This is a genomic window from Ahrensia kielensis DSM 5890 (assembly GCF_000374465.1).
Lineage (GTDB): Bacteria > Pseudomonadota > Alphaproteobacteria > Rhizobiales > Rhizobiaceae > Ahrensia > Ahrensia kielensis.
Genome location: NZ_KB894529.1, coordinates 173014 through 230684, shown reverse-complemented (window position 1 = coordinate 230684; position 57671 = coordinate 173014). Strand labels below are relative to the sequence as shown.

Below are 57671 nucleotides of genomic sequence, written 5' to 3'. Positions count from 1 at the left end.
TATTTGATGATATTCGCGCAGCTGCCGACGCTCAAAAGGTTCCGATCGATACAATAATCAAAGAGGCAGCACCAGGCCAGTTTGAAGTTAACCTCAAGCACCGCTGCGACCCTTTAAAAGCTGCCGACGATGTTATCATGCTGCGCCGTATTGTCTTTGGCTCTGCGCGCAAACACGGTTTGCAAGCAACTTTTATGGCCAAACCGTTTATTGATTATGCAGGTAACGGCATGCATATTCATGCGTCTGTTCTTGATGGTGAAGGCAATAACATCTTCGATGAAGAAAAGTTTGATGATGCAAAGGAGAAGCTTGGCGGTGCTATTGCCGAACTTATTCGCACGATGCCTCAAGGCCTGTTGATGTTTATCAATTCTTGGAACGGTTTTCGCCGAATTCAGCCGGGCTCTTATGCGCCAACACGCGCTGTATGGGCTGAAAATAATAGGTCTGTTGCGTTGCGTATTCCTGCGTCGACATCAAAAAATAGACGGCTTGAGCATCGCATAGCAGGTGCCGATGCTAACCCGTATATTGTGCTGTGTGCGCTGTTGCAGGCGATGCTTGATGGTCTTGAGAAGCTCGAAACACCGCCGCCGCAAATTACCGGCAATGCTTATGATGATAACAATGCAGAGCTACTTCCTGATGATATGGATGAAGCATTGATTCTCATGCAGCGTGGTGATTTTGCTGATCGCGCATTAGGGCCTGAATTGTCGCGTATTTACAAGCATTTAAAGCGTGCTGAAATTCTGGCGTTCTGGGCTGAAATCACACCATTGGAGCAATCAACCTACCTCTAAAATTTAAGCTAGTTGCACAAATCATTTGCATAAAAATCTCTTGTGCATGTGTAATTTCCAAAATAGTCTTTTTGTAAGATGAGGGCTTAAAGCCCATTATTTAAATCGGGAGAATAAAATGGTTCGCGTAAAAACGCTTTTGACGTCCGTCGCACTTATTTCGATTGCAGCAGCCAGCACAGCCATTGCGCAAGACCGCTCCGTGAATGTGTATAACTGGTCAGATTATATTGATGAAGAAATCCTGACGGAGTTCACAAAAGAAACCGGCATCAAAATCACTTATGACGTGTTTGATTCCAACGAAATTTTGGAAACAAAGCTGCTTGCTGGCAAAACAGGTTATGATGTGGTTGTTCCGACCGGCACATTTCTTGCGCGTCAAATTCAAGCGGGAGTTTTCCAAAAACTCGACAAGTCAAAGCTCGATAATTTGAAGAATATGGATCCAGCGATTTCTGAACGCATGGAAAAATATGATCCAGGTAATGATTATGCGATCAACTATATGTGGGGAACCACAGGCCTTGGATATAATGTCGATAAGGTAAAAGAAATCCTTGGGGAAGATTACACCGTTGATAGCTGGGATATGGTTTTCAACCCTGAAATTTCTGGAAAGCTTAAAGATTGCGGCATTTATATGCTCGATGCGCCCACAGAGATTATTCCTGCTGCTCTTAATTACCTCGGTAAAGACCCAGATTCTAAAGAACCAGCTGATATCGATGCAGCACAAGAACTGCTTTCGAGTATTCGCCCGAATATCCGTAAGTTCCATTCATCAGAATATATCAATGCGCTTGCCAATGGTGACATCTGCCTTGCCGTTGGCTGGTCTGGTGATGTGCTTCAGGCACGTGACCGCGCAGCAGAAGCCGATGCTGGGGTAACGGTCGAATACGCCATTCCAAAGCAAGGCGCTTTGATGTGGTTCGATAATATGGCAATTCCTGCGGATGCTGAGAATGTTGAAGAAGCGCACGAGTTCTTGAATTACATCATGCGCCCAGATGTTATGGCGAAGGCTTCGAATTACGTTTATTACGCAAATGGTAATGCTGCCTCTAAGCCACTCTTGGCTGAGGACGTGATTGGCGACCCTGCGATTTATCCAAGTGAAGAAACGGTTCAGCGTCTTTACACGGTTTCGCCGAACGATCAGCGTACAGACCGAATTTACACACGGGCATGGACTAAAGTCGTTACCGGTCAATAAAACTTGAAAGCCTCGAATGACAGTACGAGGCTTTTCATTTAGTGCGCCCTTTTTCAAACCCGATGTGCCATTCATGAAATCACTTGGTTCCACCAGACGCAGTTTTACTCCATGGCTTGATGCGGATGCCAAGCCGTATATTTCATTTCAAAATGTAACCAAGAAATTCGGCGATTTTGTTGCCGTTGATAATCTGACGCTCAATATTTACGAGCGTGAGTTTTACTCTTTGCTCGGTCCATCTGGCTGCGGAAAGACAACATTGCTTCGCATGTTGGCAGGCTTTGAAGAGCCAAGCTCTGGCGAGATATTTCTTGATGGCGTTTCGCTCAAAGGTGTGCCGCCACATAAGCGCCCAGTAAATATGATGTTTCAGTCATACGCTCTTTTTCCGCATATGAGTGTGCGTGATAACATCGCTTTCGGCTTAAAGCAGGCAGGCATTGCGAAAGCACAAATTACTGAGCGCGTTGATGCGATTTTAAAATTAGTCAAACTGGAAGAATTTGCGAAGCGTAAACCAGATCAACTTTCAGGTGGTCAGCGGCAACGCGTAGCATTGGCACGCTCTGTCGTATTGCGGCCAAAACTTTTATTGCTGGATGAGCCGCTCGGCGCATTGGACAAAAAACTACGTGAAGAAACGCAGTTTGAATTGATGGATTTACAGCAGGATCTTGGCTTAACTTTCATGATCGTCACGCATGATCAGGAAGAAGCCATGACGATGTCAGATCGCATTGCGGTTATGGATAAAGGAACCGTTATTCAAACGGGCACGCCTGCTGAAATTTACGAGGCGCCAAACTCGCGTTACGTTGCCGATTTTATCGGGACTGTGAATACGTTTGAAGGTAAAGTTGTCGAAAAAACAGACAAGATGACCACGCTGCTTGGTAATGACGGATTCACGATTGAAGCGGTAACAACAGATAGGTCGGCACTGACCAAAGATAAGATGGCATGGTTTTCTATCCGCCCTGAAAAAATCAAAGTATCGCGTAAGAAACCTGAGAAACAAACCAATGCTGTCGAAGGCGAAATTTGGGACATTGGTTACCTTGGCGATATGACGCTCTTCAATGTCAAACTCGATAGCGGCACGATCATGCGGGCTTCCGTTCTCAATGCCAAGCGCACGGTCGATGATCCGATTGGGTATGAGGATCGTGTTTGGCTTTCATTTGATCCCGATGCAGGCATCGTGCTGGAGCGTTAATCGATGGGAAGCTTTTTCAAAAGAATAACAATCGGACTGCCTTACTTTTGGTTATGTATCCTTTTTCTTTTGCCGTTCCTTATCGTTTTACGGGTAGCTTTTTCAGAGCCTGTTCTTGCCATGCCGCCCTTCGCGCCGCAGTTTGACCTGTCCGAAGGTTGGCAAGGTTTTGTGCAATCTGTATCTCAATTCACGACCTATAATTTCCAGTTCGTGTTTGAAGATAGTCTTTACACAAATGCTTATCTGTCGAGTTTGCGTATCGCTTTGATATCAACATTGCTCACGCTCGCGATTGGTTTTCCGCTGGCCTACGGTATGGCCCGCTCACCCATGACGATCCGTCCTATTTTGCTGATGCTTGTTATCTTGCCATTCTGGACGAGCTTTCTTATCCGCGTTTACGCTTGGATTGGTATCTTGAAACCTGAAGGTCTCATGAACCAATTTTTGATGAGCGTAGGCATAATCAGCACACCGCTGCGCATTTATAATACGGAAATCGCCGTCTATATCGGCATCGTCTATTCCTATTTGCCGTTCATGGTTCTTCCAATTTATGCGACGCTAGAAAAGATGGATTATTCATTTGTAGAGGCTGCGCGCGATCTTGGATGTTCGTCAATCGGCGCTTTTTGGAAGATTACAGCAAGACTAGCGCTGCCGGGCGTATTAGCTGGCTGTTTTCTTGTGTTCATTCCAGCAATCGGCGAGTTTGTTATTCCAGAATTGCTAGGTGGTTCACAGACCTTGATGATCGGTAAAACGCTTTGGAGCGAGTTCTTCAATAACCGCGATTGGCCAGTTGCATCGACAGTCGCTATAATTCTTTTGGCTATATTGGTTGTGCCAATTGTACTGTTCCAAAACGCGCAAGCGCGTGCAACGGAGGCAAATCGATGAATAAGAACTGGTCTGCTTTCAATATTGTGTCTGTCGTATTCGGCTTCACATTTCTTTATCTGCCGATCGTTTTATTGATCGTGTACTCGTTTAATGCTTCAAAACTGGTGACAGTTTGGGGTGGGTTTTCAACCCATTGGTATAGCGAAATGCTTTCCAATCAGGGGCTTATGGACGCTGCATGGGTGACGGCGCGCGTTGGCCTATTATCGGCGACTGTTGCAACGGTTCTGGGTACATTGGCGGCTTTGACCCTCGTGCGCCATACGCGCTTTCGTGGCCGCACATTGTTTACCGGAATGGTCTATGCTCCGCTTGTAATGCCAGAGGTTATTACAGGGCTTTCGCTGCTGTTGCTTTTTGTTTCTATAGGGTTTGAACGTGGCTTCTGGACTGTCTCTCTTGCCCACATCACATTTTCAATGTGCTTTGTTGCTGTCGTCGTCCAGTCTCGCTTGGTCAGCTATGACATGTCGTTGGAAGAGGCCGCGCAGGATTTAGGCTGCACACCGTTTGAGGCATTTTATAAAATAACACTGCCCGTCATTTTGCCTGCCGTTATCGCTGGCTGGATGCTCGCATTCACTTTGTCATTGGATGACCTTGTTATCGCAAGCTTTACATCAGGCCCTGGCGCAACCACATTGCCGATGAAAATATTCAGCCAAGTGCGTTTGGGTGTTACGCCAGAGATTAATGCTGTGTGTACGGTTCTCATTGGCTTTGTCGCGACCGGTGTCATTATCGCAAGTCTAATCAATAAACGCAGAATGGTGAATAATGCACGCACCGATGCGGATATTTAACGCGGTAGACGAAGCATAAAAGTTACCAGCATGGTATCGGCAATGCCCAGCTAAGCGCTTCACCATGTCAAAGATTCATTCAGGTAAATCATATGAGTCCGTGGATAGGAGCGGCGTCGCAAAGGCACGATCCCACGATCCACCGATGAAAAACCGCTTTGCATCAGTATCTGGCGTATCAGATTGTGCAGGGGTCGCTATGGCGGTGAGAGCTATCCCGCTGCTGCGATAGGGAGCAACGCCTTCGAAGTGAACTGAGCCAGTAGAATAGGTGGCTATTGTGTCACGGATGGTGACAACTCCGTCTGATAATTGTCCATAAAACTCAAGCTTTTCGAAAGCCTCTTGCCGGTTTTCATCATTGGATAATGTGAAAAACTGCCCTGTATTCTCACTCTTCAAAAGAGTGCTAGCGGCAAAGCTCCGCGCGATGCCATTTGCCATTTTAAAGGTGATTTTACCCTCGACAGTTTGCGCCATTTGACGCCAAGACGCGATGTTCGATTGACTGGAAAATGTAAAATCTGCTTTTCCCAACGGTATAATCGAAGGCATATCTATGATCTCAACTGCCTTTGCCGTGTCAATTTGTGTGCCATTCATGTTAATTTGCACAGTGCCGCCGTTTGGCTTTTTGCGAGAAATTTGAAGTTGCGATTGAAGGTTGCCGCCAAAAAGTTGCGCATCACCAATGTCAAATATCGCAGTTTCATCACCAACTTGTGCTGTTGCAGCAAGGTTCGTCAGTGAGATGCCGCTTAGATTTGCAGCAGCGGCAGAAATGCGAATATCAGTGCGAATCTGATCGAGAAATTTGAATTCTGACTCTTGCAATGACGACAAGCCAGCATCAGGAATTTCAATGAACACATCGATCAAATCAGTTAGATTAAGTGCTGAAAAGTCAAATGTACCTGAGATTAGAGGCTTTTCATTTTTAGGAAAACTTATCTCTAATAAACCTTTTCCAAGGTTCTTGTTGAGCTGAATATCAAGTGCATCAAAGCGTGCCTTGCGATTGGTGACATGCATGCCGCCTATAAATGATAGTTCTGCTATGTTTCCGTTTGGATTAAACCCTCCGTTCAACCATTCCATTAATGGGGAAAGCGCAGGCGCAGAAACTTGGATCTTGCCATCGGCAAAAAAGGTTTTCAAAAAGCCTATCGTGCCTTCAAAGTTAAACTTTCCCAAGTCACTGGCACCAAGAATTCGGATAGTGCTCTTATCACCAGCTAATAAAGCCAAAGGCTTTTGAACTTGCCCCTCAAGATTAACTGGTTGTCCGTTATAGACGCCGCTGATCTTGGTGCTTGCTGCACCATCAAGATCACTCCAGTTAATTGAACCGTTCAATGCTGTGAGCTTAATCGGCTCTATGGTCATCTCATCTTCGATGACAATTGTGCCGGATGAAAACGAAACAACCCCCATACGCGTTGGAAAATATTCAGGAAGCAGGTCAACATCTTTTGTCGATGTGTTTTGAGCAAGATCAGTTTGGGTTTCCCTGCTTGCTGAAAGCGCAGCTTTGGCTTGCTGCGTCGCTGCACTGATCTTTCCTAAAACATCAGGCCAATTGAACGTGCCATTTGCGCGGCGCTGAAGCGTTAGTTGAGGACCATCTAACTTATAGGCCGTAAAATGTGGGTTTCGCGATAAAATGGTGAGTAAAGAGATGTCTGCTTCAATGCGATTGATTGTAAGCGTATTTTCCCCCTCATTGCCTCTGGCTGGAACGCGCACATTTGTAATTCTGGCTTTTGGCGAGGGAAAGAGGTCGAGCTCTAAACTCCCATCCAGTATAACGGGTCTGCCAACAAAGCTACTTAAGTCCCTTTGCACGGCACCGCGCATCAGGTCGGATGACACAAGCCAAGGCAATGCCGCAAATATACAAGCTACCGAAATAAGCAGCAGGGCGAGCGTTCCTATGAGTGGAAGTTTCAGTTTTTGTGCCATGATTGCCTTGGTATCAAAATTCCGTTGCGCGCCATAGCATTTCGATAATGGGAAGTGAAATGTGCACCGTTTATTACGTGAAATGCGACAATTGTGGAGAGGCAAAGCGCATAGTTAATGCGTAAAACAGAATTTTGTTTGTGAAATTAACCAGTGTACGGAAGTTTTAATTCCTAAAGTCTAGGTTAACCTTGTTTCGTAAGTTTCCGTTAACGGATGAAGCTCAATGCTGCTTTTACAGAATTTAGACGTGCATCACACTTTTATCAAAGCTACTCGTTTTACAGCAAACTAATTTTTAAGCGCCGCCAGCCGGCGCTTTTTTTTGATCTTTAGTCAGCAAGCACACGCTCTGGCGGAAATGTTATCTCAATAGATGTACCGCGGCCAGGTTCAGAAGCGATCTCGAATTCTGCGCGATTGGCATGAACAAGGGCACGTGTCAGCGGCAGGCCAAGGCCTGTTCCATCGCCATGCTCTCTGTCTCTGGTCGCAATTTGCTGAAATGGCTTAAGCGCTGTCTCTATTTCACGTGAAGACATGCCAATACCAGTGTCACGGATGCGTAATATGACGGAGCCACTCGCTGTGTAATTGGTGCTCACCACAACCTGTCCACCGGACTGTGTGAAGCGGATTGCATTGGATAGTAAATTGAGCACGATTTGTTTAACCGACCGCGTATCAGCGACAACCGATGGCAGTCTGTTTTCTAACGATGAGCGAACAATAATTCGGTTACGGTTTGCTTGAGGTTGGATCATTGAAATCGCGTCGGCGACGGTTTCGTTGAGTATGACGCTTTCAAATTCGAGGTCCTGCTCACCAGCCTCGATTTTGGAAATATCCAAAAGGTCATTGACCATATCCAGAACATGACGACCGGATTTATTGATATCAACCAAATATTCTTTATAGCGCTCATTGCCAATCGGCCCAAAACGCTCTTCGCTCATGAGCTCGGAAAATCCGATAATCGCATTAAGAGGCGTGCGGATTTCATGGCTAACTTTTGCAAGAAACTCAGACTTAATATTTGAAGCATTTTCGGCTTCTTGTTTTGCTGCTTCCAGCGCTTGTTCGGTTTGCTTCCACGATGTGATGTCACGCATAACAGCGCAAAATCCGTTAGATGTTGGCAACTTTCCAATCGTCATGAATACAGGCAAAAACCCGCCATTGCGTTCACGGGCGAGCACTTCACGGCCTTCATTTAGAAGACTAGCGACGCTGTAATCAGAAAATCCATTTAGATAATCCATTGCCGCGCGCTGGCTCTCATTGGCAAAGAGTATGGAGAACGATTTACCGGCGACATCTTCGTTAGAATAGCCGAATAAGGCTGATGCAGCGCTGTTGATTGAACGAACCGTGCCGTCTTGCGCAATCACCACGACACCATCTGTAGCGGTGTCTAATATTGCGCGCATCTCAGCGACTTCATCAAATGCAGTACTGCGAAGTGTAACTGAAACACTTTCGACCGAGCTAGCGTCTTGCGGCGTATCTATAACATGTTCATCAAGAGGCTCGAAGGCGAACATCAAAGCATTGTGCCCAAGCCAAGGAACGATTTGCAGGTGCGCACGTGTTGTGATTTCACGGCCATCTTCAGCAACCAAAGTGATGGAGCTTTTTGCAACGGCGCTTTCGTCACCGGCACTCTCATAGCCGTCGGCAAACAGTGAGCTGAGGCCTATATCGTTGAGCTTATCGACACTGTTAAAACCAGTAATGCGCGCAAATGCTTCATTGCCATAAAGCGCTGTTTCGCCGCGCACAATCAAAAGCGGCAGCGGCAAAGCGTTCAGCTCATCAGGTCCGATACCAGCAAGTTTTTGCTCTGCTTCATCATCTTGATAAGCGGCTGGCTCATCGAAATCTTCTAATTCAGCACTTTGATCAACATCAACAGAAGCTGTGGCCTCATCACCAAATTCAATAAACTCAACTTGCTGATCAATATTCTTCGTATTGTTTGAAATAAACGGCTGCACCTGCTGCAGAGGCAAATCCTCTTCGCGGCTCGGCGTATTTGATGAATCGTCGTCACCCACAAGGTGATCTTGAATTTCAACACTTGGCAAATCTGCTTTTTTGCCGAGCGTTTCGCCTATTTTCTTAAAAGCTTCAGCTTCGCCCGCATCAAGTCCTTCGATCTTTTTGCGTTCTTTACGATGCTTGTCTAACGGCACGACCTTGTCGCTGTCACGGCGCATTGGGCTAATGGAGGCTGACTGGAAAACAGGCGGCTCACCGCCAAACAGATCCTCTGCAGCCTCGTCTGCTGCGTTGCTATCGTCTTCTTCGATAGGCTGAGGGCTGGCCTTAACGTCATCTTCAATAGGTTCAGGCACATGTACTTGGCTAAGGGACAACCCAAGCTGTTCTGGATCGTCGACAAAATCTCTTAAGCGCACAATACCGAAACCGCGATAGCCTTCAAATTCTCGGTTTCTATTATAATATGGCAGTGCAGCCAGATCGACAGGCACGCGCAAAGTTGTGGACTGAACTGGCCACAGGACTGTTTTGCCTGACCAAGTGTCACGGCGCTCCATCGATGCTTCAATCTCGCCAGCTGTGTCGAGTTCAAACACTTTGGCAACATCTTTCATGGTGCGCCCAACAAGATCGGCAGCATTGTTGCCAACAGCACCGCCAAAGTCTTCCGAAACTTCTGTAAAGCGACCATCAACATCTGTTTTCCAGACGAAGCGCACAGGGCGTCTTTCGAAATCGGCTTTGAAACCTTCTTGCTTCTTATGTGTTGGCGCAATGGCGGGTTCGAAACTAACAATGCTCTCATCATCGTCTTCATCGTTCGAAGTCGAGGCATCTTCAAACACAAAGTCTTCGTCATCATTGTCATGATCGATAAGCGGAGGTGCAGACTCAATTATTTGCATTCTAGGGGGCTGAATTTCTTCGATAACGCGCGGCGGCTCTGCCTTGCGTGGCTGCGCGGTTTGCACAATATCTGTTTCCATCGCGACCAAAAGATTGCGAACAGGTTCTTCGCTCAGCCTGCCAATTCCCACAGCAATTTTAGTTCTGCCTTCGCCGCGCAACACAAGACGCTTAACGAGGCGATCTTCCTCAGAAAGAACCTCATCGCTCAATGCAAAAAGTTCGAGTGTTGGAATATCCAGCGTTTTAAAAAACGGGCCGCAGACAAGAATGTTTCCATCTTCGCCCAGAATTGCAGCGCCAGCGCCATCTTCTTCAAGTCCCGCTATCGCATCGAGCAGTAGCGCATCTTGGTCACCGCTGTTTTGACGATCAAATGTGAGAAGAGCGACATCTTCATTGGCACCGTCAATCGAGATAAAATGCAACTGCGCATGATGAGCGTCGCTGCGCATACCAGCGGTGATTCTTAGCAGAATGGATTGCGGTGTGCGTGGTTTGCGCGCTGCAGCTGATTTTAACTGGCGTAGAGTCGTATTAAACGGGAAAATTCCCGCAACTAAAAACTCACCAATAGCCTCATAGCCAAACATTTTTGCTGCTGTGCCATTGGCCCAAATGATCGTATCGACGGATTGGTCAAAGATTATCGCAGCCTTGCCGTCAAGCATAGCGTCGCGCACCGCGTCTTGTACGGCGATGTCAATGAATGGAATCTGTGACATGTCTTTACTCATTCGCGGTAATCTTGGCCTGCAATGTGAAGCTTAACAAATATTTAATAGCCAAATTATGCCCGTATCGTCCAGTTTTATCGTTATAACCGCACTTTTGATTGCGGGTTTAGTTAATGTTTGTGCGGTGCAATGGATTTTGCACCGCAATATTAATGTGCTAGCATCCTGAAAGATCATTTGATTAGGAGCAATAGATATGGCCGCAAAGAAAGACACATTTGAATTTCCAGAAGGCGTAGATCCGGCGCAATATCTTGAAAAGCTCAAATCAATGGCAAATGACGGATTGTCCAAAGCCAAAGAAACTTATGAGCAGGCACAGATTGCTTTTGAAGAAGCGAAAAAAGAAGCTGAAGCAAATTTAAGCACTGCGCAGGGACATTCATCCAAGATTTCATTGGCCACAATGGACGCAGTGCGCACAAACACTGAAGCAACGCTGTCTCACATGGAAAAACTCTCAGGCGTAAAATCTATGTCGGAGTTCATGGAGCTTCAAACAAGCTTTTTGAGCTCTCAGACGCAGATGGCAATGGAAAATGCCAAGTCGATGCAGGCACTTTACCAAGATGCGGCTAGCGATGCGAGCGCACCTGCAAAGAAAGCTGCTGAAAAAGCAATGGGTGCTTTTAAGCCGAAATAAGCGTAAATACAGGCCGAAACGACGATTGGCCGGACACAATCCGGCCGATCTTTAAATTTTTTTCACAAGAACGGTAATTGGTGCACAGCAAACTCTTGCATTGTCGCGCACATCAGACTAATTGACCCTCGTTGGCTTGCGGACGTAGCTCAGTTGGTTAGAGCGCTGGATTGTGGCTTCAGAGGTCGGTGGTTCAAATCCACCCGTTCGTACCACCAACAAATTTCCCAAATTATTTATAACAAAAATGGCGCTTACCGCGCTTAACTTCTGTGCTGATTACTCATCAAACAAAGATGTTTGCGCGGCTGGGACCGATTTAGCCTGCTTTTCTTTTGTCGGCTTAGCTGTGGGCTGTTTGCTTGATGACGGAACCGCATCGCCATTTGCAATCGCTGCTAAACGATCATCACCTGCAAACTGAATCGTGAGCCCTGCACCTTTTACAATGCCCTTTGAGCTTCGCAGCGGTTTTGCGTTTTCATCCATAACAAGTGCGAAACCACGATCTAAAACGCGTTGATAGGAATAGCTATCAAGAAGTTTTGAAACTTGGAGCGTTTTGTCGTTGCGATTTCCAATCAAACGTTCAACGGCAAGATCATTGCGCCGTTCCAGCGCTTCTAGCTGTTCGCGGCCCGCTTTCACATTACGGTTGATCGTTTGCGGTGACAGGCGCTGGGCGCGAAACTCTAGCTCGCGGCGATGGGTTTGAATATTGCGGCTAAGTGCAGAGGGAAGCCCTCGCGATAGACGGTCCAGATTGCTACACACATTTTCAAAGCGTTGAATAAGACGCGTAGGGCTGAGCTTTGCTTCTGCTGTAATAAGCCGCGAACGTTTTTGCGTTGTAAAACGATCAAGCGCTGCACCAAGTCTGATTTGTTGCCCGTCTAGGCGTTGGCGGGGCAGGGCCAGAAGACCATCAGGATGCGGCAAAGCGCGGGCAAGACCAGCAAGGCGCTCCTTCTTGCGGTCCGTTGAGCGGCTAAGGCCAGCGCGTAGGCGTGCAGCAAGCTGCGCCATTTGCGCCACCAGCTCAGCCTGAACTGGCACAGCAATCTCTGCTGCACCGGTCGGTGTGGGCGCACGCACATCGGCTGCATAATCAACCAGCGTTGTATCTGTCTCATGGCCTACGGCGGAAATAATAGGAATATCTGAATCAGCGACAGCGCGAACCACCACTTCCTCGTTAAAACCCCATAGGTCTTCGAGTGATCCGCCGCCACGTGCAACAATGAGCAAATCAGGCCTTGGAATGCCTGAAGTCCCATCAATAGCGTTAAAGCCGCGCACAGCATCAGCAACTTCTTGTGCCGATGATTCACCTTGAACGCGCACAGGCCAAACAAGGACATGGCTTGGAAAACGGTCTGAAAGCCGATGTAGAATATCGCGGATGACCGCGCCTGTTGGTGATGTAACAACGCCAATAACTCGTGGCATATAGGGAAGCAGCTGTTTACGTGCTGGGTCAAAAAGCCCTTCGCTTTCCAACTGGCGTTTGCGCGCAGCGAGCAGCGCCATCAGCGCGCCTTCGCCTGCAGGCTCCATATTATCAATAATCAGCTGATATTTGGATTGACCCGGAAAGGTGGTGATCTTGCCAGTCGCAATGACTTCCAAGCCCTCTTCAGGGCGCACAGCCATTTTGGCGGCCGCACCTTTCCAGATAACGGCGGCTATGACGGATCTGTCGTCTTTTAGATCAAGATAAATATGGCCGGATGCAGGACGCGATACACGGCCTAATTCACCGCGCACGCGCACGCGCCCATAGGTATCTTCCATCGTGCGCTTTATCGCACCAGAAAGTTCTGAAACCGAAAACTCGGCTACATTGGAGTGTGGAGTAGGGCTGTCATTCATAAATTATTTGTGCCGATTCATGCCATCAATATATTGATCGAATATTGATTCAACGGATTTTTGGTATTGGTCTTGTTGCTTGCGGCCTGTTTCGAACATGTCGCCAAATAAATCTTCATATTTATTCTTCGTCGGTGCGGGTTCTGGCGCTGGTTTGGCGCCGCCCATCATGTCCTCAAAAATCTTGCCAAAAGGGTTATTGGCAGGGTCCATGGGGTTCGGTGCTGATTGTTGCTGTGTTTGATTGCCGCCAAACATATCCTGAAGCGCTTTGCCAAAGGGATTATCCATCGGATTTGAATTACGCGGCGCAGCTTGAGGGGAAGCCTGCCCTGAGTGCTGCATCATTTGCTCAATGATTTGGCCAAGAATATTGCCATTTCCAGCATTTTGAACGCCAAAAGCCTGTGGCTGTGTTGTTTGCTTATACATCGCCCCCATCAATGTTGAGGCGATTACCGGTAGCATTTGTTTGAGAATATCTGGCCCAATGCCAGTTGCTTTTGCAGCTTGCTCTGCCACCGCGCGGCTAACGTCTTTTGAGCCAAACAAATGTCCCAAAATGCCATTGCCTTCATTTAGTCCCTGCTGTTGAAAGGCGCTTTGCATATCTTCAAAATATTTTGCGTGATTGCCACTTGCAAGTGCTTGCATAAAGCCTGCAACACCCATTGGTTCGGCTGCATTGCGCTTTAATCCGGTGGAGAAAGCAGGCGTTAAAGCTTCAAGCGCATCTTGCGTTTGCTTTGCAGAAAGCCCGAACTGTTCTGCCATCATATTAATAGCATTTCCATTTTGTGCTTTTGTCAGCATATCAAAAATTGGCAGCATAAGATTCTCCTTGCTTTTGATCTACCGTACCACAGGCAAAGCCGCAGACAATGTACGAAGACAGGGTTCACAACTATTCTCATGAATTGGTGTGCTAAGGCTTCGATTCATGAGGCGTTTGCGATAGATAATAATGATATCAAACTTGGATAATTAACATGCAAGCACTTCCTGACTTCAAGCTAGAGACCCATTTTTCAAAATGGGAATTCAAAGCGCGTTATCACATGACAGCATCAGATGCTGAAAGTATGACGATGCGCGAACTGCTTGATATGGCAAGTGATGAAGATCGAGCAGAATTTGAAAATCTTTGGCTCGGCTATACACAAACATTTGGAGCGCCGGATTTACGCGAAGCGATTGCGGCGACTTACGAAAAGCAGACCGCGTCTGACATATTGTGCTTTGCCGGAGCCAGTGAAGGCATATTTGCGGCAAATTCGATCATTCTTGATAAGGACAGTCATGCGATCTGCGTGACGCCCAACTATCAATCGCACGAAGCATTGCCAAACGCGATTGGTGAGGTAAGCGCTGTGCCGCTTGACCCTAATGACAACTGGTCGCTGGATATTGATCGTATGGCAGCGGCGATTAGGCCAAACACAAAGCTCATCACAATCAACTTTCCGCACAATCCTACAGGTGCAATATTGCCGTTAGATCGCTATCAAGCGTTGATAGAGCTGTGCCGCAAACATGGCATTTATCTTCTTCACGATGAAATTTTCAATGGCCTTGGTCCAGCTGGCACAAAACATTTGCCTTATGTTGCCGATGTCTATGAGCGCGGGCTTTCGCTTGGCGTTATGTCGAAATCTTATGGGTTGCCGGGTTTGCGTATTGGATGGATTGCTTGCCAAGATGCTGAGATTCTTTCCAAAATGGAGCGTATGAAGCATTATTTGTCCATTGCAAATTCTGGCCCGAGCGAAAGGCTTGCCAAAATTGCTTTAAAGAATCGGGATAAAATTCTAGCGCGTAATTGCGCGATCATTGATGAGAATTTGCCAAAGTGGGACGCGTTCTTTGCGCGTTATCCTGATCTTTTTGAGTGGCGCAGGCCAGATGGTTCCTGCATGGCTTTTGTCCGTTACAAAGGACCAGAAGGCGTGGAAGCCTTCGCGCAAAATCTCGTTGAAGAGGCTGGCGTTCTTTTTCTGCCCGCTTCAATCTACGCGTCCTCATTTGGCAACACACCTGCCGATCATTTTCGACTAGGCTTCGGTCGGTCAGGCCTGGACGAAGGGCTGTCGGCATTTGATGCCCATCTTAAAAGGAACAGCAAATGAGCGGTGATAAATATCTCATAAAACGCAACGAGATTGAGCAGATGGAAGGTTTAGATAAGACGCACTTTCTGAACACCAACGCTAAGCGCAACAATAAATCGTTAGGCGATATTGCCGGTTTGACAGGGTTTGGCTTTCACATCATTGAAGTGCAGCCGGGGCATGAGACGACCGAACACCATGTGCATTATCATGAAGACGAATGTGTCTATGTGCTGAGCGGTACTGCAACAGCCTATATTGGTTATGATAGCGTCGAAATAAGCGAAGGTGATTTTATTGGCTATCGAAAAGGCGGCTTTTCCCATTCAATAAAGAATACAGGTACGGAAGTCTTGCGCTGTATCGTTGTTGGAGAGCGCAATGCTCATGATGTTGCTGATTATCCACGATTGAACAAGCGCATATTCCGCAATCAAAATATGCGCTGGAACCTCGTTGATATTGAAGCGATTGACACACCTGATGCTGGTGCAAAATAACGCTTACGCCATTTTTTTATAGCTGTTCCCGCTTTGCAGTAAGTTGTGACGGCCAACATTTTTAATGTCTGTCTCACCGGCAAAACCCATTGTGCGGTCTAGCTCGTCTTTGATAATTTCCAAAGCTTTGGTGACACCTTGTTCGCCCATTGCGCCGAGACCATAAATAAAGGCACGTCCAATCATTGTGGATTTTGCACCAAGGGCAATGGCTTTGAAAACGTCTTGGCCAGAGCGAATGCCGGAATCCATATGGATTTCGATTTTATCGCCCACCGCGTCAACAATATCGGCAAGAACATCAATTGACGCTGCTGCACCATCAAGCTGACGGCCGCCATGGTTTGATACAGTGATAGCATCCGCGCCTGTTTTAGCCGCGATTTGGGCATCTTCAATATCGTTGATCCCCTTCAGGATGAGCTTGCCATCCCATTTGGATTTGATCCACTCAATAGATTCCCAGCTCAAAGAAGGGTCGAACTGCTTGGCTGTCCATTCAGACAAAGAGGTCATATTATCAACGCCAGGTGCGTGACCAACAATATTACCGAAAGTTCGGTTCTTCGTGCCGAGCATTTCCATGCTCCATTGTGGCTTGGTCATCAGATTTAGGATTGATTTGATCGTTGGCTTTGGCGGAGCCGAAAGGCCGTTGCGAATGTCTTTGTGACGTTGACCCAAGACTTGAAGGTCAAGTGTCAGCACAAGTGCATCGCATCCTGCAGCTTTTGCCCTTGCGATCATATCTTCGGTAAAACCGCGATCACGCATAACATAAAGCTGAAACCAAAATGGATTTGTTGTCGCCTTGGCAACCTCTTCAATAGAGCAAATTGACATTGTGGAAAGCGTAAACGGCACACCAAACTTTTCAGCAGCTTTAGCTGCTTTGATTTCTCCATCCGCATGCTGCATGCCGCATAGCCCGATAGGGGCCAGCGCAACAGGCATCGTGACATCGCGCCCAATCATCGTCGATTTCAATGAGCGGTTGTCGATATCTACAGCCACCCTTTGGCGCACTTTTATGCGTGAAAAGGCTTCTGTGTTATCGCGGTATGTGCCCTCTGTATAAGAACCGGAATCCGCATAATCATAAAACATGCGGGGTACACGAAACTCAGCGCGTTTGCGCAAATCTTCAATACAAGTAACCGGACCAAACATAGCAATCTCACTCCCAATCAATGTTTTTGATTAAAGGCATAGTGCATCGTAAGGCAAGGTCAGAAATTTGAAACTTTAGGAGGGAGCGCCCTTATAAGGCAAAATACAGTTTAGTTTTGAGTGATTGAGGAAACGCCATAACCATCATGGGAAACTTTGCCAGCCATAGCGTCTGCTGAATAAACAGATAGGCCCCAAAGTGCGGTTGCTGCGATCATAGCAATAGATAAGGTGATAGCACGCACGGCCATTAAACGCTCCTGAAATTAATAATTATTGGTTCTTTGTCAGCTTTCCGACGCAACCTGAGCGGCGTATAAAGTGTCCAAGCTCAAAAGCTACCAAAAGGTTACTGGAAGGTTAATTTGATGACGCTTCAGAACAGAGTGACACCTTTTGGCAACATAATTGCCGATAAGGCGCGTGGGTTATTCACAGGCAACCGTGGAATTATCCACAACCCTGATACACGCAGCCTGCTGCCATCACGGCGATGGACGTCCAAAGCCTGGATTATATGCCTGTGCAGTTTCAAAGAACGGCGCCGCGACGTTTTTGGCCGCAATGGAAAAAATGGTGGCACTGGTTGGTCAGAATTGTTTTTCTTGGATGAAGCAACAGCACTGGCAGCAGGCCATAGGCCTTGTTTTTATTGCCAGCGCGCGCGTGCCACCATGTTTCAAGCGGCTTTCTCCACCGGGCAAAGTGAAAGCAAGATGAGTGCCCCGCAAATGGACAAATTGCTACACGCAGAGCGCTTAAACGCTGGCAAGAAAAGATTGCACACGATCGCAAATGATTGGCGCTCTCTGCCGGATGGTACAATTGTTGGAAATCAAGACAGGGCATATCTCATATCAAATCAGACTTTGTTTCTGTGGAAGCCTGAAGGGTATCAGCACGACGATGATGCTCCTCAATATCTCATTACACCGCCATCAATAGTCGCAGCCTTAAGATCAGGCTATCAACCGGTCTTGCATGATAGTGCTTTGTCGCGCTAACGGTTTTGAATGCGTGCAAATTATAAAATCCAACGGTTATTTCTTGATGTTCCTTTAGGCCGAGCAGCGTCTTTCGCGCTCGACAAGCCTCAAGCCAATTATCTTGCCAATGTTTTGCGCATGAAAACGGGTGACAAGGTTCTTGTGTTTAATGGAAAAGACGGAGAATGGCTTTGCGAAGTTGAGGTCGAGAGCAAGCGAAATGTTTCGCTAATGTGCATAAACCAAGAGCGTGAGCAGCCGCAAAATTCTGATTTTACGTACTGTTTCGCGCCGCTAAAAGTTGGCCGCTTGGATTATATGGCGCAAAAAGCTGTCGAAATGGGCGCGAGCATGTTGCAGCCTGTTTTGACGCAGCACACACAAAACCACCGCCTCAATATTGATAAAATGAATGCAAATGCATTAGAGGCGGCCGAACAATGCGGAATCCTCAATATTCCGCAATGTGCCGAGCCGATTAAGTTTGAAAAGTTTCTGGATGATTGGGACGAAAGCTGCACACTGATTTTTTGTGATGAAGATGCGCAAACGAATAATCCAGTTGAAAAACTGCAAAGTCTTAAGGGCAATAAATTGGGCGTTCTGATCGGACCGGAGGGCGGTTTTTCAGACGAAGAGCGTGCAGCTTTGCGGGCAAAACCTTTTGTTGTTGCGATTCCTCTTGGGCCCCGCATATTGCGTGCTGATACCGCAGCAGTCGCCGCAATGGCCGTAATTCAAGCGGTTGCGGGCGATTGGTGAGAATAAAATTGACTACCGATCAACTTCTATTGAATGATCATTCATAAAAATTGGCTTGCCGCGTAAAGCACAATCGGGCAACGAGCATCAATCTTAATCAAACGGACAAGTGATATGGCCCGCGATACAACTGATGAAGCACCAATTAGCGGCGTAGAGGAAATGGCAGGCTATCTTGCCTCCGGCTGCAAGCCAAAGGAAGAATGGCGCATTGGCACCGAGCATGAGAAGTTTCCATTCTGCATGCAGGATCACACGCCAATTCCCTATGCAGGCGAGCGATCTATCGAAGCGCTTCTTAAAGGCATGCAAGCTGAGCTGAACTGGGAGCCAATCATCGATGAGGGCAATCTTATCGGCTTGTTTGAACCAAATGGTATGGGTGCAATATCTTTGGAGCCGGGCGGTCAGTTTGAGCTGTCGGGCGCGCCATTAGAAACCATCCATGAGACCTGCCGCGAGAGCAATCGCCACTTGGCGCAACTGCGCCAGATCGCTGATCCGCTCGGCATTAAGTTTCTGGGCTTGGGCGCAAGTCCTAAATGGACGCTGGATGAAACGCCGCGTATGCCAAAATCACGCTATGATATCATGCGCAATTATATGCCAAAGGTCGGCACGCAAGGCCTTGATATGATGCACCGCACATCGACAATTCAGGTTAATTTGGATTTCGATAGCGAAGCGGATATGCGCAAGAAAATGCAAATGTCTTATCGTTTGCAGCCGCTTGCAACCGTGTTGTTTGCAAACTCGCCGTTCACAGAAGGCAAGCCGAACGGATTACTGTCTTGGCGCGCCGATATCTGGCGTGACACCGATAATAATCGTTCCGGTGTTCTGCCTATGGTTTTCAACGATAATTTTGGCTTCATGGATTATGTCGAATGGGCATTGGATGTACCAATGTATTTCGTTCTTCGTAATGGCAAATATATTGATTGTACCCATGTGACGTTCCGTCAATTTATGAATGGAGCGCTTGAGGGTGAAATCCCTGATGCAAAGCCAAATAAAGGCGATTGGACAAACCACCTTTCGACCGTGTTCCCTGAAGTACGTCTTAAAAAGTTTATTGAGATGCGCGGCGCAGATGGTGGTCCGTGGCGGCGTATTTGTGCGCTACCTGCCTTCTGGGTTGGTTTGTGCTATGATGAAGCTGCGCTTGAAGCTGCTTGGCAACTCACAAAAGATTGGACGTTTGATGAGGTTGTGGAGCTTCGAAATGCAGTGCCAAAAGATGGCTTTAAAGCTAAAATCAAAGGCCAGTCCATGCACGAGCTTGCCAAAGAAGTTCTCGGTATTGCACGGCAAGGCCTGATCTCCCGCGCCAAACTCAATGATGACGGATTTGATGAGGCTCACTTCCTTGCACCGCTAGAAGAAGTTGCAGCGCGCGGCACAACATCTGCCGAACAGATGTTGCTGCAATACCAGTCGAACTGGGCTGGTAGCATAGAGCCAGCATTTCTCGAATATGCTTATTAAGAGGGGATTTTCAGCGTAACACCTAAGCTTACTTGGTGTTACGCATTTGCCTTCTTAATTTAGAGACTGTTTGCCAAGCGCCGACTTTTTCAGCCTCGCGTTTGCTCTCTTCAACAAATTCCATGTGCGCCGCCGCAGCTGCTGCTGCCGCATCCGGATTTGCGTCCATTATTGCTTCGTAAATTGCGCGATGCTGTTTGAGCAGAAGCGATCTTGCGCCCGGTGCGCGGTAAACCAAAGAACGTGAGAAGAACGTGCCATTTGTCAAAAGCCGGTAACAGGATCGCAGCGTATGCAGTAAGATCAAATTATGGGCTGCTTCACAAATCGCTTGGTGAAATTCGACGTCAATCGCAGCCTCTTCTTGAAAGTCTTCTTTCTTGTGCGCTTCTTCCATGCGCATGATGATCTCTGTTAAAAGAGCACGGTCATCATCCGTTGCGCGGCGAGCAGCGTAAGAAGCAGCAATCGCCTCTACTTCGCGTCGATATTCCAGATAATCCGATGTTGCCTTTGGGTGATCTGCAATGAGATCCAGCATTGTTTTGGAAAAAACATCACCAATGACATCGGCAACAAAAGTGCCGCCACCATGGCGTGTCACCAATAATTCGCGCGCTTCCAATTCTTTGAGTGCCTCGCGCAAAATAGGCCGTGAAATGCCGAGCTGTTCAGACAGATCGCGTTCGCCCGGTAGCTTATCACCAACGCGAAGGACGCCTTCTAAAATTAGGGTCTCTATCTGTGCGCACACTTCATCTGCTGTGCGCGCATGATTGATCTGTGAAAAAATAGCTGTGCCCATTCAATCCTCCAATTTTGATCATATGAGGCATGTGCCGACTGGTCAATAATTATAGCCAATTTGAACAGGAGTTACGTGCGCTTATGTAGCAGCCTTGCTTATTTCCAAAAAGCAGACACCATATTAAAATCGCTCAAGATGGTGGCTTGTCAGATGGGCCATAATAGCGTTTGGGGGCAACGTGTATAAAAAAGATATCGGTGCTGTTGATCAAACCGAAGCTGCGCCGCGCGGTGTCTTCGGATTTCCGCTTCATGCAGAAAGAGCCGTTGCGCTTGGCGAAGTTCATGCTCGGCCAGCGCCGATTATTTCCTCACCGCGAACACTGATCAAATTGTGCTTCGTCACAGATGGCGGGGCTACCGTTGATCAGGCCGTTCTTGCAGAGCTTTCCCGTCAAAACGGAATTTCTCCCCCTGTTGAAGGTGCACGACATCACCGAATTGAAATGGGAAAGAGCAGCATTTGGTGGGAACGCCATACAGAAGCCTCCACCTATCTTTGGGAAGGCCCAGCTGCCAGTAGTTTTGATACGCTGCCGCAAGGCCACCCTTTTGGCGATGCTTTTCCTGCGCCCGGTTCACTGATCTCTGCTGTACGTATTGATATTATAAATTGGAGCGAAGAGGCCGAAGAAAAGGCGCTGAATAATTTTGACCGGCGAACTCTATGTGCATCGGTTACACGTAACGGCCTTGGTATTATTGCAACAGATTTTCGGCAGGATCAGGCTGGGCTAACGCGCTTTGTTGTCTTGGATAAAGGCATGGCGCCCCAGCGGCTCGGCGCGCTTTCGCAGCGGCTGTTTGATATCGAAATATACCGTACATTGGCCATGCTTGGGTTGCCGCTTGCACAGCGACTTTCTCCAAGAATGCGCAAAGCCGAAGACCGTCTGGCGGAATTGACCCACCGAATGCGAAATTTGGAGCCGTCGAATTCCGAAGAATTGCTCAACGAAATGACGAGCCTTGCAGCTGAGCTTGAAGCGGATGCTGCATCCAGTCTTTATCGTTTTGGTGCCAGCCGTGCCTATGACAATATTGTTCAAGACAGGTTAGAGGAGCTTGAACGTGAACCTCTTTTGGGGTGTGACACGCTAAAGTTTTTCCTAGAACGCCGTCTTGCACCTGCTATGCGCACATGCCGTGCCATTGAAGAACGCCAAGCCAACCTATCGCGCAAACTGGCACGTACAGCAACATTGTTGCGCACGCGCATTGATGTTGAAGTTGAAAAGCAAAACCGTGATCTGCTGCAATCTATGGCCAATCGCGCCAAGCTACAATTGCGCCTGCAGCAAACGGTTGAAGGTCTTTCTGTTGCTGCGGTTTCTTATTATGTCGTTGGGCTTTTTGCCTATCTGGCAAAGGGTTTGGGCATGTCGCTTCCCGGTATTTCAGATGCAACACTGGTAGCGCTTTTTGTGCCGATTGCCGTGCTAGGCATGTGGTTTGTCGTGCGCCGAATACGCGCTAAACATTCTGATACTGATATGTAAGGTGGCAACGCTTAGCGCTTGCGCTTTAGTCTTCTTTTTTTAGTTTCGGTGTTTCTGGCGTGTTTAAACCTGCTTCCCAATAGGGAACACCGCCAAATATTTGCGCGAGATAATCAATGAAAACGCGCACTTTCGCTGGCAAAAACTGACGCGATGGATAGATCGCGTAAATGCCGACATTCGATTTGCTTTCATATTCAGGTAAAATCTGCACAAGCTTTCCGTCGGCAAGTTCCTGTCCGATATCCCACGTGGAACGAAGCGCAATTCCAAGTCCTGCCAGAACAGCTTCGCGCACCACCTCAGAAGAATTGGTGCTTATATTACCGGTCGGGCGAACACTGACATCACCTTCCGGGCCCGCCATACGCCAAGTGTCTGAAACCTGATGTGTAAGGCAGTTGTGATGCGCTAGCTCTTCGAGCGTTTTTGGAGTGCTGTTTTCAGTTAAATATTCTGGTGTCGCACAGAGTATTCTGCGCACGGATGCAAGCTTACGCGCAACAAGGCTGGAATCTTCAAGCTCTGCAATACGGATCGCGACATCAAATCCCTCGCCAACAATATCAACAAGGTCATCAGATAAAAGCAGGTTGAGATTTAAGTCATCATTGTTTTTCATGAAGTCGCCGAGATTCGGCGCGATATGCATTCGCCCAAATGATGTCGGTGCAGAAACTTTCAAAGTGCCGCGCGCGATGGCAGATCGGCGTGCGACAAACGCTTCTGCCTCTTCGATACCCGCAAGGATAGCAACAACACGTTCGTAAAAACCTTGGCCTGCTTCTGTGAGTGCGATTTGCCGTGTTGTACGTTGTAGCAGCCTTGTACCTAGTCGATCTTCTAAGCGGCGAAGGCGTTTTGAAACGACCGCTGGTGACAATCCTAGTTCGCGCCCTGCCGCAGACATACTGCCTGCGCCGACGACGCGGGCAAAAATTTCTAGATCTCCGAAATTACTCATTATATTGGCTAACCATTGTTCTTAAACTATTTGTTTTGCCGCTCGTTCATTCATTCATACCGTATAGTATCAACCAAAATGGGGCAGGCTACACAAAAGTCCATAGCCATTAATAACAGTGTTTCGCCATTTCGTTGAAACTGTTTCGCCTGCCGTGCGCTTGACTCTAATTGGTAATTATAATTTACCAATTGAAGGCTGTTAGTGTTTCATTTGAATTGGAGGGGTGAAATGACGACGATTGAGTTTCTGAAACCCGATGCAAATATCACCGGCCGTCGCAATGCCATCGTGGAAGGATTGTATAATCTTCTACCTGATGAGTGCGTTATCTCAGATGAGCGTGAGTTAGTGCCATTTGAAACTGATGCTTTTACAGCATATCGCCGCCTGCCTTTAGCGGTTGTGTTGCCATACACGACCCAGCAAGTGGCGGATGTTCTAAAATATTGCTCAACCAATAAAATTCCGGTTGTACCTCGCGGGGCAGGCACGTCATTGGCTGGCGGCGCGATACCGCAGGAAGATGCGGTGGTCATAGGTGTTTCACGTATGACCCGAATGATCGATGTTGATTACGATAACCGAACTGCCGTTGTCGAAGCAGGCGTAACAAATCTGTCCATTTCCGAAGCTGTCTCAAAAGATGGTTTTTTCTATGCGCCTGATCCATCATCGCAGCTTGCTTGCACGATTGGCGGCAATATCGGTATGAATTCCGGTGGTGCGCATTGCCTTAAATATGGCGTTACAACCAACAATCTGGTCGGTGTAAAACTTGTCATGTTTGACGGCACAATCGTTGATATTGGCGGGCAAGCGCTTGATGCACCAGGTTATGACCTACTTGGCTTGCTGTGCGGTTCTGAAGGGCAGCTTGGCATTGTTACCGAAGCAACGGTGCGGTTGATCGCCAAGCCAGAAGGCGCGCGCCCTGTGCTGTTTGGATTTGATGATGCAGAGGTTGCAGGCGCTTGTGTCACAGACATTATTGGCAGCGGTATAATACCTGTCGCAATCGAGTTCATGGACAAGCCGGCAATCGATATTTGTGAATCTTTTGCGGGCGCAGGCTATCCAATGGATGTCGAGGCATTGCTAATCATCGAAGTCGAAGGCTCCGACGAAGAGATGGACGCAATGCTGAAAAAGATCATTAAAATTGCGCAAAAACATAACGTAAAGAATATCAAAGAAAGCCAGTCTGCAACAGAAGCAGCGCAAATCTGGAAAGGTCGAAAATCTGCCTTCGGCGCGACCGGACGTATCGCTGATTATATCTGTATGGATGGCACCGTGCCGCTTGGAAAACTGTCCTATGTCTTGCGGGAAACCTACAAGATAATTGAGCAATATGGCTTGCGCGTCGCCAATGTTTTTCATGCTGGTGACGGCAATATGCATCCGCTGATTTTGCACAATGCCAATGATCCCAAGGAAGCGCAGGCAGCTGAAGACGCTGGTATGGATATTTTGCGTCTATGCGTCGATGTTGGTGGTTGCCTGACAGGAGAACATGGCGTCGGCATCGAAAAACGAGACTTGATGCTGCACCAGTTCGCAGAAATAGATCTAAACCAACAGATGCGGGTACGCGCAGCATTTGATCCTGATTGGATTTTGAACCCATCCAAGGTGTTCCCGCTCACCCTCTCACAACGCAAGGCTATATGAGATGGCGTTGAAAATTTTAAAACCAGCAGATGAGCTCGAAGCTGCCCAGCTAATCACGAATGCACGCAGTGAAGGCACGCGTCTGGAGATCAGAGGCAACGGCACGAAACGTGATATCGGCAATGCTGTGAGCGCTGACAAAATCATTTCCGCATCGGCAATGAGCGGAATAACGCAATATGATCCCGCCGAACTGGTGATGGTTGCCAAGGCAGGAACTTTGTTGTCTGAAATCGACAAAGCGCTTGCAAAAAACAAACAGATGCATGTTTTTGAACCGGCAAATTACGGCAAACTGTTCGGCACCAATGGCAAGCAAACAATCGGCGGTATTGCTGCAAGCAACATGTCAGGTCCGCGCCGCTATGTGGCAGGCGCTGCACGTGACAGTCTGCTCGGTGTACGGTTTGTCAATGGCTCTGGTGAAATCATCAAAAATGGCGGTCAGGTGATGAAGAACGTCACGGGCCTCGATCTTGTCAAACTGATGGGCGGCTCATGGGGGACGCTTGGCTTTTTAACCGAGGTTTCTTTCAAAGTATTGCCGCGCCCTGAAACACAAATCACATTGGCAATTCACAATGTTTCTGATGCGGAAGGTGCGCAGCTTATGGCTACGGCAATGGCAACAAGCGCAGATGTTACAGGTGCTTCGCATGCGCCAGCAGACATTGCATCACAGCTTATGAATGCGCCCGTAAAAGGCGGGATTACTTTTATGCGGCTTGAGGGGTTGAAAGAAACCATTGGCGTTCGCTGTGATCGCGTTATCGCAAGTCTGCCCAAAGGGTTAAATATTCAAGAAATTGATGCTCGCGCATCGTTGGCCTTATGGAAAATGATCCGCGATGTTTTACCTTTTGCAGATCAAGACCAGCGCCCTGTTTGGCGTATTTCCGTTGCACCGATGAGCGGTTATAAAGTCGCCGCAGCTATTTTAAACAAGCTTGAGGGGCAAGTGTTTTATGACTGGCAAGGCGGGCTCGTCTGGCTAAGATTAGACGATGTGTCGAACGCCAATGCCCAGATCGTCAGGAACATAGTTAAAGATCATGGTGGCTATGCAACTTTGATCCGTGCATCTGAGCCGGTCCGTGCTTCGACGGCCGTATTCCAGCCTGAGATTGCACCTTTGGCGGCACTCTCTGAGCGCATTAAGATGGCAATGGACCCGAGTGGTCTTTTCAATGTCGGGCGCATGTCACCAGATGTATAAAATAACATTGCTTGAGCGTAGATTAAAACTGCGGTTTACTTCGGCCACATCCATCAATGTGAGAAGGAAAACATCATGAATGATGACCAAAACCGCCAACCAATAGCGACTGACGATTGGCTTGGCGCTGGGCCTAAAAACGCGCAGCTTATCTATATTCTATTTCTAGCATCTTTTCTGCTTAGCGGCATTCCTGCCATCATCGGCTTGGTGATGGCTTATATGAACCGAGGCAAAGCCGGCGGCTTCACCGAGACGCATTACACATGGCTCATCCGCACATTTTGGATTGGCCTTCTTTATAGCTTGATCGCCGCAATTTTGATCTTTGTTATGATTGGAATGTTTGTTGCAATCGCCGTTGCTATTTGGGCTGTTATTCGCGTTGTCAAAGGCCTTATGGCACTTGGCAGGAATGAACCGATCCCAGACCCGCAAAGTTGGTGGATTTAATAATATTGGATATGTGGCATGCAAACTAATTTCACATCTGAGCAGCTTGAAGATCCGGGCGTTGCACTATCGGAAAAAATCTTACGCTCTTGTGTGCATTGCGGTTTTTGCACGGCCACATGTCCAACCTATGTGACGCTTGGCAATGAGCTAGATAGTCCGCGTGGTCGTATTTATCTCATCAAGGATATGTTGGAAAATAACCGTTCTGCAGATGAAAAAACGGTGACGCATATTGATCGCTGCTTGTCATGCCTTGCTTGCATGACAACATGCCCGTCGGGTGTGAACTATATGCATCTGGTTGATAATGCGCGGGTTCATATTGAAAAAACCTACAAGCGCCCATTTTTCAACAGGCTGACAAGGAACGTGCTGGCAGCCGTGTTGCCATATCCAAATCGCTTTAAGGCGTCGCTTTATTTGGCACGATTGGGGCGGCCATTTGCGCCGCTTTTAAAAGCCATTCCGCCGCTTAAGAGCTTTGGTGCAATGCTGGAACTTGCGCCGAATAAAATTGCTTCGCCTTCTGCCTTTGCATTGCCTGCGACACACGCACCTGAAGAGGAAAAGCGCGGCCGCGTTGCTATTCTTAGCGGCTGCGCCCAACCCATCCTCAAACCTGGAATCAATGAGGCAACAATCAAACTGCTTAACCGTATTGGCGTAGAGGTTATTGTGCCAGAAGGTGAGGGCTGCTGCGGTGCGCTGGTCCATCACATGGGGCGTGAAGAACAAGCATTGGGTGATGCGCGGCGCAATGTCGATGTTTGGACTCGTGAGGTCGAACATGGCGGATTAGATGCCATAATTATCACAGCCTCTGGGTGCGGAACCACGATCAAAGATTACGGTCATATGCTTCGGCTCGATCCCGATTATGCTGACAAAGCCAAGCGCGTATCTGCGTTAGCAATGGACATTATCGAATATTTGGCATCCATCGAAATGCCCGAACCAACCATCAAGCCTAATCTTGTTGTTGCGTATCATTCGGCTTGCTCCATGCAACATGGACAAAAAATCACCGAAGCACCTAAAACCTTGCTGAAGGCTGCTGGATTTGAAGTGCGCAATCCTGCGGAGGGACATTTGTGCTGCGGCTCGGCAGGCACATATAACATCATGCAGCCTGAAATTTCTGCGCAGTTAAAAGCGCGCAAAGTGAAGAATATTGAGGCGACAAACGCAGATATCATTGCGACCGGAAATATTGGCTGTATCACTCAAATTTCTACGGCCACGAACATACCGCTTCTTCATACAATCGAGCTCTTAAATTGGGCATATGGCGGGGACAAACCTTCTGAAGCACCTGACCCTAAGCCTGTTCAAAACATGTCTGAGCAACGCACAAGCCTATCTGATTTGGTCGCGCAAGCTTCAATGTAGAGTTTTAATTTAATCTCAAAATGAAGCCGCCGCCTGACCTCTTTTGAGATCAAGCGGCGGCTTCTGCCTTCGCCCCCGAAGAACAAATGGCGCTTAGCTACTGAACAATAACTTTAGCGCCGACACTGGCACGATTATAAAGATCGGTAACGTCTTCATTGCGCATGCGAATACAGCCCGATGATACAGCACCGCCAATTGTCCAAGGCGCATTGGTGCCATGAATTCGGTAAAGTGTTGATCCAAGATAAAGTGCACGTGCACCGAGTGGATTAGACGGACCGCCCTCCATAAAGGCAGGTAGGAATTTACCTTTTTTCTTTTCACGCGCGATCATTTCCGCAGGTGGTGTCCACGATGGCCATTCACGTTTACGCGTAATACGCTCTGTGCCTGTCCATGAAAAACCTTGTTTGCCAACACCAACCCCATAGCGCATGGCTTTGCCGCCTGCCTCTACGAAATAGAGAAAACGGTCGCGTGTAGAAATAATGATCGTACCAGGCTTTTCACCGCCATTATAATTGACCTGCTGCGGCAGATACATCGGATCAATGCCCTTAACGGGCGGTTTCGGCGGATTAAGCGCGGCAACACGCTGCTGAACTCTTGGCTGGTAGCGTTGTTTAACCTGCTTTTTGCGCGTGACGATAACGCGCTTAGTGCGCTGTGGTGCAGTCGCGCGAATAACGGTATTTGGCTTGAGTTGTAAAACCCATGGACTTGCCAAATCAGGGCTTAGCGTTAGCGGCGGCGGTGTAGCATAGCGCTCACCAGCGTGGGCAGGCATCGTCGCAAATGCAACGGCAACTGCCGATAGTTGTAAAAATCTCTTCATCAAGCATACTCTCAACATTTTGCCCGATATCCGCTGACATAAGACGTCAGCAGACTTCTGGTGTGAACATGACTCAAAGCAAAGACTCAATTATGAATCAAAATAAATAAAATGCGATTCTTGGCTGAAAGCTTTCAGCAAGGTTACTAGCGTGTTGCCGTAAATGGTGAATCAAAACTGAATAGGACCTATATATGAACGATGGATTGGTTGAACGGCCAGATGGCAAGCAAAGCTGCTGGTGGCATGGCGATTTGGATGAATATCGCATTTATCACGATACTGAATGGGGCCGGCCGGTAATTGATGATACGCGCCTGTTTGAAAAGGTGTGCTTAGAAGGGTTCCAGTCGGGGCTTTCATGGCTGACAATTTTGCGCAAACGCGAAGGGTTTCGCGCAGCGTTTGCAGGTTTTGACATCGACAAGGTTGCAGCTTTTACCGACGCCGACATAGAGCGCTGCGTTAATGATGCGAGCATTGTGCGCCACCGCGGCAAAATTAAATCAACCATCAATAACGCGCAGCGGGCACAAGAATTGCAAAAAGAGTTTGGCTCTTTGGCTGCTTATTTTTGGGCGTTTGAACCATCCGGCCAAGACCGCCCAGCTAAAGTAACGAAGGATGCTATTCCAGGCTTTACTGATATTTCGGCCAAGATTTCCAAGGATCTAAAAAAGCGCGGCTGGTCGTTTGTGGGGCCAACAACAATCTATGCTTTCATGCAGGCAATGGGGCTTGTGAATGACCATTTAGAGGGATGTTGCTGCCGTCAAGAAATCGAGGAAATCCGCAATGACTTCATACGGCCTATATGAAGAATTACGCGCACTTATTTTTGAGGTTGCAGCTCAAAACGACAATATCGGACCGCTCGAAGAAAGTTTAAAATGGGGCCAGCCGAGCTTCACACCAAAGCGCAAAAATACGGGTAGTTCGGTTCGTTTGTCGAACCAAGATGATGGAACCGTTGGCATGTTCTTCATATGCACCACCAAGCTGGTCGATCGCTTCAAAGAGCTTTATCCGAGCGCCTTTGATTATCGTGGTAGCCGCGCTTTGATGTTTGTCGCAGGGCAGGATTATGACCGCGAAGCGCTTAAGCACTGCATCGGCATGGCGCTGACTTATAAGCTGAAAAAATAACAATCATACGCGTTTGGTTTTGCTGATGATCGCAAGTGCAACGCCGCCCAATATAAAGACGGAACCGAGAACGAAGCGTAACGTAAATGGCTCGCCGCTCCAGATAAGACCGCCAAGACCAGCGATGACGGGCACGGTGAGTTGTACGATACTGCCTTGCATGGCTGATAATTGCGGCAATACGCGATACCAAATCGCATAGCCAATACCCGATGTGATGGCGCCGGAGGCAATGCCGAGCAATATGCCATATGTGCTGGCATTGTTTTGAGAAAAACAGATCGCGGAAACGGCAATTGCCATGGGTACGGCCAAAATGAAGTTTCCAGCCGTTGCTTTGAGCGGGTCTGTTGCGCCGCGCCCACGCAAAGAATATGCGCCCCATGCGATGCCGGAAAGCGCCATCAAAAATGCGCTGAACGGGTCCGGTGCTTCAAGTCCGGGCGAAACCAGCCAGACAAATGCGCTAAAAGCAATAATCAATCCAGCCCATTCAGGCACGATTGGTCTGTCGCCCTTAAAAACGCTCCAACCGATCATCGTTGCTTGAACAAGCGCAAACAAAATCAGTGCGCCCACACCAGTATCCAGCCCGATATAGGCAAATGAAAGCGTTACCGCATAAGCAAAAAGCCAAAAGGCAGAGTGCCAATTTCCGCCGCCGATAAGGCCGCGAATAGATGTTTGTTTTCGCGTAAGCAGTAGCAAAGCAAGCATTGCCGCACCGCTTATCAGGCGAACAGTGGTAAAGCTGGCAGGGTCAATGGTTGGTCCGAGCAGGGCTGCCCGTGCCAAAACAGAGTTTGCAGCAAAAGCGGTCATAACAAGGGCGGTGATGAGAAAAAGAAGCACGGCGATAGTCCAGTTAAAACGCACTGCTAACATGTGTGTCATGAAACCAAAGTGACAATTTGGTGATAATATCCGCCAATAAATTTGCCAGATGCAAAAAATGCGATAGATTGGAATTAAGGGACGCTTAACCTTAACAGGGAGCATGATAATGAATATCAGTAAATTCTTGGCTGCGGCCGCAATTTCAATTGCTGCAAGCTGCGGCTTTTCAACATCGGCAAGTGCGGCACCAATCGCAATTGCGCCGATTGCATCACCAGCAGATGGCTTGGTTCAAAAAGTCGGTTCAGAACGCCGCCGTGGGTTTTATCGCCATAGAGGCCATGCCTTTTACAATGGTCACCGCGGTTACCGCCATCACAGGCGTGGCTACCGTCGTCATAACGGATACTATTTTCCGCATGGCGCATTTTCAGTAACGATCCACGTTGCACCGCGCCGTCATGTCGAGCCAAGACGCGTTATTCGCCGTGCACCAGCGCGTCCGCGCATTATAAATGTTGGCACATTGCATGTGAATTGGTGCCAATCGAAATATCGCTCTTACCGCGCATCGGATAATTCGTTCCAGCCATATCATGGTGGACGCAAACGCTGCCGTTCGCCTTACGCAAGATAAGATTGCGGACCGGCCGCTATTCAGTTTTAGTGGGCCGGTTCCATTCTTCTTCGAAGATCAAATCTTTGAGTTCCAAGCGTTGTCGCCATCCTTTGGCGGCAAGCTCCGGTTCTGTGTATAATTCGTCCACATATCCGATGCATAAATAGGCGATAATTTCGATCTCATCGGGGATTTGAAAAAGCTTCCGCATGTCGCTCTCATTAAATATGCTGACCCACCCAACACCAACGCCCTCTGCACGTGCTGCAAGCCACAGATTTTGCACAGCGCAAACCGTGCTGTATAAATCCATCTGCTGATTATGTGTGCGTCCAAGCACAACTTTGCCGCCGCGACTGCGATCACATGTCACGATAAGATTGATAGGCGCTTTGCGAATGCCTTCCAGTTTTAACGATTGATAAGTCGCCTTGCGCTCACCTGAAAACATGTCGGCGGCTTCATCATTGGCCTTGCTGAAAACGCTCCATGCTTGCTCGCGCTTTTTAGCATCGCGCACGACAATAAAATTCCACGGCTGCATGAACCCAACCGAAGGTGCGTTATGGGCAGCCTGTAAAAGCCGTAGCAAAACATCATCGGGAATAGGTGTTGGCAAAAATTGATCGCGCACATCGCGCCGTTCATTAATCGCACGATACACCGCACCTCGTTCTTGATTGGAAAACGGACGGGCAGGGGCCAGCGCAGGGCGCGGAAGTTTATTCAGCATTATTTGCTCCCAACAATGCATAAAGGTTGGGGCGCTTGCGCTGTCCGCACGCAAGAACCGTTTTGTTCGGCCGGTCTTCTGACTTAGGATCAACTGGTTTGCGCGCCTTCCCGGTTTCCCAGTGGCATATGCGAAAGCCATCTCCATCACAGCGTTGGGCACGTCTCCGAATTGCACGGACTTCCCGTTCACCGAACTTGCATAGCATTCCACCGCTCACACCACTTGGCAAGAGGGCACCTGTCGCTTATGAGAAAGCCAACAAATGTTCTCATAAAATGAAGTGCTGAAATGGCTGATAAAAAGAAGAAAAAACCGCAGAAACTCAAAGCGCGTAGCCCGCGCGGTTTTGTGGACCGCTCAGCGGCAGACATTCGCGCAACCGATGAGATGATCGGTAAAATCCGCGAAGTCTATGAGCGCTATGGTTTTGACCCCGTGGAAACACCTGCATTTGAATATACCGATTGTCTGGGTAAGTTTTTGCCAGATACAGATCGGCCAAATGCTGGCGTTTTTTCTGTTCAGGATGATGACGAACAATGGATGAGCTTGCGCTATGATCTGACTGCGCCGCTGGCGCGTCATGTGGCTGAAAACATCAACGAGATCACGCTGCCATATCGCACCTATCGCAATGGTTGGGTGTTCCGCAACGAGAAGCCGGGGCCGGGTCGCTTCCGCCAGTTCATGCAGTTTGATGCCGATACGGTTGGCGCACCGGGCGTTCAGGCCGATGCTGAAATGTGCATGATGATGGCTGATACGATGGAAGCGCTGGGCATTGCGCGTGGCGACTATGTGATCCGCGTTAACAACCGCAAAGTGCTGGACGGCGTGATGGAAGCTATCGGGCTTGGCGGCGATGAAAATGCGGAAAAGCGGCTTACGGTACTGCGTTCACTCGATAAGCTTGATAAGTTTGGAGAAGAGGGTGTTCGTCAGCTTTTGGGTAAAGGCCGCAAAGATGACAGCGGTGATTTTACTGAAGGTGCTGGGTTAGATGAACAAGATATCTCTGAGTTATTTGGAATAGTAATTTTAAGCACTCCCGATGAGCTTTTTGAAGTGATCGGTAAGCCTCCTTATGAAACCAAGCGTAACGCGAACTTAATTGCAGGCGCGAATGAACTTAATACCATGCAATCGATCTTTGAAAATTGCGGTTATGAGCGTGATCGCATCAAAATCGATCCCTCTGTCGTACGTGGTCTCGAATATTACACCGGCCCTGTTTATGAAGCCGAACTTCTGTTCGATGTGACCAATGAAAAGGGCGAAAAGGTTCAATTCGGTTCTGTCGGCGGCGGCGGTCGTTATGATGGTTTAGTCAAGCGCTTTACAGGCCAAGACGTGCCTGCAACCGGATTTTCCATCGGCGTGTCACGCCTCATGACGGCGCTCAAAAATCTTGGAAAATTAGGACAGGACGACGTGCTCGCACCTGTGCTTGTCACCGTTATGGACAAGGATACGGAAAGCCTCGGCGCGTACCAAAAAATGGTACAGGACTTACGCGGCGCGGGTATTCGCGCTGAGATGTATCAGGGCAACCCAAAAGATTTCAGCAAGCAAATGCGCTATGCGGATAAACGCGGCTGCCCGATTGTTATCATTCAAGGCAATGACGAGCGGCAATCCGGCAAAGTTCAACTCAAAGATATGATCGAAGGCAAGCGTCAAGCCGCCGCGATTGAATCCAATGAGGAATACCGCGCTGCCCGCCCCGGCCAATTTGAAATTGAGGCTGGCAGCCTTGTTGATGAAGTGAAAAAACTTTTGGCTGCGCAAAAATAATGCCCTCATCCGACCTCGCTTTGCTCGGCCACCTTCTCCCGTAAACGGGCGAAGGGAAAACATTTATTTCGTCGCCGACAGTTTTCACTTATCCTTCTCCTGCTAGCGGGAGAAGGTGGCCGAGCAAAGCGAGGTCGGATGAGGGTGAAATGCGGGATGATGAGACGCCAAGGCTTAGACGTTATGCGCGCAATATGCGTCATGAATCCACCGATGCGGAAGCTGTGTTGTGGCAGAACTCCGTAATCGTGGTTTAAACAAGCTTAAGTTTCGCAGGCAAGTGCCCATCGCCAGCTATATCGTTGATTTTGTCTGTATCGAAAAGAAGCTTATTGTAGAAGTTGATGGAAGCCAGCACGCAGACAATGTTTATGACAAGCAACGTGATGAGAAATTGAAAGAGCAAGGCTATATTGTGCTGCGTTTTTGGAATGACGATATTATCCGCGATCTAAAAAATGTGTGTCAGCATATTATTGCCGTATCGGAATTAGGCAGCAAAAACACCTAAGCATTTGGCAAATGATGCAAAACGCGATAAGGCCCTCACACAATTAGGTTATCAGATTTCTCGCATTAATACGGGTGAGCTATCCGATAATCTAAATGGATGTGTTGAAACGCTTTTGCATGAACTTGGCCAAATAAAGTGACCACCCTTAGATCATTCTCCGCACGCGCCGACATTGAGGCGATACTTGCCGACCGCAATGCTGTGCGCATTGATGTGCCGGTGCTGCAACCCGCAGAGCCGTTTCTTGATACGGCTGGTGAGGAATTGCGCAGACGGATATTCTTGACGCAAAACCAAAATGGTCGCGCAATGTGTTTGCGCCCAGAATTTACCATTCCCGTTTGCCTGCAGCATATTGAGGGCGGTGCACCATCGGGTCGTTATGGCTATGTCGGCACAGCGTTCAGACAGCGCGATGCGGGCCCATCTGAATTTTTGCAGGCAGGCATTGAAGATATAGGCGAGACCGATACCAATGCAGCCGATGCGCGGTCCGTTGCAGATGCGCTGGCATGTGTAAGCGATTTGGGTGTTCGTGCTGATAAATGCGAAATCATAATTGGCGATCAAGCGGTCTTTGATCAGGTATTGGCTGCGCTCGGCTTGCCGTCCGGTTGGCGTTTGCGTCTTGCGCACGCCTTTGGCCATGATGCCACACTTGAGGCAACGCTCGACCGTCTTGCGCATCCGATCACAATGCCAGATTTGCCAGAGTCGATTTTACAGGCTGCTCAAAGCGGCGACAGCGCCAAGCTAGAAGAACTGATTACAACTGCTATGGACGCAGCCAGCTTGAGCAATGCTGGCGGGCGCACACCGGCAGAAGTCGCAAAACGCTTGCAGGCAAAGTTCGCACAAAGCCAATTGGTGCCGGAAGAAGCAAAGCTGGATATATTGCGCAAATTCCTGTCAATTTCTGTGCCGCTTGATCAATCTGTTGCTGTGCTGCGCGGCTTTGAAAAAGACAACAAGATCGACCTAGCGCCAGCAATTGCGGTTTTTGAGGAGCGTAATAAGTCGCTTATCGCCGCTGGTCTTGATCTTAGCGCTATCATTTACAACGCCTCTTTTGGGCGCAGGCTCGATTATTATACGGGGCTTGTTTATGAGCTTCGCTCGCGTAGCGGCGACGTGTTGGTGGGCGGCGGCCGCTACGACCGTTTGCTTCCATTGCTGGGCGCAGAAAAAGCAACACCGGGCGTTGGATTTTCCATTTGGCTGGACCGAATTGCGGAGGCAAGCGCATGATCACACTCGCATTGCCATCGAAGGGACGTTTGAAAGAAAACGCCATCGAATGTTTAAGCTCAATCGGCTTAAATGTGCTGCCGCCAGCAGACCCGCGCTCATACCGCGCAACAATTGAAGGCCGCGATGATATTGAAATCGCCTATTTGTCTGCCTCTGAAATCGCACGCGAAGTAGCAGCCGGCAATGTTGAGGCAGGCGTAACAGGCGAAGACCTTGTGCGCGAAAATATTCCCGATAGCTATAATTCTATGAAGCTTTTAGCAAAGCTTGGCTTTGGCGCAGCAGATGTGATTGTTGCCGTGCCAGATAGCTGGTTTGACGTTCACACAATGGGTGACTTGGGCGAGGTGGCGGCTGGTTTCAGGGCGCTGCACGGTCGCCGTTTGCGCATCGCGACAAAATATTGGCAGCTTACGCAGCAATTTTTCTCCAATCAGCACGGCATTCAGCTTTACCGTATTATCGAGAGCCTTGGTGCCACAGAAGGTGCTCCAGCTGCGGGACAAGCGGATATCATCGTTGATATAACCTCGACAGGATCGACATTGCGTGCGAACGCGCTGCGAGTGCTGGACGATGGTGTGATTTTGGCGTCTGAAGCATGCTTGTTTGCGGGCAAAAAGAGCGCAGAAAATCCGCTTGTTCTTGAGCTGGCTCAAAAGCTATCAGCACGTAAATAAAAAGCCCCCGTTAATGCGGGGGCTTTCTAGCTTTAGCCAAAAGGGGGCGGTGCTAATGCCCGCCGCCAAATGTACCGGTGCGAACACCATAATCCACGGCGATCTCATATTCAGGATCGTCGTCAGCATCAACAATCAATTGGCCAGCGCGATTAAGCAACTGATGACAGTCACGCGATAGGTGGCGCAATTGCAATGTCTTGCCTTCGGCCTCATAGCGTTTTGCTAAATCTTCAAGTGCTTGAAGCGCTGATTGGTCAACGACGCGCGAATTCATGAAATCCACAATCACAACTTCAGGGTCATTCTGCGGGTCAAAAATTTCAGCAAACCCGTCTGTGGAACCGAAGAACAACGGCCCTTCAATGCCGTAAATCTTAGCGCCTTCCGGTGACATGCTTGATTTTGCCCAGATACGGGTCGCATTTTGCCAAGAGTAAGCAAGCGCAGAGACAATCACACCCACAACCACTGCGATTGCAAGGTCGGTCATGACTGTGACAACGGTAACAAGCACGATAACAAACGCATCCATGAGCGGAATTTTGCCCATGATACGCAGTGAGTTCCATGCAAATGTGCCGATGACAACCATGAACATAACGCCGACAAGTGCTGCGAGCGGAATTTGTTCGATCAATGAAGATCCAACAAGAATAAATGCCAAGAGGAACAAGGCAGCAGATGCGCCAGAGAGCCGTGTTCTACCACCCGATTTAACATTGATCATTGATTGGCCGATCATCGCACAGCCGCCCATACCGCCGAAGAAACCGGTCACGGTATTTGCAACACCTTGAGCAACGCATTCTTTTGAAGCGCCACCGCGTTGTCCGGTGATTTCACCAACAAGGTTGAGTGTCAAAAGGCTTTCGATAAGGCCAATGGCGGCAAGAATGACGGCATAGGGCAAAATGATATAGAGCGTTTCGAGTGTAAGCGGCGCTAATACACTATCGTAAAGTCCTGTCGCGCCAGTTCCGGCTAGATCAAAGGGAATGTGGAATGGCGGCAAGCCACCTTCAATCGATGCCAGATCGCCAACGCGTGGCACGTCCATTCCAAAAATGATTACAATCGCAGCAACGATACCGATACCTGCCAGCGGAGCTGGGAAAGCATTGGTTATGCGCGGCATAATCCAAATGATAGCCATTGTTAGGCCAATAAGAGCGAGCATGAGGAAAAGCGGAAGGCCGCTGAGCCACTGACCACTAAAAAGACCTTCGCTTGCTTCTGCCGTGCCGGGCACTTTGAACTGTGATAATTGAGCTAGGAAAATAACAATCGCCAACCCGTTCACAAATCCGAGCATGACCGGATGCGGGACAAGCCGGATAAATTTACCCAAGTGAAAAACACCGGCTAGAATTTGTAAAATGCCCATCAATATGACAGTTGCAAAAAGATATTCGACGCCGTGCTGCGCAACGAGCGCAACCATTACAACTGCCAGCGCGCCTGTTGCGCCGGAAATCATACCAGGCCTGCCGCCCATAATGGCGGTGATTAGACCAACGATAAAGGCAGCATACAAGCCAACCAGCGGGTGAACGCCAGCAACAAATGCAAAGGCAACGGCCTCTGGCACAAGTGCAAGCGCAACCGTTAGGCCTGAAAGCAATTCGGTTCTGATGACAGATGGTGTGAAATCGACAAGTCTGGTCTGCGTCGCTTTGTTTGATTTAAACCTTGAAGCGAAGGCAGCCAAAGTGGGCTTTAGCATGAGTTTTCCGTATGTAGATGGATGTATTTTCCTTCTCTTATAGCAATTGAATTTCAATGCAATGACAGCAAGTTGCCCTTAGGCTTCGACGGCACCTTACTAATTTGTAATTTCAACGCCGTTGCGCGCCACACTTTCGTTTCCCATCTATAAAGAACGAAAGGAATTATGATGGACACTTTAAAATCATTTTTGAGATTTGGACTTGCAATCGCACTTGCTGTGGTTGCTGTGCCGATTTTGGTTTGGGTCGGATTGGCAGCGATTGGAGCAGCCGTATTAGCAGCGATTACGGGATCCATTTTCGGCGCATGGGCAATTCACAAAGCACAGAAAGAAGGCTCTGAGGTCATTATCGATCATAAGTGATAATCGCTATTGCTGCGTTTTGGGGAGCTGAACGTTCTCAATCCAATATTTGCTCAAAAGCCGCACGACATGAACCAAGCCATCAAATGTGACTGGCTTGGTGATAAATGAATTCACCCCAAGATTATAAGCCTGCAAAATGTCTTCTTCTGATTTAGATGTGGTCAGAGCGACAATTGGAATGGTTTGAAACGCAGGAATTTTGCGGATTTCTGCAAGCGCAGCGCGTCCATCCATGCGCGGCATGTTCAGGTCAAGCAGAATGATGCCAGGTAAATCTTGGTCTTTGAGTTCTTCATATTTGCCGTGCCGATTCAAGTAATCAAGCAAGTCTAACCCATCGACAACAAAGTCGATCGGATTGGAAAGATTTGCTTCTTCAAAGGCATCAGCAATGAGCATGCGGTCGTCAGCATCATCGTCGGCGATTAGTATTCTGATTGAGCTGCCTTCCTTCACTGATTATCCTCCCCAGCATATTTTACAGGAATATCAATACTGAAAGTAGAACCCACGCCTTCTTCACCGTCGGCTTCAATTGTTCCAAAATGTTGGTCAACAATCTTTCGGCACGTTGAAAGCCCTATGCCTGTTCCTTCATATTCCATTCGTCCATGCAATCGCTTGAAGATTGCAAAAATCTGATCTTTGAAACGTCTATCAAAACCGATACCGTTATCGGAAACTTTAATACGATGAATAGCGATGGGCTGCCCGAACGAGTCTTCTAAGGTAATGGCCTCACCATTCACATGAATAATGGGCGCTTCATCAGGCTTGTGAAACTTCAATGCATTGCTAATCAGGTTTTGAAACAATTGGCGTAGCTGCACTGCATCACCATCAATTATTCCCAAACCTTTCGTTTCAACCTTTCCGCTGGTTTCTTCCAGTCGCACATGAAGGTCTGACAAAGCGCCTTTGACGATGTCATTTAGATCAACTGGATTGAATGGCCGTGTTTTGTTGGTCAGGCGGGAATAAGTTAGTAGGTCGTTTATAAGCTGACGCATGCGTGATGATGCATTTTGCATGCGGTTCAAATACATCGAACCATCTTCAGGCAGTGTATCGCCATATTTTTTGGCCAAACGATCACCGAAAGCTTCAATTTTCCGTAAAGGCTCCTGCAGATCGTGTGATGCAACATAGGCAAAATCTTGTAGCTCTGCATTTGAGCGTTCAAGGTTTCGAGTATATTTAGCAAGTCGTGCCGTATCATGCTCGCGCTGCGTTACATCTGACATGGTAACAATAGTGTAGTTGTTGGAGACAGGCCGATTGTGTACTTCAATAATGCGGCCATCTGCGAGGTGATGTAGATATACACTTTCTTTACTGGTGAAGCCGTTTTCCTCATAACGTTTCAGCGTTTCAGCTGCTTTTTCTTTCGAGTAATGGCCGCGCTCAATCGAATTACGCAGAATGTCGATGCGCGGTGTGCCTTTTTTCATGATCGCAGGGTCAACGCCTGTCATTTTTATGTATCGATCATTCCAGACTAAAACTTCTTGCCGTTCGTTATACATGGCAAGACCTTGAGACATATTGGCAAGCGCATAGTGAAGTTGAACTTCTTGCGTTGCAGCTTGCTGGCTTAGATCGCGGGTGAGGAGTTCATGGTGTTTAAGCTGCGTAATGTCGGCGACATTAAAGATTGTGCAGCCATTATCGAGACGATGCGCACTAAAGCGTACCCATTTTCCATCTGCATTTCGATGAGCTGTCGCACCTGATGGTTCGAGGCGCTCTTTTTTAGCATATGCTAAATAGTCTTCGCGCGTCTGACCGTTCATTTCGACTTTTCCACCATCATAGACTGCAGCGATTATGTCAGCATGGCGGGCGCCAATTCTAATCGCGTGCGCAATATCAGGGTTTAAAGTCACATAATTTTTATTGTAAGCTAAGAGTTGTCCATCTGGACTGTAAAGTCCAAACCCATCAGGTGTACGGTTCAGTGCAGCCGTCAGTTCCTCCATTGTCAGGCTTGGTGCGTGCTTGAGGTTTGGGTCTTGGCTGAAGTTATTTAAGGTTGTGTCTGCAGCCAAATGTTCGACGGTTTCAACGACCATTTTATTGGGCTTTAAATGCCGTGAAATACGTAACTTACGCTCATTTTTATCGAGTAGTTCGATTCTAAATGCTTCACCATTTTCAAAGGTGTCTTTAACCATTTTATGAACTTTGGAAGCGTCATAATTTCCAAATTTTTTGGATTGCACCGTCTGCTCAATGACTTCAAACATAGTCATTCCGATAGTGACATCGTTCGTACTAATGCAATGCAGATCATAATAACTTTGATTGACGCACAACAGGTGGCCGTTCGAGCCATATATAGCGATTCCAACATTTAAATCGTCAATGAGACTTCGATAATTCTGCGCTAATTCTAACTCAGCTGTTGCAAATAAATCGTGCATTGCTGTTTTATTTTGCATTGTGCCGCCTTGAAAATTCAATTGAGTACATATGCTTTCATAAAATGCTTAAGATTCCGATTGTCTTTCGCAATGATTGCTGCCTCCGTTTAAATGGATGGCTTAGATTACGAATAGTGCGTCTTAGTTGAATTAATCGTGCAAGCTAAATGAATTCAATTGCTTACTAGATGTAGTCGTCACCGCAAGTCTATCTTGTAATAAGACGGATGTTTGCATCTTAACCGCTGGTTAAGCATAAAATGCCGATTGTGTAACACAACGGAACGAATTTGACTTCTCGCGGTTAACTATTGGAATAATAACGCCACGAAGGAAAAGGTTGGTCAGTAATATGCAAAAAAAAACACACTTTTTGATCGTGGAAGACGATGTATTTCTAGCGATGGACTTAGAAGAGTCGCTTATTGAAGAAGGTTATCATGTTATTGGCGTTGCGCGTTCGGTCGAAGAGGCTGAACAAATTCTGCAAAGCCACACGCCAGATTATGCTTTACTTGATTATAATCTTGGAGACAAAACAAGTGTCCCTATAGCCCGTAAGCTGGCAACATTAGGCGTGAAATTTGCTTATGTTACAGGTCAGCTCGCGCGTTTCTTGGAAGATGACAAAGTGCCGGCGGCACCTATCTTTTCTAAACCCATAGACTTGCCGCATGTCCTTAGAAGCTTTGCATGACATAATGTTTTACAGACAAGGCCTATTTTATCGTTTTCCCAAAATGTAAAAGCCCGCTGAAATCAATCAGCAGGCTTTCTTGTTTCCAAGGTGGAAGCGTTATGAGTTAACTGCCAAAGGCAATTACATCATTCCGCCCATGCCACCCATTCCGCCCATGCCGCCCATGTCAGGCATGCCGCCTGATGAACCTTCCTTTGATGGTGCATCTGCAACCATCGCTTCCGTGGTAATCAAGAGGCCTGCAATTGAAGCTGCATCCTGAAGAGCAGTACGAACAACTTTAACTGGGTCAACAATACCCATTTTGATCATGTCGCCATATTCGGCTGTCTGAGCGTTAAAGCCGTAGCTTGCTTCGTTTTTCTCAAGGATTTTGCCAACGATGATTGAAGCTTCTTCACCAGCGTTTGTTGCGATCTGGCGGGCAGGAGCCTGCAGTGCGCGACGCACAATGTTGATGCCAGCTTCTTGGTCTGGGTTTGCACCTTTTGATTTGATGCCTACTGAAGACAAGAGAAGAGCTGTGCCACCGCCAGGGACGATACCTTCTTCAACCGCAGCGCGTGTCGCGTTCAAAGCGTCATCAACGCGGTCTTTTTTCTCTTTAACTTCAACTTCTGTTGAGCCGCCAACACGGATAACAGCAACACCGCCAGCCAATTTAGCAAGACGCTCTTGAAGTTTTTCACGGTCGTAATCAGAAGATGTTTCTTCGATTTGGCCTTTAATCTGAGCCACACGGCCTTCGATGTCTTCTTTTTTGCCAGCGCCGTCAACGATGATTGTGTTCTCTTTAGAGATGTTCACTTTCTTCGCTGTGCCAAGCATGTCGAGTGTTACTGTTTCAAGCTTGATGCCAAGCTCTTCAGAAATCACCTGACCACCAGTCAAGATTGCAATGTCTTCTAGCATTGCTTTACGGCGATCGCCGAAGCCTGGTGCTTTAACAGCTGCAATTTTAAGGCCGCCACGAAGCTTGTTAACAACAAGAGTTGCAAGCGCTTCGCCTTCAACGTCTTCTGCAACGATGAGAAGTGGGCGTGAAGATTGAACAACAGCTTCAAGAATTGGAAGCATTGCTTGAAGGTTAGTAAGTTTTTTCTCGTGGATCAGGATGTATGGATCATCAAGATCGGCAACCATTTTCTCAGGGTTTGTTACGAAGTAAGGTGACAAGTAACCGCGGTCAAACTGCATGCCTTCAACAACTTCAAGCTCTGTTTCAGCAGTTTTTGCTTCTTCAACAGTGATAACGCCTTCGTTGCCAACTTTCTGCATAGCTTCAGCGATCATGTCGCCGATTTCTTTTTCGCCGTTTGCAGAAATTGTACCAACCTGAGCAACTTCATCAGAAGTTTTGATTTTTGTCGCTTTTTTGATGAGATCAGCAACAACTTCGCTAACAGCCATGTCGATGCCGCGCTTCAGATCCATCGGGTTCATGCCAGCAGCAACTGCTTTGTGGCCTTCTTGTACGATTGACTGTGCAAGCACTGTCGCCGTTGTTGTACCGTCACCAGCAATGTCGTTGGTTTTTGAAGCAACTTCACGGAGCATCTGTGCGCCCATGTTTTCGAACTTGTCTTCAAGTTCGATTTCTTTTGCAACAGAAACACCGTCTTTAGTGATGCGTGGTGCGCCGAAAGATTTGTCGAGCACAACGTTACGGCCTTTAGGGCCAAGCGTAACTTTAACAGCATCAGCAAGAATGTTTACGCCAGCCAGCATGCGTTCGCGTGCTGAGCGGCCGAATTTTACTTCTTTAGCAGCCATTTTAAATTCTCCTCGGGACGAGCCCGTCAATTGAAAGTTCTAAAGTGAAAAACGAAAGTGATTGGGGTTAGCCAATAACGCCCATGATGTCGCTTTCCTTCATAATAAGAAGGTCTTCGCCGCCTACTTTAACTTCTGTGCCAGACCATTTGCCGAACAGAACGCGATCACCGACTTTAACGTCAAGTGCAACGACTTTGCCGCTTTCGTCGCGCGCACCATTGCCAACAGCAACGATTTCACCTTCGGATGGTTTTTCTTTAGCAGTATCAGGAATGATGATGCCACCTGCTGTCTTCTCTTCTGAGTCGACGCGGCGAACGACTACGCGGTCGTGCAGCGGACGAAAATTCATCTCAGCCATGATTTTACCCTTAAAATAAGTTGATTGAAAACGCATAAAACGTATTAGCACTCACCTTTGATGAGTGCTAGCTGCACATAGTAATTGATGCACACAGAGTCAATATGCTGGGATGTTGAATGCTATAATTTTAGAATAAAATAAAAAAATCCCGGCTGAAATTTTCAGCCAGGATATTGGTTTAGGGAGCTATAGTTTACTCGCTACCATAATGGGTAAGGCGAAGTTGCCCGATGTCACTGCCTATCTTCTCGAATGCTTTTTCCAAATCTTTATCATCTTTAGCCCAAATGGCGCTTTGGGCTGATGAAGCACAATGGTCCATTAGTTTTCCAGCACGCGTACTGTATTGTGTTGAGCCAAAATAGATGAAATAAATACGCACTCCCATGCCCTTAATGTTTGTGCACATGGCTTTTGCAACATCATCAAGCATACTATTGGCAGTTTCTGAACTTGATGGGCCAGAAAGTCCCCAGCCTTTCTCATATGGATCGTCAACTGCATATCCGTGCGGGGAGTGTCCATATGCATAATCGTTAGGGAAGTTAATAGTATTATCACCATCGGTCATAAGAACGAGTACTTTTTCAGTGTCGTTAAAATCTCCCGCGCCTCCCATAGGTTCCCACGGAGTTAAGGTGTTCATTGCCCATGATAGACCGATAGAAAGGTCGGTTGCACCGTTGGATTTCATACTATCGATGGTTTTAGCCAGAGCGCCGTCTCTTTTGTTGTTATTGATGCCATCAACATCATCGCTCAGCCCAATCATTGGAGGAACAATGCAGTCAATGTCCGGTCCTACACGTTCTTTATCATAGCTACCGTATATATAGGTGTTACGTGTGTAGGTTTTGCTGCCAACATATTTAGGGGTATTGAATGTACGCGCACGATAAATATCATCTTCACTAAACTTATTGTGTTTATATCTTACAGAAAGATGGTCATTGTCATCGCCGTCTTCCCCATACAAAGTTGTATAGGAAAATCCGCGCCAATGAGACTTGAAATCACTTTCTGAATTTACATCATCAATATAGTTTACGCGCCAACTTCTCCAATAGTCGCTGGAGTCATAATCATACTCGTCCGGAGCAAAGTGTGGTAAATACAGCGAGTTCCCCATTTCTGGATTAGGAGGATCAAATGATTCTCTGTATTTTCCTGCACGGTGATCAAAACAACCTTTCCAATCGGCATTGGTGAATCGTTCAAACACGTCGTGACGAGTAACGATTCCGATTCCTGGCTTTTCTTTCAAGGCTTCAATGTCAACACCTTGTCCATTTGCAGTAAGTGGTAGAACGTCTTTCAATTTATTGGGATCATAATAAACCCATTCATTGCTCACTTGTTCAGGCCAACTAGATTTTCGGCGCGGCATTTCAAAGTACATATCGCCTTTACTGCTGCCTGTTTTTTTGTAGGGGGCAAGATATCGGAAATGGTCTACTGACTTACCTTCCCAATCAATCCACCATGCGTCCTGCTTATTCCCAGAGCCTAAATAGTTGTTTGGAACACGAACATGATGGTTCCAGGGTACGACTGAGAACTTAACATTTGCGTTTTCCAGATCCGCGACGGAGTCAGTTGCTTTCTCTATGAGTATTTTAGCACCAGATTTAGCCGCATCCATACGAGATCTGAATCTTTCTCCGCGACCCGCTGCGTTGGTATCCATGGAACCGGAATTATCAATAGCAATTGCAACTTCAATGTTTTTCCGGCCAAAACGGGATTCCGTTTCTACGCGAGCATCTAAATGGTCATGCCCAAACATGTGCATAAAGTGCGTCTTAACTTCGGACTTAGCAATAATTTGCACACTTCCAGCGTCAATATCGACTGCAAATCTGTCATATGTGACAGGAGCTGCGACCAATGCCTCAAGAAGCTTTTTACCTTCCTCCTCGAACGCAGCTTGGCTTCCGTTTGGATTGAGCGCGATGCGTTTGGCAAGATGCAGCGCAACAGTTTGCGTTGCTGTTTCAAGGTCGGTTTGTATGCGATCTTGGTTGGTGTAGTCGATTGCAAGTGCCATCATACCAAATATAGGCAGCATCGCGAAAGCAGCGAGCACATAGGCGGAACCGCTTTTATCGTCGCGAAACCTGCGCAGGATGTTTGTTTTAGCCATGTTTTATACCCACCAATACTAATTATTGCAGGTAGACATTAGAACAAAGCTATTAACATGCCGTTCTTACTATTGGTAAATTACAAATTACCGCACTTACGAATTAGAAATCTTTTTAAATTACGGTAGCCGAAAAGAAGGTGGTAAATCGGTGATGGTAAGAATTCTAAGTAAATTTGCTCGGGATAAGGGTGGGGTGGCAGCGATTGAGTTTGCTATTCTGGCACCAGCCTTTTTTGCCCTTATGTCAGCTATATTTGAAATTACGTTCTTTATCTATGCCAATACCTCCGCACAGCGTGCGGTCGAAGATGTGATTTATGAAATGCGTACCGGTTATATACACAGTCAAATTCGAGACGCAGGAAAACCATTACCTGAGCAATATCTCAAAAATGAAATTTGCAAAAATGCAAGTATACCAAACTGTTTGGATACGATAAAAATATCGATGGAAAAATATGACGGGAATTATAACACCTATGATCGTTCAGATGATTCTGGGGTTATTGACGCCGGTACGCGTGGAACCTTAATGCGTTTGGAAGCGCAAATTCAAATTCCTAATGTTGTTTTTGGCAGTGCCATATTTGGCAAAGAAAACATGGCAGTCACAGCAGGCTTAACTTTCATGACGGAGCCATATTGATATGAGTAGTCATAAAGGAGTTTTCCAAAGCTTACGCGGCGTTCTAAAACATAAATTAATCAGCTTCGGGCGCCAAGAACGTGGCGCGATTGCAGTGGAGATGGCGTTTATTCTGCCCATTTTTGCGGCAATGGCTTTTCTGACTTACGATGCTGGTACTGTTTATACTCAATATAAACGTGGTACGCGTAACTATTATGCTTTGGGAGATATTATCGCATATCAAACAGCTAATGTAACTTGCTCGCAGCTCGATAAAATATCCGAGATGGTTTATCAATCTTATGTATCTGGAAATTGGGCACGCAGAGTTCAGGTAGGCAGAAATGATTTTACAGAAGATGGTGCGTTAGACTTTCGTTTCACACTTCGAGTCGTCAATATTGACGAAGATCCAGTAGATAAGAAGCTCAAAGGTCGCATTGAATGGTCTTATTGGCGTGATGGGCACGATATGGATGATCCCGGCGAGCCAAAGCCTGGTGATTATATTGAAGTACCTGAAGGTTTGCAGATAAAAGGCTTGGAAGCTGTTTTAGTCCAAGGTTCGTTATATGTTGCACCAGCATTAAATTACCTTGGCGTTTTTGATTTTGATGCAAGCTCAAACGAAACACACAAAATTATAGATGTTGAAAGATATTTTCCTTTACGTTTCGTGTCTAATCTAGATTTGGATTTTTCTCTAAAGGATCCCTTGTCTAGAAAATGTTGGGTCAAAGGCGTACCGTATTTGGGCATTCTCTAGACATAGATCATTCATTGCAGGCCGAACAAATAATGTCATTTTGATTAAATGTCACAATATCTTTATTTCCAAGTAGGATGACATTCTCAATATCTTCGTCTATTGCGTGAGCGATAGCGCGCAAATAACGCATATAAGATTTTGAGGTCTGCAATTGCCCACACAGCGAATTAAACGGCTTGATGAGCTCTTGCCGAATTATGATGTCATTTTATGCGACGTTTGGGGCGTGCTCCATAATGGCGTAGACGCATGGACCCAAGCCTATAAGGCGCTGATGCGTGCACGCGATGCTGGCGCAAAAGTGGTGCTTATAACCAATGCTCCACGACCTTCGCCTAATGTAATCGAACAATTAACTACGCTTGGTGTTCCCGCAGCTACATTTGATGCTGTTGTGACTTCTGGCGACGTTACCCGTGCGCTCATCGAAAATGGTTCGAAGAAAATATTTCACTTGGGGCCACAAAGAGATACCGCAATTTATGATGGCCTTGATGCCGATCTGGTGGATTTAAAAGAAGCGGACGTTGTTGTTTGCACTGGCCTTTTTGATGATGAAAGCGAAACGCCGGCAGATTACGCAGATCAATTACAAGAAATGAAAAGCCGTGATCTTCCATTCGTATGCGCCAATCCTGATATTGTCGTGGAGAAGGGGGACCGCCTAATCTTTTGCGCCGGCGCTTTAGCGCGTGACTATGCAGAACTTGGTGGTAAAACTTTTATCGCTGGAAAACCGCATAAGCCGATTTACGATGAGGCCATTCGTAAAGCTGAAGCCCTTATAGGCGGGAAAGTTGAGCGGAGCCGCATTTTAGCAATCGGTGATGGCATGCCAACCGATGTTAAGGGCGCGATGGATAACAACCTCGATTTGCTGTTTATTTCCGACGGTATTCATAGCCGTGAATATGGTCAGCCGGGCAAGCCGGATGATAGCAAGCTTAACGCTTATCTTGATGCGCATAAGGCAACGCCTGTTGCTACAATGATAAAATTGGCATGACCTGACATGGCGGATTTTGCACGCATTCAGGACCTTATGGATTTTCCCAAAGGTTTGCGCGGTGGTGTTATTGCTATCGGCAATTTCGATGGCTTGCATCGGGGCCATCAAGCCGTTCTAAAAACAGCATTTAATCTAGCGCAGCAAATGAATGTGCCAGCACTGGTTTTGACTTTTGAACCGCATCCACGTTCTTTTTTTCAGTCAAAAATGAAGTTGTCCCGCATCACGCCACCGCGCATGAAAGCGCGCATTGTTGAGAAAATAGGGTTTGGTGCAATCGTTGAATTACCGTTCACGAAAGAATTTTCAGAGCAGACGGCAGATGTTTTTATCAATGATATTCTTGTTGGTCGTTTGGGTGCTAAAGCGGTAGTCACCGGATTTGATTTCCATTTCGGTAAAGATCGGCAAGGTGACCCTGCTTATTTAATGCAAGCGGGCGAAACAAATGGATTTCAGGTGAAACTTGTCGACGCGCAGCGCGATCAGACATCTGATATCATTTCTTCGAGCCGAATTCGTCACGAACTTGCAGAAGGCAATGTTGCCGCGGCCAACGATCTTCTTGGTTACCGCTACCGCGTAACATCTCCAATCATTGCAGGCGAACAGTTGGGGCGTACACTCGGCTACCCGACTGCGAATATGGCGCTTCCTGCAGAAACACCATTGGCGCATGGTATATATGCTGTCCGGTTTCACCGCCAAGACGGTACAATATTTGATGGTGTAGCAAGCTTTGGACGAAGGCCGACTGTAACCGAAAAAGGCGCGCCGCTTTTAGAAACATATGTTTTCGATTTTAAAGGCGATCTTTATGATGAAAACTGTACGGTAAGCCTTATCGATTTTTTGCGTGGTGAAGAAAAATTTCTCGGTCTCGATCCATTGATCGAACAGATGAAAATTGATGAGAAAAATGCCCGTGAAATCTTGTCGGGTCTTGAGCCAATCTCTGAGCTCGATGCGCAATTAACATTTGGTAGAGATGGCGCCTGATGCGCCGCAAGATACTCATCACTGGCGGCTCATCTGGGATTGGCCTTGCACTGGCCAACAGGTTGAGCGCACGGCACGATGTGATGGTAACAGGTAGTCGTGATCGCAGTAAAATCACCGAAGTATTCTCACCCAACCTTATTTACGTACAGGCTTCGCAAAGCGATCCGAAAGCAGCTGTAAAAATCATCGCTGAAGCTTTGCTTAAGGCAGGGTGGGTGAAGCTGGACAATGTTGTTTTAAATGCAGGCACGGGATTTGCCGTCAAAAACGCAATCGATGATGTCGAGCGTGTTCGACAGACAATAGATATCAACTCGACGGCCACAATATTATTGTCGCGCACGCTTTATCCTTGGCTCGCCAAAGCCGAAGGCACTTTGACTATTGTTGGCTCTGTCGCCCATAAGGGCCAAGCTCTGTTTCCAGTCTATGCTGCATCCAAAGGTGCGCTGCACGGTTTTGTGCGAGCTTTGCGATCAGAATGGCGGGGCAGGGTAGCGGTGCAAATTTTGCATCCCGGCCCCACAAAAACTGACATGCATGCAAAAGCTGGACATGACGCAGGTCGCCTGCATTCAATATTTATCAATCCGTCATCAATGGCCGCAATGATGGAATATGCAATGTCTTCAAAACGCTCACCGCTTAGCCTGTCTTTTCTGAAATATTATCTTGGCGGCAGCATAATGGGCAAAAGTCTATGAGAGCGCTCGTAACAGGTGGAAGTGCAGGGCTAGGTCAGGCGCTTTGCGCTAGGCTCTTAGCCGATGGCTTTCATGTCACAAATCTTGACCGTGATCTGCCAGATCAAGCCAGCACAGCCGAATATGTGCGGTGTGATTTATCGAGCCGTGATGCCGTTGATAAGGCACTGATGACATTAACATCATCGGATGGCTTTGATTTGGTCATTTTTAATGCGGGCATTTCAGCAACTGGCAAGTTTGAGGAAATCTCCACATCAAGTCATGCTCGTATCATCGCGGTTAATGCAGAAGCGCCAATAAGTCTATGTGCAGGTTTGATGAAGGCAGGAAAAATCGACAATGGGGCCCGTGTTGGTTTTGTCTCTTCATTATCCCACTTTACAGGATATCCCGGAGCGGCAAGCTATGCAGCTTCCAAGGATGCTTTGGCTGTGTATGCAAAGGCTGTCCGCAAAGTTTGGCAGAAACAATTAGGCATCAAAGTGACGGTGGTTTTTCCAGGGCCGCTTAAAACCGATCATGCCGCACGCCATGCACCCGATGGCGCTGATGCAGAAAAACGAATGGCGCCGAATGACGCTGCAAAATTGATTTTGCGGGATATAAAACGTGGCAAGGCACATTCGATGCCCGGCGTAGCCGCAAGAATTTTTGCTTTTTTAGGGCAGATTGCGCCTAAAGTGATGACCTTTGCGATGAAAAAACTTATCTATTCAAAGCTAGATAAAACGGTTGCCGATTAAAGCTTTTATTTTTAATCAAGCATTGCTATGGGAAACGCATGTTTATGGAAGCTATCATAATCCGAATTATAGGCCCGGCCTACCGCTAGCAGCGATGTAAGGCCGGGATATTGCGCATTGTCTTCGCGCCCATTTTCCATTTGAACTTTAATGCCGCGCCGATACACCGTAAGCCGCGCCAGAAATGACCGATAAACAACTATGACCGATTCTGCCGATAACAAGATCGACTATTCCAAAACACTCAATTTGCCGCAGACAGATTTTCCTATGCGTGCTGGCTTGCCTAAAAAAGAGCCTGAAATCATTGAACGCTGGAATGAGATGAACCTCTATAAATCTTTGCGTGAAGATGCCAAGGGCCGTGAGAAGTTTGTGCTGCATGATGGTCCGCCCTATGCCAATGGCAATCTGCACATCGGCCACGCGCTCAACAAAACACTAAAAGATGTTATCACGCGCTCATTCCAAATGCGCGGCTATGATTCCAACTATGTGCCGGGCTGGGATTGCCACGGTCTTCCAATCGAATGGAAAATCGAAGAGCAATATCGCGGTAAGGGTAAAAACAAGGACGAAGTGCCAATCAATGAGTTCCGTCAGGAATGTCGTGATTTTGCAGCGCACTGGGTCGGTGTTCAATCAGAAGAGTTCTTGCGCCTTGGCATCACGGGTGACTTTGAAAATCCATATCTGACAATGAACTTCGATAGCGAAGCAATCATTGCTGGCGAGTTGATGAAATTTGCTAAATCTGGCCAGCTTTATCGTGGTTCAAAGCCAATCATGTGGTCAGTGGTTGAGCAAACTGCCTTGGCTGAAGCTGAGATCGAATATGAGATGTATGAGTCTGATACGGTTTGGGTAAAGTTCCCAATCGCTAAAGGCCCTGACCATCTCAAAGGCGCGTCGATTGTTATCTGGACAACGACGCCGTGGACAATGCCAGCCAACCGCTGCGTTTGTTACTCTAAAAAAGTGTCCTATGGCCTTTATGAAGTGACCGTTGCTGAAAACGAATTTGGTCCGCAACCTGGCGATCGCTCAATTTTTGCCGATAGTCTTGTCGGTGAATGTGCAGAAAAAGCCAAAGTGGAAATGAAGCGTGTTGGCGATGTTTCTGTCGATGATCTCAAAGGTATGGTCCTTGATCATCCACTAAAGGGTATGGGCGTTGATGGTTACCAGTTCAAAGTACCAATGCTGCACGGCGATCATGTAACGGAAGATGCCGGTACAGGCTTTGTTCATACAGCACCTGGCCATGGCCGTGATGACTTTGAGAATTGGGTCGCTAAACGCGCGGAAATCGAAGCGCTTGGTATAGATTCGTCTATTCCGTTCTGTGTGGCCGATGATGGCACCTATACAGACGATGCACCGGGTTTTCCTGATGTCAAAGTAATTGATGAAAAGGGCAAAAAGGGTAAAGCCAACCAAGCGGTGATCACTGCGCTTATTGGCCAAAACAATTTGTTTGCGCGTGGCCGTGTTAAGCATGAGTACCCACATTCATGGCGCTCTAAGAAGCCGATCATCTTCCGCAATACGCCGCAATGGTTTGTCTATATGGACAAGGATGGCGTGTGCGAAAAAGGAACGCTTCGTAACACAGCTTTGGCAGCGATCGAAGAGACGCGCTTTGTACCAGCTTTGGGCAAAAACCGTTTGCGCGGCATGATCGAAGGACGCCCCGATTGGGTGCTTTCGCGTCAGCGCGCTTGGGGTGTGCCTATCTCTGTTTTCCGTAATGAGGAAACAGGACAGGTTATTCCGGGCCCTGAATTCGATAAATCTGATGAACTCTCACAGCGCATTGTCGAGGCTTTCAAAAAAGAAGGCGCAGATGCGTGGTATGCTGAGGGTGCAAAAAAACGCTTCTTAGATGGCATTGTGGACAATCAGGAGCAATGGACGAAAGTTAACGACATCCTTGATGTTTGGTTTGATTCAGGTTCAACCCATGCTTTCTGTCTGGAGCAACGTGAAGATTTGAAATGGCCTGCCGATCTTTACCTCGAAGGTTCAGATCAGCATCGCGGTTGGTTCCATTCATCATTGCTTGAAAGCTCTGGCACAAGAGGCCGTGCGCCTTATGATGCTGTGCTGACACATGGCTTCGTAATGGCTGAAGACGGAACGAAAATGTCCAAATCTAAGGGCAATGTTGTGACGCCGCAGGAAGTCATCAGCCAATCGGGTGCTGACATTTTGCGTCTTTGGGTTGCTTCATCTGATTATTCAGAAGATTTGCGCCTCGGCAAAACCATTCTGCAAACCAACATCGATAGCTACCGTAAGTTGCGCAACACATTGCGCTGGATGCTCGGCACGCTTTCGCATGATGAGGGTGAGGAGGTGGCTCTTGCTGATATGCCAGAACTAGAACGCCTGATGCTTCACCGTATCTGGGAACTCGATAAGCTGGTAAACAGCAATTACGATAGTTTCGATTTTAAACGCATCACGCGCAGCTTGCTTGATTTTATGGTGCTTGAACTGTCAGCGTTTTATTTCGATGTTCGTAAAGACGCGCTTTACTGCGATGGTCCATCGTCGGTTCGCCGCAAGGCTGCGTTGCAGGTTGTTGGTCATCTGTTCGATCGCTTGGTTACGTGGATGGCACCGATTTTGCCATTTACGATGGAAGAAACATGGCTCAGCCGTTATCCGGATGCGAAATCTGTTCACTTTGAGCAGTTCCGTAGCTGTCCTGATGAATGGCGCGATGATGCATTGGCGACAAAGTGGAAAAAAGTGCGTCAGGTACGCCGTGTTGTGACCGGTGCTTTGGAGATCGAACGCCGCGAGAAACGCATTGGTTCTTCTTTGGAAGCCGCACCTGTGGTTTACATCAATAATGATGAGCTAAACACTGCGATCAATGGCCTTGATATGGAAGAGATCTGTATCACGTCTGATATTGAGATCAGTGTTGGCACTGCGCCAGATGGTGCATTCACACTTGATGATGTTGCTGGCGTTGCCGTTGTGCCGCAATTAGCAAAAGGTGAAAAATGTGCGCGCTCTTGGCGTGTGACAACAGATGTTGGCGCCGATCCAGAGTTTCCTGAAGTATCCGCACGCGATGCAAAGGTTCTTCAGGAGTTGAAACTTCTGGGTAAATTATAAGCACATTGCTTGAATTGCCGTGCTTATGGTATGAACAACCACGAAAAAGTCAGATTTCGCGTCTAACGCGGAGTCTGAATTTAAATGCGTTTATGCGCAGGCCTTAAATTAGGCGAAACAGGGTGTTGAATTTGATGATTAAAAATGTCGTAAAAACAGGTGTAGTTGTTGCAGTTGCAGCTTCTGTGGCTGGCTGTATGGGCCCAACCTACGGTACAGGCAAAACATCTGGCGCACATTTGATGGATGATTTAGGCGGCGCGCTTTCATTAGCTCCAGCTGGTCATGATAAGGCTGGCATCCAGTATACGCCGCGCCCTGATATCGTGAAGCCTGCTGACACATCCGCATTACCTGCCCCGCAGAAAAAGATTGCTGATACTTCAGCTGAGTGGCCAGAATCACCAGAGCAAAAGCGTCAACGTATCTTAGCAGACATCGAAAGCGGCAAGCGCAGCGCTAACTTTGTAACGAACCGTGCAGATGCTAATGCACTTGGCTCGTCTGCAGGTCCAGGACGGGGCGCAACCGGCGGCACTCGTACTTACCTTACCGATCCACCTGCTGAATATAATCAACCTGCCGAAACAGCTGTAGCAGGCGAGTTGGGCGAAAGCGAAGCGACTAAAGAACGTGCGCGTAAAAAAGCACAGGGTAAGGGTAAAACTGGTTTGGGACGTCTTATCCCTTGGCTCTAAAGCATGAATTAGCGCCGCGCTAAGAAAAAATCTTTCAGGATGCGCGCTGATGCATCTGCTGAAATGCCATCATACACTTCAGGTGCATGGTGGCATGTTTCATTTGAAAAGAAGCGTGTGCCAGAGATGATTGCCCCGCCTTTTTCATCGAGTGCGCCAAAATACAAACGGCGAATACGTGCGTGAGATATGGCACCTGCGCACATCGCACAGGGCTCCAGTGTCACGTATAGGTCGCAACCTTCCAGTCGTTCGCGGCCAAGTTTTTTAGCAGCCATCCTTATTGCCATTGTTTCGGCATGCGCAGTTGGGTCATGATCGGTTCGTGTACGGTTGCCACAACGTGAAATAACTTCGCCGTCAAGGACAATGACTGCGCCGACGGGGACTTCGCCCATTGCTCCAGCCAACGCGGCTTCTGCCAATGCGATATCCATAAAGCTTTCTTTTGATGTTGCTGTAGTCATATTCAAAGTTTCTCTCGCAAATATTGCCCTCTTTTGTTAGGGAGCGGTAACAACCAAGGCAATACCAGATGAATAAGAATGATGATAAGCGCAGCTTTAAGAGCAAGCCGACCCAAAATGAGGCAACTTCGCGCCCTGTAGAACGTATCGCTAAGCGTTTGGCGAGAGCAGGCATAGCCTCGCGCCGTGATGCCGAAGCGTTGATTGTGGACGGCCGAATTAAAGTCAATGGCAAGACGCTGACCACACCTGCGCTCAATGTAAGCGACAGTGATATTATTTTGATTGACGGAAAACCTATTCCGACGATCGAAAGAACACGCCTATGGCTTTACCATAAGCCCGGCGGCTTGGTGACAAGCAACCGCGATACAGAAGGACGAGCAACAGTTTTTGAAAGCCTGCCGGATGAATTGCCACGTGTTGTGTCAGTTGGCCGGTTGGATATTAACACTGAAGGCCTGCTGCTTTTAACAAATGATGGCGGTTTGGCCCGTGTACTTGAATTGCCTCAAACGGGCTGGTTGCGCCGATACCGTGTGCGTGCACATGGCAAGGTTACACAGCAGCAGCTTGATAAACTAAAAGACGGTATTGCTGTTGATGGTGTTTTCTACGCCTCTATTGAAGCACGTCTTGAGCGCGAGCAAGGCACGAATGTTTGGATTGAAGTCGGTCTTCGTGAAGGTAAAAACCGCGAAGTTAAAAACGTGATGGGCGCACTTGGCCTTGATGTTAACAGACTTATCCGTATTTCATTCGGTCCTTTCCAGCTGGGTGAATTGCGCGAAGGTGAAGTATTGGAAGTTAAAGGACGCACACTGCGTGACCAACTTGGCGACCGATTGATTGAAGAATCTGGCGCTAATTTTGATGCACCCGTGACCAATGCATTTCCCAATGCACCGGTGCGCAGCAATAAACCTGTCGAAGACAAACGTATTGAAGCATCACGCCGTGGTGATTGGGTGTCTGGCACCAAACTCTTAGGCGAAGCTGCCGAAGAAGAAGCGCGTAAAGAAGCTAAAAAAGCAGGGCGTAGATACGAAAAGCCCGTTGATAAGCGTGAACGTGATCGCGATAGCTGGTCGACACAGGCGCCATCTGAAGATCGCGGTAAAAAGCCGAGCTTTGATAAAGCCAAACGCGAAGCGCGTCCCAGCCGTTCAGTAAATGTTTGGATGGCCCCAGGTGCACGCCCGCAAGGCAAGCGCAAAGATGATGAGGCTGAAGGACGTGGTGATGCACGCGGTCCACGTCGCTCAGACTCCAAAAGCGAAGGCGGTCTGCGTTCAAAAGGAATGTACGGCGCTAAAAAAGAAGATGGCAAAAAGCGTAGCGACAAAATGTTTGATGCCTCCGCTTCGCCAAACGGCGACAAAAGACCAAGAGGCGCAAAGCCAGCTGGTAAGCCAAATGATCGCCCCGGCGGATGGAAAGCTGGAGATCGCTCGAAATCTGGCAAACCGACGGCAGGCCGTCGGCCACCTCAGCGCGGCAAAAAGGACTAGAAACGGTTTATGCGTATCGTTGGCGGTAAATTCAAAGGACGTGCAATTGCAGGCCCTAAAGCCGGTTCAGATGACATAAGGCCGACGACAGATCGCGCGCGTGAAAGCTTGTTCAATGTTTTGCAACATGCTTACTCTGACAAACTGAGCGGTGGACGTGTTGCCGATGTTTTTGCAGGCACTGGTGCGCTTGGTTTTGAAGCGATGTCGCGCGGTGCATCTTTTGCTTTGTTTATCGAAATGGGTGCGCAGGGCCGCGGTCTTATACGTGAAACGACACACACACTTGGCTTGCAAGGCTCCACTAAACTTTTCCGGCGTGACGCAACCAAGCTTGGCCCTGCTGGAACTGTAGAGCCGTTTGATTTGGTCTTTATGGACCCGCCTTATAATAAACAATTAGGCGAGCTAGCGCTTGTATCTCTGCGTGAAGGGAACTGGCTGCATGCAGATGCTCTCATTGTGCTGGAGGAAGCATCAAAGGCACCATTCATGATGCCTGATGGTTTTCAACTGATAGACGAGCGAAGCTCAAATACCAGTGTGGTAAGATTTATAAAGCAAATCGAGAAATAATAAGGCTATGGCTGACATGAAAAAGCCCTCTGATAAGGCCGCCCCATCCACAAATGACCCCACGGTTGCTGTCGCATTTGGCGGCGGCGGTGCGCGCGGCTATGCGCATATCCATATCATCGAGGTTCTTGATGAAATGGGCATCAGGCCAGTTGCTGTTTCAGGGGCTTCTATTGGTGCGATCATGGGCGCGGCAGTTGCATCGGGTATTTCAGGCAAAGAAATACGTGAATATAGTCTGGAACTCGCTAGCAATCGAACTGGTGCTTTAACACGTTATGTGAAGGCTCGGCCGAGCGGTTTTAAAAACATGTTCAACAATGAGTTCAGTATTGGACAGCTCGACGCTCGAACCATGCTTAAAGCGTTCTTGCCTGAGCAGATCAAAAAGACATTCGCTGAACTTGAGAT

General features: G+C 47.7%; 55 protein-coding genes, 1 tRNA gene and 1 riboswitch (2 of these 57 only partly in view). Of the genes, 38 read left to right on the top strand and 18 right to left on the bottom strand.

Features of this window, described 5'->3' with window-relative positions; genetic code table 11:
- The 5 genes from C504_RS0107280 to C504_RS0107260 all read left to right on the top strand — a co-directional run.
- Nucleotides 1-806, top strand: partial view of a glutamine synthetase family protein gene (locus C504_RS0107280; protein ID WP_018688665.1) — the 3' portion only. It extends 589 nt beyond the left edge of the window; the window shows 806 of its 1395 coding nt (coding positions 590-1395); its start codon lies off the left edge, out of view; its stop codon occupies nucleotides 804-806.
- Nucleotides 807-924: 118 nt separating this feature from the next.
- Nucleotides 925-2025 (top strand): polyamine ABC transporter substrate-binding protein, encoded by a 1101-nt coding sequence (locus tag C504_RS0107275; protein ID WP_018688664.1) that lies wholly within the window; start codon nucleotides 925-927, stop codon nucleotides 2023-2025.
- A gap of 73 nt (nucleotides 2026-2098) precedes the next feature.
- Nucleotides 2099-3244: an ABC transporter ATP-binding protein gene (locus C504_RS0107270; protein WP_026317295.1), complete on the top strand. Its 1146-nt coding sequence runs from the start codon at nucleotides 2099-2101 to the stop codon at nucleotides 3242-3244.
- A 3-nt stretch (nucleotides 3245-3247) separates the two neighbouring features.
- Nucleotides 3248-4147 carry an ABC transporter permease subunit gene (locus C504_RS0107265; RefSeq protein WP_018688662.1) on the top strand — a complete coding sequence of 300 codons (900 nt, stop codon included), beginning with the start codon at nucleotides 3248-3250 and terminating at the stop codon, nucleotides 4145-4147.
- Entirely contained in the window at nucleotides 4144-4953 is an 810-nt protein-coding gene (locus C504_RS0107260) for an ABC transporter permease (RefSeq protein ID WP_018688661.1), read from the top strand. The genes C504_RS0107265 and C504_RS0107260 overlap by 4 nt, the downstream gene beginning before the upstream one ends.
- Nucleotides 4954-5028: 75 nt before the next feature.
- Here the strand turns inward: C504_RS0107260 and C504_RS0107255 are convergent, their stop codons facing one another.
- Nucleotides 5029-6915, bottom strand: coding sequence for an AsmA family protein (locus C504_RS0107255; protein WP_018688660.1), 1887 nt, complete (start codon nucleotides 6913-6915; stop codon nucleotides 5029-5031).
- Nucleotides 6916-7247: 332 nt separating this feature from the next.
- Nucleotides 7248-10550 carry a PAS domain S-box protein gene (locus tag C504_RS0107245; protein WP_018688658.1) on the bottom strand — a complete coding sequence of 1101 codons (3303 nt, stop codon included), beginning with the start codon at nucleotides 10548-10550 and terminating at the stop codon, nucleotides 7248-7250.
- 208 nt (nucleotides 10551-10758) lie between these two features.
- On the opposite strand from C504_RS0107245, the gene C504_RS0107240 reads away from it, so the two are divergent.
- A complete protein-coding gene (locus tag C504_RS0107240) occupies nucleotides 10759-11205 on the top strand; it encodes a phasin family protein (protein ID WP_018688657.1) in 447 nt (148 codons plus the stop codon).
- Nucleotides 11206-11343: 138 nt separating this feature from the next.
- Nucleotides 11344-11420 (top strand) — tRNA-His (locus tag C504_RS0107235).
- Between the two features lie 64 nt (nucleotides 11421-11484).
- Here the strand turns inward: C504_RS0107235 and xseA are convergent.
- Both xseA and C504_RS0107225 read right to left on the bottom strand, forming a co-directional pair.
- The gene (gene xseA, locus C504_RS0107230; RefSeq protein ID WP_018688656.1) at nucleotides 11485-13077 is read right to left on the bottom strand and encodes an exodeoxyribonuclease VII large subunit; all 1593 of its coding nucleotides are present in this window, start codon (nucleotides 13075-13077) and stop codon (nucleotides 11485-11487) included.
- A gap of 3 nt (nucleotides 13078-13080) precedes the next feature.
- Nucleotides 13081-13908: a DUF937 domain-containing protein gene (locus C504_RS0107225; RefSeq protein WP_018688655.1), complete on the bottom strand. Its 828-nt coding sequence runs from the start codon at nucleotides 13906-13908 to the stop codon at nucleotides 13081-13083.
- Between the two features lie 158 nt (nucleotides 13909-14066).
- Here C504_RS0107225 and C504_RS0107220 point away from each other — a divergent pair, with 158 nt between their 5' ends.
- On the top strand, nucleotides 14067-15203 hold the full coding sequence (locus C504_RS0107220; RefSeq protein ID WP_018688654.1) for an aminotransferase class I/II-fold pyridoxal phosphate-dependent enzyme: 1137 nt from the start codon (nucleotides 14067-14069) through the stop codon (nucleotides 15201-15203).
- Nucleotides 15200-15685, top strand: coding sequence for a cupin domain-containing protein (locus C504_RS0107215; protein WP_018688653.1), 486 nt, complete (start codon nucleotides 15200-15202; stop codon nucleotides 15683-15685). The genes C504_RS0107220 and C504_RS0107215 overlap by 4 nt, the downstream gene beginning before the upstream one ends.
- 3 nt (nucleotides 15686-15688) lie before the next feature.
- Here the strand turns inward: C504_RS0107215 and C504_RS0107210 are convergent, their stop codons facing one another.
- Nucleotides 15689-16855, bottom strand: coding sequence for an alpha-hydroxy acid oxidase (locus tag C504_RS0107210; RefSeq protein ID WP_018688652.1), 1167 nt, complete (start codon nucleotides 16853-16855; stop codon nucleotides 15689-15691).
- Between the two features lie 110 nt (nucleotides 16856-16965).
- Nucleotides 16966-17106 carry a hypothetical protein gene (locus C504_RS18735; RefSeq protein WP_018688651.1) on the bottom strand — a complete coding sequence of 47 codons (141 nt, stop codon included), beginning with the start codon at nucleotides 17104-17106 and terminating at the stop codon, nucleotides 16966-16968.
- A 117-nt stretch (nucleotides 17107-17223) separates the two neighbouring features.
- On the opposite strand from C504_RS18735, the gene C504_RS0107200 reads away from it, so the two are divergent.
- From C504_RS0107200 to C504_RS0107190, 3 genes are all read left to right on the top strand, one after another.
- Entirely contained in the window at nucleotides 17224-17859 is a 636-nt protein-coding gene (locus C504_RS0107200; protein ID WP_018688650.1) for a hypothetical protein, read from the top strand.
- Nucleotides 17860-17868: 9 nt separating this feature from the next.
- Nucleotides 17869-18603, top strand: a complete 735-nt coding sequence (locus C504_RS0107195; RefSeq protein ID WP_018688649.1) for a 16S rRNA (uracil(1498)-N(3))-methyltransferase — start codon at nucleotides 17869-17871, stop codon at nucleotides 18601-18603.
- A 114-nt stretch (nucleotides 18604-18717) separates the two neighbouring features.
- Nucleotides 18718-20091, top strand: coding sequence for a glutamate--cysteine ligase (locus C504_RS0107190; RefSeq protein WP_018688648.1), 1374 nt, complete (start codon nucleotides 18718-18720; stop codon nucleotides 20089-20091).
- A 28-nt stretch (nucleotides 20092-20119) separates the two neighbouring features.
- Here C504_RS0107190 and C504_RS0107185 read toward each other — a convergent pair whose 3' ends face one another.
- Nucleotides 20120-20896: a FadR/GntR family transcriptional regulator gene (locus C504_RS0107185; protein WP_018688647.1), complete on the bottom strand. Its 777-nt coding sequence runs from the start codon at nucleotides 20894-20896 to the stop codon at nucleotides 20120-20122.
- A gap of 181 nt (nucleotides 20897-21077) precedes the next feature.
- Here C504_RS0107185 and C504_RS0107180 point away from each other — a divergent pair, with 181 nt between their 5' ends.
- The gene (locus C504_RS0107180) at nucleotides 21078-22397 is read left to right on the top strand and encodes a DUF3422 family protein (RefSeq protein ID WP_018688646.1); all 1320 of its coding nucleotides are present in this window, start codon (nucleotides 21078-21080) and stop codon (nucleotides 22395-22397) included.
- A 25-nt stretch (nucleotides 22398-22422) separates the two neighbouring features.
- Here C504_RS0107180 and C504_RS17395 read toward each other — a convergent pair whose 3' ends face one another.
- The gene (locus C504_RS17395; RefSeq protein ID WP_018688645.1) at nucleotides 22423-23361 is read right to left on the bottom strand and encodes a LysR family transcriptional regulator; all 939 of its coding nucleotides are present in this window, start codon (nucleotides 23359-23361) and stop codon (nucleotides 22423-22425) included.
- Between the two features lie 231 nt (nucleotides 23362-23592).
- Here C504_RS17395 and C504_RS0107170 point away from each other — a divergent pair, with 231 nt between their 5' ends.
- From C504_RS0107170 to glcF, 4 genes are all read left to right on the top strand, one after another.
- A complete protein-coding gene (locus tag C504_RS0107170) occupies nucleotides 23593-25035 on the top strand; it encodes an FAD-binding oxidoreductase (RefSeq protein ID WP_018688644.1) in 1443 nt (480 codons plus the stop codon).
- Between the two features lie 7 nt (nucleotides 25036-25042).
- The gene (gene glcE, locus C504_RS0107165; RefSeq protein WP_018688643.1) at nucleotides 25043-26251 is read left to right on the top strand and encodes a glycolate oxidase subunit GlcE; all 1209 of its coding nucleotides are present in this window, start codon (nucleotides 25043-25045) and stop codon (nucleotides 26249-26251) included.
- Nucleotides 26252-26326: 75 nt separating this feature from the next.
- Nucleotides 26327-26704, top strand: coding sequence for a DUF4870 family protein (locus C504_RS0107160; RefSeq protein ID WP_018688642.1), 378 nt, complete (start codon nucleotides 26327-26329; stop codon nucleotides 26702-26704).
- Nucleotides 26705-26722: 18 nt separating this feature from the next.
- Nucleotides 26723-28096, top strand: a complete 1374-nt coding sequence (glcF, locus tag C504_RS0107155) for a glycolate oxidase subunit GlcF (protein ID WP_018688641.1) — start codon at nucleotides 26723-26725, stop codon at nucleotides 28094-28096.
- Nucleotides 28097-28193: 97 nt separating this feature from the next.
- Here the strand turns inward: glcF and C504_RS0107150 are convergent, their stop codons facing one another.
- Nucleotides 28194-28934 carry a L,D-transpeptidase gene (locus C504_RS0107150; RefSeq protein ID WP_018688640.1) on the bottom strand — a complete coding sequence of 247 codons (741 nt, stop codon included), beginning with the start codon at nucleotides 28932-28934 and terminating at the stop codon, nucleotides 28194-28196.
- Between the two features lie 194 nt (nucleotides 28935-29128).
- Here C504_RS0107150 and C504_RS0107145 point away from each other — a divergent pair, with 194 nt between their 5' ends.
- Together C504_RS0107145 and C504_RS0107140 are read left to right on the top strand one after the other, a co-directional pair.
- Nucleotides 29129-29752, top strand: coding sequence for a DNA-3-methyladenine glycosylase I (locus C504_RS0107145; protein ID WP_018688639.1), 624 nt, complete (start codon nucleotides 29129-29131; stop codon nucleotides 29750-29752).
- Entirely contained in the window at nucleotides 29730-30080 is a 351-nt protein-coding gene (locus tag C504_RS0107140; RefSeq protein WP_018688638.1) for a DUF1801 domain-containing protein, read from the top strand. The genes C504_RS0107145 and C504_RS0107140 overlap by 23 nt, the downstream gene beginning before the upstream one ends.
- Before the next feature lie 3 nt (nucleotides 30081-30083).
- On the opposite strand, the gene C504_RS0107135 is transcribed toward C504_RS0107140, so the two are convergent.
- On the bottom strand, nucleotides 30084-30965 hold the full coding sequence (locus C504_RS0107135) for a DMT family transporter (RefSeq protein ID WP_169385091.1): 882 nt from the start codon (nucleotides 30963-30965) through the stop codon (nucleotides 30084-30086).
- A 118-nt stretch (nucleotides 30966-31083) separates the two neighbouring features.
- On the opposite strand from C504_RS0107135, the gene C504_RS0107130 reads away from it, so the two are divergent.
- Nucleotides 31084-31554, top strand: a complete 471-nt coding sequence (locus C504_RS0107130) for a BA14K family protein (protein ID WP_018688636.1) — start codon at nucleotides 31084-31086, stop codon at nucleotides 31552-31554.
- Nucleotides 31555-31570: 16 nt separating this feature from the next.
- Here C504_RS0107130 and bluB read toward each other — a convergent pair whose 3' ends face one another.
- Complete coding sequence (gene bluB / locus C504_RS0107125) at nucleotides 31571-32269, bottom strand: 5,6-dimethylbenzimidazole synthase (RefSeq protein WP_018688635.1); 699 nt, start codon at nucleotides 32267-32269, stop codon at nucleotides 31571-31573.
- A gap of 51 nt (nucleotides 32270-32320) precedes the next feature.
- Nucleotides 32321-32501: riboswitch (cobalamin riboswitch) on the bottom strand.
- Nucleotides 32502-32560: 59 nt separating this feature from the next.
- On the opposite strand from bluB, the gene hisS reads away from it, so the two are divergent.
- The 5 genes from hisS to hisG all read left to right on the top strand — a co-directional run bounded on the left by hisS (nucleotide 32561) and on the right by hisG (nucleotide 36511).
- Nucleotides 32561-34066: a histidine--tRNA ligase gene (gene hisS, locus C504_RS0107115; protein ID WP_018688633.1), complete on the top strand. Its 1506-nt coding sequence runs from the start codon at nucleotides 32561-32563 to the stop codon at nucleotides 34064-34066.
- Between the two features lie 229 nt (nucleotides 34067-34295).
- Nucleotides 34296-34577: a DUF559 domain-containing protein gene (locus C504_RS17390; RefSeq protein ID WP_018688632.1), complete on the top strand. Its 282-nt coding sequence runs from the start codon at nucleotides 34296-34298 to the stop codon at nucleotides 34575-34577.
- 4 nt (nucleotides 34578-34581) lie between these two features.
- Entirely contained in the window at nucleotides 34582-34719 is a 138-nt protein-coding gene (locus tag C504_RS19090) for a DUF559 domain-containing protein (RefSeq protein WP_018688631.1), read from the top strand.
- The gene (locus C504_RS0107100; RefSeq protein ID WP_018688630.1) at nucleotides 34716-35828 is read left to right on the top strand and encodes an ATP phosphoribosyltransferase regulatory subunit; all 1113 of its coding nucleotides are present in this window, start codon (nucleotides 34716-34718) and stop codon (nucleotides 35826-35828) included. The genes C504_RS19090 and C504_RS0107100 overlap by 4 nt, the downstream gene beginning before the upstream one ends.
- Nucleotides 35825-36511, top strand: a complete 687-nt coding sequence (hisG, locus tag C504_RS0107095; RefSeq protein WP_018688629.1) for an ATP phosphoribosyltransferase — start codon at nucleotides 35825-35827, stop codon at nucleotides 36509-36511. Before C504_RS0107100 ends, hisG begins: the two co-directional genes overlap by 4 nt.
- Nucleotides 36512-36563: 52 nt before the next feature.
- On the opposite strand, the gene C504_RS0107090 is transcribed toward hisG, so the two are convergent.
- Nucleotides 36564-38237, bottom strand: coding sequence for a SulP family inorganic anion transporter (locus tag C504_RS0107090; protein ID WP_018688628.1), 1674 nt, complete (start codon nucleotides 38235-38237; stop codon nucleotides 36564-36566).
- Nucleotides 38238-38405: 168 nt separating this feature from the next.
- Here C504_RS0107090 and C504_RS0107085 point away from each other — a divergent pair, with 168 nt between their 5' ends.
- The gene (locus C504_RS0107085; RefSeq protein WP_156815884.1) at nucleotides 38406-38606 is read left to right on the top strand and encodes a hypothetical protein; all 201 of its coding nucleotides are present in this window, start codon (nucleotides 38406-38408) and stop codon (nucleotides 38604-38606) included.
- A 6-nt stretch (nucleotides 38607-38612) separates the two neighbouring features.
- On the opposite strand, the gene C504_RS0107080 is transcribed toward C504_RS0107085, so the two are convergent.
- Both C504_RS0107080 and C504_RS18300 read right to left on the bottom strand, forming a co-directional pair.
- On the bottom strand, nucleotides 38613-39065 hold the full coding sequence (locus tag C504_RS0107080) for a response regulator (protein ID WP_018688626.1): 453 nt from the start codon (nucleotides 39063-39065) through the stop codon (nucleotides 38613-38615).
- A complete protein-coding gene (locus tag C504_RS18300; RefSeq protein ID WP_245555154.1) occupies nucleotides 39062-41032 on the bottom strand; it encodes a PAS-domain containing protein in 1971 nt (656 codons plus the stop codon). The genes C504_RS0107080 and C504_RS18300 overlap by 4 nt, the downstream gene beginning before the upstream one ends.
- Nucleotides 41033-41384: 352 nt before the next feature.
- On the opposite strand from C504_RS18300, the gene C504_RS17380 reads away from it, so the two are divergent.
- Nucleotides 41385-41729, top strand: a complete 345-nt coding sequence (locus C504_RS17380; RefSeq protein WP_018688624.1) for a response regulator — start codon at nucleotides 41385-41387, stop codon at nucleotides 41727-41729.
- A gap of 123 nt (nucleotides 41730-41852) precedes the next feature.
- On the opposite strand, the gene groL is transcribed toward C504_RS17380, so the two are convergent.
- The 3 genes from groL to C504_RS0107055 form a co-directional block, all read right to left on the bottom strand.
- Entirely contained in the window at nucleotides 41853-43505 is a 1653-nt protein-coding gene (gene groL, locus C504_RS0107065; protein WP_018688623.1) for a chaperonin GroEL, read from the bottom strand.
- Nucleotides 43506-43572: 67 nt separating this feature from the next.
- Complete coding sequence (groES, locus tag C504_RS0107060; protein ID WP_026317292.1) at nucleotides 43573-43869, bottom strand: co-chaperone GroES; 297 nt, start codon at nucleotides 43867-43869, stop codon at nucleotides 43573-43575.
- A gap of 196 nt (nucleotides 43870-44065) precedes the next feature.
- Nucleotides 44066-46015 (bottom strand): hypothetical protein, encoded by a 1950-nt coding sequence (locus C504_RS0107055; protein WP_018688621.1) that lies wholly within the window; start codon nucleotides 46013-46015, stop codon nucleotides 44066-44068.
- Between the two features lie 154 nt (nucleotides 46016-46169).
- Between C504_RS0107055 and C504_RS0107050 the strand changes: the two genes are divergently transcribed.
- The 8 genes from C504_RS0107050 (at nucleotide 46170) to C504_RS17375 (ending at nucleotide 54706) form a co-directional block, all read left to right on the top strand.
- A complete protein-coding gene (locus C504_RS0107050) occupies nucleotides 46170-46664 on the top strand; it encodes a TadE/TadG family type IV pilus assembly protein (protein ID WP_083923149.1) in 495 nt (164 codons plus the stop codon).
- 1 nt (nucleotide 46665) lies between these two features.
- A complete protein-coding gene (locus C504_RS0107045; protein ID WP_018688619.1) occupies nucleotides 46666-47412 on the top strand; it encodes a TadE/TadG family type IV pilus assembly protein in 747 nt (248 codons plus the stop codon).
- Between the two features lie 154 nt (nucleotides 47413-47566).
- Nucleotides 47567-48421: a TIGR01459 family HAD-type hydrolase gene (locus tag C504_RS0107035; protein ID WP_018688617.1), complete on the top strand. Its 855-nt coding sequence runs from the start codon at nucleotides 47567-47569 to the stop codon at nucleotides 48419-48421.
- A gap of 6 nt (nucleotides 48422-48427) precedes the next feature.
- On the top strand, nucleotides 48428-49423 hold the full coding sequence (locus C504_RS0107030; protein ID WP_018688616.1) for a bifunctional riboflavin kinase/FAD synthetase: 996 nt from the start codon (nucleotides 48428-48430) through the stop codon (nucleotides 49421-49423).
- Complete coding sequence (locus C504_RS0107025; RefSeq protein ID WP_018688615.1) at nucleotides 49423-50130, top strand: SDR family NAD(P)-dependent oxidoreductase; 708 nt, start codon at nucleotides 49423-49425, stop codon at nucleotides 50128-50130. Before C504_RS0107030 ends, C504_RS0107025 begins: the two co-directional genes overlap by 1 nt.
- Complete coding sequence (locus C504_RS0107020) at nucleotides 50127-50876, top strand: SDR family NAD(P)-dependent oxidoreductase (protein ID WP_018688614.1); 750 nt, start codon at nucleotides 50127-50129, stop codon at nucleotides 50874-50876. Before C504_RS0107025 ends, C504_RS0107020 begins: the two co-directional genes overlap by 4 nt.
- Nucleotides 50877-51077: 201 nt before the next feature.
- Nucleotides 51078-54008: an isoleucine--tRNA ligase gene (gene ileS, locus C504_RS0107010; protein WP_018688612.1), complete on the top strand. Its 2931-nt coding sequence runs from the start codon at nucleotides 51078-51080 to the stop codon at nucleotides 54006-54008.
- 134 nt (nucleotides 54009-54142) lie between these two features.
- Complete coding sequence (locus C504_RS17375) at nucleotides 54143-54706, top strand: hypothetical protein (protein ID WP_041951629.1); 564 nt, start codon at nucleotides 54143-54145, stop codon at nucleotides 54704-54706.
- Between the two features lie 8 nt (nucleotides 54707-54714).
- Here C504_RS17375 and C504_RS0107000 read toward each other — a convergent pair whose 3' ends face one another.
- Entirely contained in the window at nucleotides 54715-55173 is a 459-nt protein-coding gene (locus C504_RS0107000; RefSeq protein WP_018688610.1) for a nucleoside deaminase, read from the bottom strand.
- A gap of 68 nt (nucleotides 55174-55241) precedes the next feature.
- On the opposite strand from C504_RS0107000, the gene C504_RS0106995 reads away from it, so the two are divergent.
- The 3 genes in view from C504_RS0106995 to C504_RS0106985 are tightly spaced (at most 9 nt apart) and all read left to right on the top strand, a layout consistent with a single transcriptional unit that may run on beyond the window.
- Complete coding sequence (locus C504_RS0106995) at nucleotides 55242-56684, top strand: pseudouridine synthase (RefSeq protein ID WP_018688609.1); 1443 nt, start codon at nucleotides 55242-55244, stop codon at nucleotides 56682-56684.
- A gap of 9 nt (nucleotides 56685-56693) precedes the next feature.
- On the top strand, nucleotides 56694-57260 hold the full coding sequence (gene rsmD, locus C504_RS0106990; RefSeq protein ID WP_018688608.1) for a 16S rRNA (guanine(966)-N(2))-methyltransferase RsmD: 567 nt from the start codon (nucleotides 56694-56696) through the stop codon (nucleotides 57258-57260).
- A gap of 7 nt (nucleotides 57261-57267) precedes the next feature.
- On the top strand, nucleotides 57268-57671 hold the 5' portion of the coding sequence (locus C504_RS0106985; protein ID WP_018688607.1) for a patatin-like phospholipase family protein. The gene runs 478 nt beyond the window's last position; the window shows 404 of its 882 coding nt (coding positions 1-404); its start codon is at nucleotides 57268-57270; the stop codon falls past the right edge of the window.

Excerpts from the sequence above, each read along its gene's own strand:
- C504_RS17380 (WP_018688624.1), top strand. The coding sequence starts at position 41,385 with ATGCAAAAAAAAACACACTTTTTGATCGTGGAAGACGATGTATTTCTA.
- hisS (WP_018688633.1), top strand. The coding sequence starts at position 32,561 with ATGGCTGATAAAAAGAAGAAAAAACCGCAGAAACTCAAAGCGCGTAGC.
- C504_RS17395 (WP_018688645.1), bottom strand. The coding sequence starts at position 23,361 with ATGAGTAATTTCGGAGATCTAGAAATTTTTGCCCGCGTCGTCGGCGCA.
- C504_RS0107130 (WP_018688636.1), top strand. The coding sequence starts at position 31,084 with ATGAATATCAGTAAATTCTTGGCTGCGGCCGCAATTTCAATTGCTGCA.
- bluB (WP_018688635.1), bottom strand. The coding sequence starts at position 32,269 with ATGCTGAATAAACTTCCGCGCCCTGCGCTGGCCCCTGCCCGTCCGTTT.
- glcF (WP_018688641.1), top strand. The coding sequence starts at position 26,723 with ATGCAAACTAATTTCACATCTGAGCAGCTTGAAGATCCGGGCGTTGCA.
- C504_RS0107225 (WP_018688655.1), bottom strand. The coding sequence starts at position 13,908 with ATGCTGCCAATTTTTGATATGCTGACAAAAGCACAAAATGGAAATGCT.
- C504_RS0107255 (WP_018688660.1), bottom strand. The coding sequence starts at position 6,915 with ATGGCACAAAAACTGAAACTTCCACTCATAGGAACGCTCGCCCTGCTG.
- C504_RS0107160 (WP_018688642.1), top strand. The coding sequence starts at position 26,327 with ATGAATGATGACCAAAACCGCCAACCAATAGCGACTGACGATTGGCTT.
- C504_RS0107170 (WP_018688644.1), top strand. The coding sequence starts at position 23,593 with ATGACGACGATTGAGTTTCTGAAACCCGATGCAAATATCACCGGCCGT.
- groL (WP_018688623.1), bottom strand. The coding sequence starts at position 43,505 with ATGGCTGCTAAAGAAGTAAAATTCGGCCGCTCAGCACGCGAACGCATG.
- C504_RS0107140 (WP_018688638.1), top strand. The coding sequence starts at position 29,730 with ATGACTTCATACGGCCTATATGAAGAATTACGCGCACTTATTTTTGAG.
- C504_RS0107190 (WP_018688648.1), top strand. The coding sequence starts at position 18,718 with ATGGCCCGCGATACAACTGATGAAGCACCAATTAGCGGCGTAGAGGAA.
- C504_RS0107025 (WP_018688615.1), top strand. The coding sequence starts at position 49,423 with ATGCGCCGCAAGATACTCATCACTGGCGGCTCATCTGGGATTGGCCTT.
- C504_RS0107045 (WP_018688619.1), top strand. The coding sequence starts at position 46,666 with ATGAGTAGTCATAAAGGAGTTTTCCAAAGCTTACGCGGCGTTCTAAAA.
- C504_RS0106995 (WP_018688609.1), top strand. The coding sequence starts at position 55,242 with ATGAATAAGAATGATGATAAGCGCAGCTTTAAGAGCAAGCCGACCCAA.
- C504_RS0107265 (WP_018688662.1), top strand. The coding sequence starts at position 3,248 with ATGGGAAGCTTTTTCAAAAGAATAACAATCGGACTGCCTTACTTTTGG.
- C504_RS0107020 (WP_018688614.1), top strand. The coding sequence starts at position 50,127 with ATGAGAGCGCTCGTAACAGGTGGAAGTGCAGGGCTAGGTCAGGCGCTT.
- C504_RS0107260 (WP_018688661.1), top strand. The coding sequence starts at position 4,144 with ATGAATAAGAACTGGTCTGCTTTCAATATTGTGTCTGTCGTATTCGGC.
- C504_RS0107030 (WP_018688616.1), top strand. The coding sequence starts at position 48,428 with ATGGCGGATTTTGCACGCATTCAGGACCTTATGGATTTTCCCAAAGGT.
- C504_RS0107270 (WP_026317295.1), top strand. The coding sequence starts at position 2,099 with ATGAAATCACTTGGTTCCACCAGACGCAGTTTTACTCCATGGCTTGAT.
- C504_RS0107090 (WP_018688628.1), bottom strand. The coding sequence starts at position 38,237 with ATGCTAAAGCCCACTTTGGCTGCCTTCGCTTCAAGGTTTAAATCAAAC.
- C504_RS0107275 (WP_018688664.1), top strand. The coding sequence starts at position 925 with ATGGTTCGCGTAAAAACGCTTTTGACGTCCGTCGCACTTATTTCGATT.
- C504_RS0107185 (WP_018688647.1), bottom strand. The coding sequence starts at position 20,896 with ATGGGCACAGCTATTTTTTCACAGATCAATCATGCGCGCACAGCAGAT.
- C504_RS0107145 (WP_018688639.1), top strand. The coding sequence starts at position 29,129 with ATGAACGATGGATTGGTTGAACGGCCAGATGGCAAGCAAAGCTGCTGG.
- C504_RS0107240 (WP_018688657.1), top strand. The coding sequence starts at position 10,759 with ATGGCCGCAAAGAAAGACACATTTGAATTTCCAGAAGGCGTAGATCCG.
- C504_RS0107055 (WP_018688621.1), bottom strand. The coding sequence starts at position 46,015 with ATGGCTAAAACAAACATCCTGCGCAGGTTTCGCGACGATAAAAGCGGT.
- C504_RS0107195 (WP_018688649.1), top strand. The coding sequence starts at position 17,869 with ATGCGTGCAAATTATAAAATCCAACGGTTATTTCTTGATGTTCCTTTA.
- C504_RS0107000 (WP_018688610.1), bottom strand. The coding sequence starts at position 55,173 with ATGACTACAGCAACATCAAAAGAAAGCTTTATGGATATCGCATTGGCA.
- ileS (WP_018688612.1), top strand. The coding sequence starts at position 51,078 with ATGACCGATTCTGCCGATAACAAGATCGACTATTCCAAAACACTCAAT.
- C504_RS0107215 (WP_018688653.1), top strand. The coding sequence starts at position 15,200 with ATGAGCGGTGATAAATATCTCATAAAACGCAACGAGATTGAGCAGATG.
- C504_RS0107220 (WP_018688654.1), top strand. The coding sequence starts at position 14,067 with ATGCAAGCACTTCCTGACTTCAAGCTAGAGACCCATTTTTCAAAATGG.
- C504_RS0107050 (WP_083923149.1), top strand. The coding sequence starts at position 46,170 with ATGGTAAGAATTCTAAGTAAATTTGCTCGGGATAAGGGTGGGGTGGCA.
- C504_RS18735 (WP_018688651.1), bottom strand. The coding sequence starts at position 17,106 with ATGGCCGTGCGTGCTATCACCTTATCTATTGCTATGATCGCAGCAACC.
- C504_RS0107200 (WP_018688650.1), top strand. The coding sequence starts at position 17,224 with ATGACGCTTCAGAACAGAGTGACACCTTTTGGCAACATAATTGCCGAT.
- rsmD (WP_018688608.1), top strand. The coding sequence starts at position 56,694 with ATGCGTATCGTTGGCGGTAAATTCAAAGGACGTGCAATTGCAGGCCCT.
- xseA (WP_018688656.1), bottom strand. The coding sequence starts at position 13,077 with ATGAATGACAGCCCTACTCCACACTCCAATGTAGCCGAGTTTTCGGTT.
- C504_RS0107135 (WP_169385091.1), bottom strand. The coding sequence starts at position 30,965 with ATGTTAGCAGTGCGTTTTAACTGGACTATCGCCGTGCTTCTTTTTCTC.
- C504_RS0107085 (WP_156815884.1), top strand. The coding sequence starts at position 38,406 with ATGATGGACACTTTAAAATCATTTTTGAGATTTGGACTTGCAATCGCA.
- C504_RS17375 (WP_041951629.1), top strand. The coding sequence starts at position 54,143 with ATGATTAAAAATGTCGTAAAAACAGGTGTAGTTGTTGCAGTTGCAGCT.
- C504_RS18300 (WP_245555154.1), bottom strand. The coding sequence starts at position 41,032 with ATGCACGATTTATTTGCAACAGCTGAGTTAGAATTAGCGCAGAATTAT.
- C504_RS0107245 (WP_018688658.1), bottom strand. The coding sequence starts at position 10,550 with ATGTCACAGATTCCATTCATTGACATCGCCGTACAAGACGCGGTGCGC.
- hisG (WP_018688629.1), top strand. The coding sequence starts at position 35,825 with ATGATCACACTCGCATTGCCATCGAAGGGACGTTTGAAAGAAAACGCC.
- C504_RS0107150 (WP_018688640.1), bottom strand. The coding sequence starts at position 28,934 with ATGAAGAGATTTTTACAACTATCGGCAGTTGCCGTTGCATTTGCGACG.
- groES (WP_026317292.1), bottom strand. The coding sequence starts at position 43,869 with ATGGCTGAGATGAATTTTCGTCCGCTGCACGACCGCGTAGTCGTTCGC.
- C504_RS0107210 (WP_018688652.1), bottom strand. The coding sequence starts at position 16,855 with ATGTTTGGTCCGGTTACTTGTATTGAAGATTTGCGCAAACGCGCTGAG.